General features: G+C 44.4%; 54 protein-coding genes, 21 tRNA genes, 2 rRNA genes and 4 riboswitches (1 of these 81 running past the window's edge). Of the genes, 20 read left to right on the top strand and 57 right to left on the bottom strand.

The genetic code is table 11. The features are described 5' to 3' along the window. Positions 1-424, top strand: the 3' portion of a protein-coding gene (locus tag LCL96_RS00385; RefSeq protein WP_224939519.1) for a cupin domain-containing protein. Its footprint begins 80 nt before the window's first position; 424 of the gene's 504 nt are visible here — the last part of the coding sequence; its start codon lies beyond the left edge, outside the window; it ends in the stop codon at positions 422-424. Between the two features lie 324 nt (positions 425-748). Here the strand turns inward: LCL96_RS00385 and LCL96_RS00380 are convergent, their stop codons facing one another. The 3 genes from LCL96_RS00380 to LCL96_RS00370 all read right to left on the bottom strand — a co-directional run bounded on the left by LCL96_RS00380 (position 749) and on the right by LCL96_RS00370 (position 2,525). Continuing rightward, on the bottom strand, positions 749-1,936 hold the full coding sequence (locus LCL96_RS00380) for an MDR family MFS transporter (protein WP_224939518.1): 1,188 nt from the start codon (positions 1,934-1,936) through the stop codon (positions 749-751). Between the two features lie 134 nt (positions 1,937-2,070). Then, entirely contained in the window at positions 2,071-2,235 is a 165-nt protein-coding gene (locus tag LCL96_RS00375) for a glycogen biosynthesis protein GlgD (protein ID WP_224939517.1), read from the bottom strand. Then, a complete protein-coding gene (locus LCL96_RS00370) occupies positions 2,232-2,525 on the bottom strand; it encodes a YtzC family protein (RefSeq protein ID WP_224939516.1) in 294 nt (97 codons plus the stop codon). Before LCL96_RS00370 ends, LCL96_RS00375 begins: the two co-directional genes overlap by 4 nt. A 202-nt stretch (positions 2,526-2,727) precedes the next feature. Between LCL96_RS00370 and LCL96_RS00365 the strand changes: the two genes are divergently transcribed. Further along, a complete protein-coding gene (locus tag LCL96_RS00365; RefSeq protein WP_224939515.1) occupies positions 2,728-3,693 on the top strand; it encodes a TIGR01212 family radical SAM protein in 966 nt (321 codons plus the stop codon). Beyond that, on the top strand, positions 3,690-4,262 hold the full coding sequence (locus tag LCL96_RS00360) for a class I SAM-dependent methyltransferase (RefSeq protein ID WP_219170524.1): 573 nt from the start codon (positions 3,690-3,692) through the stop codon (positions 4,260-4,262). The genes LCL96_RS00365 and LCL96_RS00360 overlap by 4 nt, the downstream gene beginning before the upstream one ends. A gap of 40 nt (positions 4,263-4,302) precedes the next feature. On the opposite strand, the gene LCL96_RS00355 is transcribed toward LCL96_RS00360, so the two are convergent. From LCL96_RS00355 to LCL96_RS00340, 4 genes are all read right to left on the bottom strand, one after another. After that, positions 4,303-5,307: an LLM class flavin-dependent oxidoreductase gene (locus LCL96_RS00355; protein WP_224939514.1), complete on the bottom strand. Its 1,005-nt coding sequence runs from the start codon at positions 5,305-5,307 to the stop codon at positions 4,303-4,305. Between the two features lie 101 nt (positions 5,308-5,408). After that, on the bottom strand, positions 5,409-7,823 hold the full coding sequence (locus LCL96_RS00350) for an immune inhibitor A domain-containing protein (RefSeq protein ID WP_412103502.1): 2,415 nt from the start codon (positions 7,821-7,823) through the stop codon (positions 5,409-5,411). A gap of 327 nt (positions 7,824-8,150) precedes the next feature. Next, a complete protein-coding gene (locus LCL96_RS00345; RefSeq protein WP_224939513.1) occupies positions 8,151-9,224 on the bottom strand; it encodes a tetraprenyl-beta-curcumene synthase family protein in 1,074 nt (357 codons plus the stop codon). 14 nt (positions 9,225-9,238) lie between these two features. After that, the gene (locus LCL96_RS00340; RefSeq protein WP_224939512.1) at positions 9,239-10,042 is read right to left on the bottom strand and encodes an alpha/beta hydrolase; all 804 of its coding nucleotides are present in this window, start codon (positions 10,040-10,042) and stop codon (positions 9,239-9,241) included. Between the two features lie 84 nt (positions 10,043-10,126). Here LCL96_RS00340 and LCL96_RS00335 point away from each other — a divergent pair, with 84 nt between their 5' ends. Beyond that, positions 10,127-10,642, top strand: coding sequence for a gamma carbonic anhydrase family protein (locus LCL96_RS00335; protein WP_224939511.1), 516 nt, complete (start codon positions 10,127-10,129; stop codon positions 10,640-10,642). Positions 10,643-10,983: 341 nt separating this feature from the next. On the opposite strand, the gene metK is transcribed toward LCL96_RS00335, so the two are convergent. Next, a complete protein-coding gene (gene metK, locus LCL96_RS00330; RefSeq protein ID WP_224939510.1) occupies positions 10,984-12,186 on the bottom strand; it encodes a methionine adenosyltransferase in 1,203 nt (400 codons plus the stop codon). A gap of 211 nt (positions 12,187-12,397) precedes the next feature. After that, positions 12,398-12,542, bottom strand: a riboswitch (SAM riboswitch). Between the two features lie 301 nt (positions 12,543-12,843). Between metK and pckA the strand changes: the two genes are divergently transcribed. After that, positions 12,844-14,433 carry a phosphoenolpyruvate carboxykinase (ATP) gene (gene pckA, locus LCL96_RS00325; protein WP_224939509.1) on the top strand — a complete coding sequence of 530 codons (1,590 nt, stop codon included), beginning with the start codon at positions 12,844-12,846 and terminating at the stop codon, positions 14,431-14,433. Between the two features lie 53 nt (positions 14,434-14,486). On the opposite strand, the gene LCL96_RS00320 is transcribed toward pckA, so the two are convergent. Then, complete coding sequence (locus LCL96_RS00320) at positions 14,487-14,636, bottom strand: lmo0937 family membrane protein (protein ID WP_106298475.1); 150 nt, start codon at positions 14,634-14,636, stop codon at positions 14,487-14,489. 168 nt (positions 14,637-14,804) lie between these two features. Here LCL96_RS00320 and LCL96_RS00315 point away from each other — a divergent pair, with 168 nt between their 5' ends. Beyond that, positions 14,805-15,596, top strand: a complete 792-nt coding sequence (locus LCL96_RS00315) for a GNAT family N-acetyltransferase (protein WP_224939508.1) — start codon at positions 14,805-14,807, stop codon at positions 15,594-15,596. 485 nt (positions 15,597-16,081) lie between these two features. Here the strand turns inward: LCL96_RS00315 and LCL96_RS00310 are convergent, their stop codons facing one another. The 6 genes from LCL96_RS00310 to LCL96_RS00285 all read right to left on the bottom strand — a co-directional run bounded on the left by LCL96_RS00310 (position 16,082) and on the right by LCL96_RS00285 (position 22,819). Further along, positions 16,082-16,642 (bottom strand): biotin transporter BioY, encoded by a 561-nt coding sequence (locus LCL96_RS00310; protein WP_224939507.1) that lies wholly within the window; start codon positions 16,640-16,642, stop codon positions 16,082-16,084. A gap of 107 nt (positions 16,643-16,749) precedes the next feature. Continuing rightward, positions 16,750-16,932 (bottom strand): hypothetical protein, encoded by a 183-nt coding sequence (locus LCL96_RS00305; RefSeq protein WP_224939506.1) that lies wholly within the window; start codon positions 16,930-16,932, stop codon positions 16,750-16,752. A 42-nt stretch (positions 16,933-16,974) separates the two neighbouring features. Then, positions 16,975-19,248 (bottom strand): 5-methyltetrahydropteroyltriglutamate--homocysteine S-methyltransferase, encoded by a 2,274-nt coding sequence (metE, locus tag LCL96_RS00300; protein WP_318246391.1) that lies wholly within the window; start codon positions 19,246-19,248, stop codon positions 16,975-16,977. Between the two features lie 156 nt (positions 19,249-19,404). Beyond that, positions 19,405-19,590: riboswitch (cobalamin riboswitch) on the bottom strand. A gap of 68 nt (positions 19,591-19,658) precedes the next feature. Continuing rightward, a riboswitch (SAM riboswitch) is annotated at positions 19,659-19,767 on the bottom strand. Positions 19,768-19,862: 95 nt separating this feature from the next. After that, positions 19,863-20,060 (bottom strand): hypothetical protein, encoded by a 198-nt coding sequence (locus LCL96_RS00295; RefSeq protein WP_224939505.1) that lies wholly within the window; start codon positions 20,058-20,060, stop codon positions 19,863-19,865. Next, on the bottom strand, positions 20,038-21,792 hold the full coding sequence (gene thiC, locus LCL96_RS00290) for a phosphomethylpyrimidine synthase ThiC (RefSeq protein WP_224939504.1): 1,755 nt from the start codon (positions 21,790-21,792) through the stop codon (positions 20,038-20,040). The genes LCL96_RS00295 and thiC overlap by 23 nt, the downstream gene beginning before the upstream one ends. Before the next feature lie 146 nt (positions 21,793-21,938). Next, positions 21,939-22,055: riboswitch (TPP riboswitch) on the bottom strand. 71 nt (positions 22,056-22,126) lie between these two features. Beyond that, positions 22,127-22,819 carry a copper homeostasis protein CutC gene (locus LCL96_RS00285; protein ID WP_224939503.1) on the bottom strand — a complete coding sequence of 231 codons (693 nt, stop codon included), beginning with the start codon at positions 22,817-22,819 and terminating at the stop codon, positions 22,127-22,129. Positions 22,820-22,956: 137 nt separating this feature from the next. On the opposite strand from LCL96_RS00285, the gene LCL96_RS00280 reads away from it, so the two are divergent. Beyond that, positions 22,957-23,289 carry a hypothetical protein gene (locus LCL96_RS00280; RefSeq protein WP_224939502.1) on the top strand — a complete coding sequence of 111 codons (333 nt, stop codon included), beginning with the start codon at positions 22,957-22,959 and terminating at the stop codon, positions 23,287-23,289. Positions 23,290-23,320: 31 nt separating this feature from the next. On the opposite strand, the gene LCL96_RS00275 is transcribed toward LCL96_RS00280, so the two are convergent. Further along, the gene (locus LCL96_RS00275) at positions 23,321-23,563 is read right to left on the bottom strand and encodes a DUF2584 domain-containing protein (RefSeq protein WP_224939501.1); all 243 of its coding nucleotides are present in this window, start codon (positions 23,561-23,563) and stop codon (positions 23,321-23,323) included. 44 nt (positions 23,564-23,607) lie between these two features. Continuing rightward, positions 23,608-24,375 carry an alpha/beta hydrolase family protein gene (locus LCL96_RS00270; RefSeq protein ID WP_224939564.1) on the bottom strand — a complete coding sequence of 256 codons (768 nt, stop codon included), beginning with the start codon at positions 24,373-24,375 and terminating at the stop codon, positions 23,608-23,610. A gap of 258 nt (positions 24,376-24,633) precedes the next feature. Here LCL96_RS00270 and LCL96_RS00265 point away from each other — a divergent pair, with 258 nt between their 5' ends. From LCL96_RS00265 to LCL96_RS00255, 3 genes are all read left to right on the top strand, one after another. Continuing rightward, positions 24,634-25,590 (top strand): ABC transporter substrate-binding protein, encoded by a 957-nt coding sequence (locus tag LCL96_RS00265; protein WP_224939563.1) that lies wholly within the window; start codon positions 24,634-24,636, stop codon positions 25,588-25,590. Positions 25,591-25,659: 69 nt separating this feature from the next. After that, entirely contained in the window at positions 25,660-26,436 is a 777-nt protein-coding gene (locus tag LCL96_RS00260) for an ABC transporter ATP-binding protein (RefSeq protein ID WP_224939500.1), read from the top strand. Next, positions 26,408-27,217 carry an ABC transporter permease gene (locus LCL96_RS00255; protein WP_412103501.1) on the top strand — a complete coding sequence of 270 codons (810 nt, stop codon included), beginning with the start codon at positions 26,408-26,410 and terminating at the stop codon, positions 27,215-27,217. The genes LCL96_RS00260 and LCL96_RS00255 overlap by 29 nt, the downstream gene beginning before the upstream one ends. Here LCL96_RS00255 and ytkD read toward each other — a convergent pair. The 3 genes from ytkD to LCL96_RS00240 form a co-directional block, all read right to left on the bottom strand. Then, positions 27,207-27,680 carry an RNA deprotection pyrophosphohydrolase gene (ytkD, locus tag LCL96_RS00250; RefSeq protein ID WP_224939498.1) on the bottom strand — a complete coding sequence of 158 codons (474 nt, stop codon included), beginning with the start codon at positions 27,678-27,680 and terminating at the stop codon, positions 27,207-27,209. The two genes, LCL96_RS00255 and ytkD, sit on opposite strands and share 11 nt — an antisense overlap. 96 nt (positions 27,681-27,776) lie before the next feature. Continuing rightward, positions 27,777-28,115, bottom strand: coding sequence for a hydrolase (locus LCL96_RS00245; RefSeq protein WP_224939497.1), 339 nt, complete (start codon positions 28,113-28,115; stop codon positions 27,777-27,779). A 56-nt stretch (positions 28,116-28,171) separates the two neighbouring features. Continuing rightward, positions 28,172-28,561, bottom strand: coding sequence for a phage holin family protein (locus tag LCL96_RS00240; protein ID WP_318246390.1), 390 nt, complete (start codon positions 28,559-28,561; stop codon positions 28,172-28,174). 209 nt (positions 28,562-28,770) lie between these two features. On the opposite strand from LCL96_RS00240, the gene LCL96_RS00235 reads away from it, so the two are divergent. Together LCL96_RS00235 and LCL96_RS00230 are read left to right on the top strand one after the other, a co-directional pair. Continuing rightward, positions 28,771-29,016, top strand: a complete 246-nt coding sequence (locus tag LCL96_RS00235) for a DUF6154 family protein (protein ID WP_044340349.1) — start codon at positions 28,771-28,773, stop codon at positions 29,014-29,016. Positions 29,017-29,230: 214 nt separating this feature from the next. Continuing rightward, positions 29,231-29,428, top strand: coding sequence for a hypothetical protein (locus LCL96_RS00230; protein WP_224939496.1), 198 nt, complete (start codon positions 29,231-29,233; stop codon positions 29,426-29,428). A gap of 39 nt (positions 29,429-29,467) precedes the next feature. Here the strand turns inward: LCL96_RS00230 and LCL96_RS00225 are convergent, their stop codons facing one another. Continuing rightward, the gene (locus LCL96_RS00225) at positions 29,468-29,650 is read right to left on the bottom strand and encodes a hypothetical protein (RefSeq protein WP_224939495.1); all 183 of its coding nucleotides are present in this window, start codon (positions 29,648-29,650) and stop codon (positions 29,468-29,470) included. Positions 29,651-29,814: 164 nt separating this feature from the next. Here LCL96_RS00225 and ytzI point away from each other — a divergent pair, with 164 nt between their 5' ends. Then, entirely contained in the window at positions 29,815-29,994 is a 180-nt protein-coding gene (gene ytzI, locus LCL96_RS00220) for a YtzI protein (RefSeq protein ID WP_224939494.1), read from the top strand. Positions 29,995-30,037: 43 nt separating this feature from the next. On the opposite strand, the gene LCL96_RS00215 is transcribed toward ytzI, so the two are convergent. Further along, positions 30,038-30,511: an S-ribosylhomocysteine lyase gene (locus LCL96_RS00215; RefSeq protein WP_224939493.1), complete on the bottom strand. Its 474-nt coding sequence runs from the start codon at positions 30,509-30,511 to the stop codon at positions 30,038-30,040. A 185-nt stretch (positions 30,512-30,696) separates the two neighbouring features. On the opposite strand from LCL96_RS00215, the gene yidD reads away from it, so the two are divergent. The 5 genes from yidD to LCL96_RS00190 all read left to right on the top strand — a co-directional run bounded on the left by yidD (position 30,697) and on the right by LCL96_RS00190 (position 35,692). Beyond that, positions 30,697-30,942 (top strand): membrane protein insertion efficiency factor YidD, encoded by a 246-nt coding sequence (gene yidD, locus LCL96_RS00210; protein WP_224939492.1) that lies wholly within the window; start codon positions 30,697-30,699, stop codon positions 30,940-30,942. A gap of 141 nt (positions 30,943-31,083) precedes the next feature. Beyond that, entirely contained in the window at positions 31,084-32,019 is a 936-nt protein-coding gene (locus tag LCL96_RS00205) for a metal ABC transporter substrate-binding protein (protein WP_224939491.1), read from the top strand. Positions 32,020-32,441: 422 nt separating this feature from the next. Then, positions 32,442-33,800, top strand: a complete 1,359-nt coding sequence (locus tag LCL96_RS00200) for a cytochrome ubiquinol oxidase subunit I (protein WP_224939490.1) — start codon at positions 32,442-32,444, stop codon at positions 33,798-33,800. A 24-nt stretch (positions 33,801-33,824) separates the two neighbouring features. Further along, a complete protein-coding gene (locus LCL96_RS00195; RefSeq protein ID WP_224939489.1) occupies positions 33,825-34,856 on the top strand; it encodes a cytochrome d ubiquinol oxidase subunit II in 1,032 nt (343 codons plus the stop codon). A 116-nt stretch (positions 34,857-34,972) separates the two neighbouring features. After that, a complete protein-coding gene (locus tag LCL96_RS00190; protein WP_224939488.1) occupies positions 34,973-35,692 on the top strand; it encodes a 3-ketoacyl-ACP reductase in 720 nt (239 codons plus the stop codon). A gap of 40 nt (positions 35,693-35,732) precedes the next feature. Here the strand turns inward: LCL96_RS00190 and LCL96_RS00185 are convergent, their stop codons facing one another. The 7 genes from LCL96_RS00185 to LCL96_RS00155 form a co-directional block, all read right to left on the bottom strand. Next, positions 35,733-36,104 carry a VOC family protein gene (locus LCL96_RS00185; RefSeq protein ID WP_224939487.1) on the bottom strand — a complete coding sequence of 124 codons (372 nt, stop codon included), beginning with the start codon at positions 36,102-36,104 and terminating at the stop codon, positions 35,733-35,735. A gap of 69 nt (positions 36,105-36,173) precedes the next feature. Next, the gene (gene menC, locus LCL96_RS00180) at positions 36,174-37,283 is read right to left on the bottom strand and encodes an o-succinylbenzoate synthase (RefSeq protein WP_224939486.1); all 1,110 of its coding nucleotides are present in this window, start codon (positions 37,281-37,283) and stop codon (positions 36,174-36,176) included. Continuing rightward, positions 37,273-38,763 carry an o-succinylbenzoate--CoA ligase gene (locus tag LCL96_RS00175; protein WP_224939485.1) on the bottom strand — a complete coding sequence of 497 codons (1,491 nt, stop codon included), beginning with the start codon at positions 38,761-38,763 and terminating at the stop codon, positions 37,273-37,275. The genes menC and LCL96_RS00175 overlap by 11 nt, the downstream gene beginning before the upstream one ends. Positions 38,764-38,927: 164 nt before the next feature. Then, complete coding sequence (gene menB / locus LCL96_RS00170) at positions 38,928-39,746, bottom strand: 1,4-dihydroxy-2-naphthoyl-CoA synthase (RefSeq protein WP_044340358.1); 819 nt, start codon at positions 39,744-39,746, stop codon at positions 38,928-38,930. A 15-nt stretch (positions 39,747-39,761) separates the two neighbouring features. Next, entirely contained in the window at positions 39,762-40,571 is an 810-nt protein-coding gene (gene menH, locus LCL96_RS00165) for a 2-succinyl-6-hydroxy-2,4-cyclohexadiene-1-carboxylate synthase (protein WP_224939484.1), read from the bottom strand. Continuing rightward, positions 40,552-42,306 carry a 2-succinyl-5-enolpyruvyl-6-hydroxy-3-cyclohexene-1-carboxylic-acid synthase gene (gene menD / locus LCL96_RS00160; RefSeq protein WP_318246389.1) on the bottom strand — a complete coding sequence of 585 codons (1,755 nt, stop codon included), beginning with the start codon at positions 42,304-42,306 and terminating at the stop codon, positions 40,552-40,554. Before menD ends, menH begins: the two co-directional genes overlap by 20 nt. Beyond that, positions 42,296-43,705, bottom strand: coding sequence for an isochorismate synthase MenF (locus tag LCL96_RS00155; RefSeq protein ID WP_224939483.1), 1,410 nt, complete (start codon positions 43,703-43,705; stop codon positions 42,296-42,298). Before LCL96_RS00155 ends, menD begins: the two co-directional genes overlap by 11 nt. A gap of 303 nt (positions 43,706-44,008) precedes the next feature. On the opposite strand from LCL96_RS00155, the gene LCL96_RS00150 reads away from it, so the two are divergent. Beyond that, positions 44,009-44,932, top strand: a complete 924-nt coding sequence (locus tag LCL96_RS00150; RefSeq protein WP_224939560.1) for a 1,4-dihydroxy-2-naphthoate polyprenyltransferase — start codon at positions 44,009-44,011, stop codon at positions 44,930-44,932. A gap of 557 nt (positions 44,933-45,489) precedes the next feature. Then, positions 45,490-46,251 (top strand): TraR/DksA C4-type zinc finger protein, encoded by a 762-nt coding sequence (locus LCL96_RS00145; protein WP_318246388.1) that lies wholly within the window; start codon positions 45,490-45,492, stop codon positions 46,249-46,251. Positions 46,252-46,294: 43 nt separating this feature from the next. Here the strand turns inward: LCL96_RS00145 and LCL96_RS00140 are convergent, their stop codons facing one another. The 28 genes from LCL96_RS00140 to LCL96_RS00005 all read right to left on the bottom strand — a co-directional run. Further along, positions 46,295-48,700 carry a glycogen/starch/alpha-glucan phosphorylase gene (locus LCL96_RS00140; RefSeq protein WP_224939481.1) on the bottom strand — a complete coding sequence of 802 codons (2,406 nt, stop codon included), beginning with the start codon at positions 48,698-48,700 and terminating at the stop codon, positions 46,295-46,297. Further along, positions 48,690-50,135: a glycogen synthase GlgA gene (glgA, locus tag LCL96_RS00135; protein ID WP_224939480.1), complete on the bottom strand. Its 1,446-nt coding sequence runs from the start codon at positions 50,133-50,135 to the stop codon at positions 48,690-48,692. The genes LCL96_RS00140 and glgA overlap by 11 nt, the downstream gene beginning before the upstream one ends. After that, a complete protein-coding gene (locus LCL96_RS00130; RefSeq protein WP_224939479.1) occupies positions 50,132-51,160 on the bottom strand; it encodes a sugar phosphate nucleotidyltransferase in 1,029 nt (342 codons plus the stop codon). Before LCL96_RS00130 ends, glgA begins: the two co-directional genes overlap by 4 nt. Before the next feature lie 42 nt (positions 51,161-51,202). Further along, entirely contained in the window at positions 51,203-52,360 is a 1,158-nt protein-coding gene (locus LCL96_RS00125; RefSeq protein ID WP_224939478.1) for a glucose-1-phosphate adenylyltransferase, read from the bottom strand. A gap of 16 nt (positions 52,361-52,376) precedes the next feature. After that, positions 52,377-54,239 carry a 1,4-alpha-glucan branching enzyme gene (gene glgB / locus LCL96_RS00120; RefSeq protein ID WP_318246387.1) on the bottom strand — a complete coding sequence of 621 codons (1,863 nt, stop codon included), beginning with the start codon at positions 54,237-54,239 and terminating at the stop codon, positions 52,377-52,379. 681 nt (positions 54,240-54,920) lie between these two features. Further along, positions 54,921-54,992: transfer RNA gene (locus LCL96_RS00115), tRNA-Glu, on the bottom strand. Positions 54,993-54,996: 4 nt separating this feature from the next. Next, positions 54,997-55,087 (bottom strand) — tRNA-Ser (locus LCL96_RS00110). A 5-nt stretch (positions 55,088-55,092) separates the two neighbouring features. Further along, positions 55,093-55,167 (bottom strand) — tRNA-Asn (locus LCL96_RS00105). Between the two features lie 10 nt (positions 55,168-55,177). Further along, positions 55,178-55,254, bottom strand: a tRNA-Ile gene (locus LCL96_RS00100). Between the two features lie 9 nt (positions 55,255-55,263). After that, a tRNA-Gly gene (locus LCL96_RS00095) sits at positions 55,264-55,337 on the bottom strand. A gap of 20 nt (positions 55,338-55,357) precedes the next feature. After that, positions 55,358-55,433, bottom strand: a tRNA-His gene (locus LCL96_RS00090). Positions 55,434-55,457: 24 nt separating this feature from the next. After that, positions 55,458-55,533, bottom strand: a tRNA-Phe gene (locus LCL96_RS00085). 162 nt (positions 55,534-55,695) lie between these two features. Then, positions 55,696-55,772 (bottom strand) — tRNA-Asp (locus tag LCL96_RS00080). A gap of 91 nt (positions 55,773-55,863) precedes the next feature. Further along, positions 55,864-55,937 (bottom strand) — tRNA-Met (locus LCL96_RS00075). Between the two features lie 25 nt (positions 55,938-55,962). Further along, positions 55,963-56,055, bottom strand: a tRNA-Ser gene (locus tag LCL96_RS00070). A 17-nt stretch (positions 56,056-56,072) separates the two neighbouring features. Further along, positions 56,073-56,149: transfer RNA gene (locus LCL96_RS00065), tRNA-Ile, on the bottom strand. Between the two features lie 4 nt (positions 56,150-56,153). Beyond that, positions 56,154-56,230, bottom strand: a tRNA-Met gene (locus LCL96_RS00060). A gap of 75 nt (positions 56,231-56,305) precedes the next feature. Then, positions 56,306-56,381 (bottom strand) — tRNA-Ala (locus tag LCL96_RS00055). A 10-nt stretch (positions 56,382-56,391) separates the two neighbouring features. After that, positions 56,392-56,468 (bottom strand) — tRNA-Pro (locus tag LCL96_RS00050). A 7-nt stretch (positions 56,469-56,475) separates the two neighbouring features. Then, positions 56,476-56,552 (bottom strand) — tRNA-Arg (locus LCL96_RS00045). A 73-nt stretch (positions 56,553-56,625) separates the two neighbouring features. Continuing rightward, positions 56,626-56,714: transfer RNA gene (locus LCL96_RS00040), tRNA-Leu, on the bottom strand. Positions 56,715-56,721: 7 nt separating this feature from the next. Next, positions 56,722-56,796: transfer RNA gene (locus tag LCL96_RS00035), tRNA-Gly, on the bottom strand. An 8-nt stretch (positions 56,797-56,804) separates the two neighbouring features. Next, positions 56,805-56,889, bottom strand: a tRNA-Leu gene (locus LCL96_RS00030). 65 nt (positions 56,890-56,954) lie between these two features. Next, a tRNA-Lys gene (locus LCL96_RS00025) sits at positions 56,955-57,030 on the bottom strand. A gap of 10 nt (positions 57,031-57,040) precedes the next feature. Beyond that, positions 57,041-57,116 (bottom strand) — tRNA-Thr (locus LCL96_RS00020). A gap of 69 nt (positions 57,117-57,185) precedes the next feature. Further along, positions 57,186-57,261, bottom strand: a tRNA-Val gene (locus tag LCL96_RS00015). An 8-nt stretch (positions 57,262-57,269) separates the two neighbouring features. Beyond that, positions 57,270-57,386 (bottom strand): 5S ribosomal RNA (gene rrf, locus LCL96_RS00010). 167 nt (positions 57,387-57,553) lie between these two features. Further along, positions 57,554-57,671 (bottom strand): 23S ribosomal RNA (locus LCL96_RS00005); the annotation flags it as partial.

Below are 57,671 nucleotides of genomic sequence, written 5' to 3'. Positions count from 1 at the left end.
TTACCGGAACGCCCTGGATCAAGCTGCTGAAGCAGAAGAGACATTCAACCGGAATCAATGGCTGAACAGCTGGACGAATGGCATATATGATTATCATCATTACCATAGCAATACTCATGAAGCATTGGCTGTCATCCAAGGTGAAGCAAACGTTCAATTAGGCGGGGAGATGGGAGAACATGTTACGGTCCAGCAAGGTGATGTGATCATCCTCCCTGCCGGTACGGGACATAAGAGATTGTACGCAAGTCACGATTTTAAAGTCACAGGCGCCTATCCAAATGGAGACGAATATAATGTAAAGAAAGGATCATTGCGTGAAAGACCCAGTGTGTTGATTGACATCAAAAACGTACCCCTTCCATCATTAGATCCTGTATTTGGGGATAGCGGTCCACTGTTGAAGTACTGGCTAAAGAAATGATGTAGAAATGGTTCTGCGTCCCATTCGGATTTTCATTCCTATTTCTCTATAGTCTTGTTTCATCGATACGGGCACCTTTCTTCTTTCATACACATGACCAATCCGAAGTTTTTTTAAAATTGGCTTGTTTTTTTAAAAGTCCTATGCTATTCTATTATAGCGATGAGCTGAATTGTGTAAGTCGGGGATCACGTCCTAGTGACAACAAACGATGTGGCGTTTGCTGATCCACCGCCTCAATTTTTTGCAAGTGGGCTTCCGTAGGAAACGGGAGCCCTTTTTATATGGAGAAAAACCCCCAATGAATTTTCATTGGGGGTTTCTTTATTGTTGAGCCGAAACGGGAACGGCATTTTTCTTTCTCAATGGCCGGTCATATTGACTGGTGATCAATAATGAAACGACAAAGAAAGCGATCAACGTCATGAACAGCACCTGCATGCTGAATACATCCACCAGTACTCCTCCGATGAACGGACCGATCATTCTTCCGCCCGTGGCAGTACTGTTGACGATTCCTTGATAGAACCCCTCTCTTCCCTTTGGGGCAAGTGAGTTCGCTATAGTTGGAACCGCAGGCCAAATGAGCATTTCACCAATGGTCAAAATGATCATGGCCATAGCAAACCATTGAAATTGATCAGCCATCGATGCCACACCGAACGACATCATGAAAATGACAGTCCCGATCATGATTTGAAGCTTTAAATTGTTTTCGAATCGCTTGATGGCTTTTGATAAAAGCGGCTGTGCCAGAACGATGAGTGCACCGTTGATCGTCCACAATAAGCTGTATTGTTTCAAGGAAATATTGATTTCCTGCGTATACGTTGCAATAGTGGATTGCCACTGCACATAGCCCACCCAGCATAATAAATAGGCGATACAAATGAATAGAAGAGCCTTTAGTTTCGAGCGATCCTTGATCACCTTCGATTCATTCAGCACCGACGTTTGGTGACCAGCAACGGAAATGTTCCGATAGCCAAACATTGCAATCAAGAAAAAGACGATATACATACTCAAATTCGCTAAAAATATATAGTTAAAGGAGAATGAAGCGACGAAACCGCCCAAGGCAGCTCCTACAGCAACTCCAATGTTTTGAGCGACATAGACAGAATTGAATGCTTTCCTTCCACCTTCCGGCCAAACAGAACCTGCCATGGCATACATGGAAGGAAATACGATCCCTGAGCCAAATCCAACAATCGTCAAGAAGACAACATAGAAAGAAAAGCCGTGCCAAATGTTCATTCCGATCAGGGCGGATAATGTAATGGAAATCCCTAATAGAATGGAACGATATCCACCAAAACGGTCGAACAATGTTCCTCCAATCAGATTTCCAATGACACTCGCGCCTGCATTCATCATCAGCACAATTCCCGCCACAGATAGTGACTTTCCTAAATTTTCATGAAGATAGATGGTATTGAGCGGCCATAAAAAAGAAGCTCCCGTCACATTCACCATCATTCCAATGACTAGCAGCCATAAAGATTTGGGCATCACTCTGCCCCCTTTCCACTCTTTTATTTCGAGTCCCAAAAGGATTTTACTCCTTTTGGTGAACGGGAGCAAGAATTATTTCTTGAAAAAATAAAAAAACCGGGCACTCATAATGAGCACCTGGTTCATGACGATCATTTACCGTTGTGATGGTCGGATTTAACAGGTTGACCCTGTTTTTCGTAGCGCTTTTTGGCTTCTTTGACCGGGTTGTTTTCTGCACCGAATTCTGTATCCATGGTTCGGAAATCACTACGGGTCTTTTGTTCAGGGTTGTTTTGATCAGAGCGTGTACTCAATGTAATTTACCTCCCACGACATTTGGATCATGATCTAACAAAATCATTTCATTCTGTAAAGTCTGAAGCTGAAGTCTCATGCGGTGCAGTTGTTCACGCTGTTGTGAGTTTGCACTATTCGCCATGTGAGCCACGTCGTTGACTGCTTCTTCTAACTGCTGCATGGCTTTCGTGTACTCCACATCATGATAATGCTCCTGCTGCGACCCTGATTTATATTGTTCTTGAGCGTAACGAATGGCATCTTCACACTTTTGAATGCATTCATCCATTGAATTTCTGGTTGCCATTACGACTACCTCCTTGATGGTTGGAATAAAGAAGAGAAAGGACCCATCCTTAGCTCCTCTCCCTCTTAGTTTGAACCCGATTGTCCGTTTCAGAAGTGGTAATCTTCGCCTATTTCCTTTCGCAGGATACATTTGTCCCCCTGTTCATGATAAAATCTTTTTGAACGACCTACATACCGTTTAACACATTGAAAGCTAGGAGGTGTTTGTCATCGGGACAAACCCATTTCCATATGCCACAGATTTAAAACGATATCATACGTGGAACTACCATTTGAGAAATCATTTTGGACATAAAGTCTTTAAGGTCGCTTTAGATGGCGGCTTCGACTGCCCTAACCGTGACGGCACGGTTGCTCACGGCGGCTGTACCTTTTGCAGCGCCGCCGGATCAGGAGATTTCGCCGGAAGCAGGGTCGATCCCCTGGAAAAGCAGTTTAATGACATAAAAGGAAGAATGCATCAAAAATGGAAAGATGGAAAATACATGGCCTATTTCCAGGCATTCACAAACACGCATGCACCTGTTGATGTGCTAAGGGAAAAGTATGAATCCGTCCTTCATCAGGAAGGAGTCGTCGGTCTTTCCATCGCCACCCGCCCCGATTGTCTTCCAGACGACGTGGTCGAGTACCTGGCTGAATTGAATAAAAGAACCTATCTATGGGTGGAGCTGGGTCTGCAGACCGTTCATGAAAAAACAGCAGGCTTGATCAACCGGGCGCATGACTATCAATGTTATGTTGATGGTGTCAATAAATTGCGCCGACACGGAATTCGTGTGTGCTCCCATATTATTAACGGACTTCCCCAGGAAAATGAGGACATGATGATGGAAACGGCACGTGAGGTAGCGGGACTTGACGTCCAAGGAATCAAGATCCACCTCCTGCACTTATTAAAAGGTACACCCATGGTCAAGCAATACGAAAAAGGACTGGTGGACTTCATGGATTTTGACCACTACGTCAAACTCGTCTGTGACCAATTGGAAGTCATCCCGCCCGAGATGATCGTACACCGCATAACCGGGGACGGACCTATCGACCTGATGATCGGACCAATGTGGAGTGTGAATAAATGGAGCGTACTCAACGCCATTGACGATGAACTGAAACGCCGGGACAGCTGGCAGGGAAAATTTTATAAAGTGGATGTGAAAGCATGAAATTAGATCGAATACTACCTTTCGCAAGACAGCTGTTAGAAAGAGCTGTCAAACCGGGAGACATTACCATAGACGCAACGCTTGGAAATGGGCATGATACCCTGTTCCTCGCTCGCTTAGTTGGAGAAAACGGTCGTGTATATGGTTTTGATATTCAAGAAGAAGCCATTGAAAACACCAGGGAACAGCTCAATACCCATGATCTTGCCCACCGCGTGACCCTTTTTCATCAGGGACACGAGACCGTCATGAACGTCATCCCCCCATTGCATCATGGGAAAGTGACGGGAGCAGTCTTTAATCTTGGATACTTACCAGGCGGTGACAAAGATATCGTCACCCGTCCAAAAACGACGATACTTGCTCTGAATCAAATTCTAGAAATGATGGCACCTGAAGGAATCCTTGTTCTCGTGATTTATCATGGACATCCAGAAGGCGCGGTAGAACGGGATTACATTCTCCGCTACGTTGAACGATTGGATCAAAACTACGTTCATGTCCTTCGTTATCAATTCATGAACCAGCTTAACAATCCTCCATTCATTGTAGCGTTGGAGAAGAGATAAAAAATAGGGACGGACCTCTGAGAAGGTCCGTCCCTATTTTTTATAATAATTCGTTTGCGATGAGTTCAAATGATTTGAGTTTGTCTTTGAAGTCATGGGTGATGCTTACGAGCATGATTTCATCGGTTTGGTACTGTTCGCTGAGTGCAAGAAGTTTTTCTTTCACTTTTTTCGGATTTCCGACCACCATCCGCTTGCGGTTTTCACGCACTCTCATTTCTTCAAATGGAGTGTATTGGTAGGCAGCCGCTTTTTCTGGGCTTGGCGTTCCGTTCGAGCGCATGCCTTGCTCGATCATCAGGATTGAAAGATCCAAGCTCGATGCGACTCTTTCTGCTTCCTCATCCGTCTCTGCACAGATGGCAAATACGGCCACGATGTTCTTCGGTTCTTTCAAGTACTCCGAGGGAACAAAGTTATTTCGGTAGGCTTGAGTATATTGTGGTCCACCCTCCCCATTGATGAACTGAGCGAATGTGTATGGCAGTCCTTTTTGAGCTGCCAGCATCGCACTGGATGGACTTGAACCGAGCATCCATACTTCCGGCATCGTCTTGATCAAAGGTGCAGCTGTTAAACCCTGGTACGGATGACCATCAGGTAAGGAATCCGTGAGATAGCCTAGGAGATCATCGATCTGTTCTGGATAGCGATTCACATCCCGTGGTTTCCCGTCATGAAGGGCCATCGTAGCCATCGGCATCCCTCCAGGTGCCCTCCCCAATCCTAAATCGATCCGATTCGGGTTCAACCCTTCCAGCAATCGGAAATTCTCCGCTACTTTGTATGAAGAGTAATGGGGAAGCATGATGCCTCCAGACCCTACTCGGATCTTTGACGTATTTTGAGCAAGATGAGCAATTAACACTTCCGGTGATGAACCGGCAAGTCCCGTGGAATCATGATGCTCTGATACCCAGAACCGTTCAAACCCTAATTTCTCTGCATGCTGTGCTAATGTTACTGTATGATGTAAAGCCTCTTGAGGGCTCATTCCTTCTGCAATCGGTGACTGATCTAAGACACTTAGCTTCAAAATGGACATCTCCTTTAATTGATGTGTGTATTATTATCAATTCTGATGAAAAAAATGTCCACTAACATGCTTAAAGGGTGACGGCCGAATCGCCGTCACCCTTTGCTTAATTATTTCTTGTAGATTAAAACTTTACCGACTGAACCGTCATGACTTTGGCCAGTAACACGGAATTTTAATCCGTAGTTCGGTACGTTACGTCCAGCGTCTACCATACCCTTGTTGCTGTAATCTTTACTATCGTCGAATAGTGGATTACGTTTAGTATGGTTATCTTTCATCGTCAGTCCCAGTAATTCAGAGTAATCCAGGAACATTTTTTCTGATTTGTTTAGGCTGAATGCCGCATCGTGAACTTGGTAGCGTGTAGATCCAACTGATCCGTCGCTCCAATAGTTTGTTTTTTGGTCTGCATCGACAACCCCAACGAAACCGTCTCCAGGATGAGTTCCTGTCCAGTTATCGCTGTATGATTTATCTACATACCATACAACCAAACCGTCATCGAATTGCATTAAGCTTGCACCACGGCGGATGTTGGCAAGACCTTCATCGACACCGTTGTGACTGCGCCATTCAAGCAGGTAGTAGTGCTCCTTCAGGGAAATTCCGTTTGATACTTCGAAACCTTCCGTTTTAAATTGAGGGTCGCCTTCAGCGCCATCTTCAAACACGACATTTCCATCAACTATTAAAGTGGCATTATCTAATGCGAAGCCATCAAGAGCAAGGCCGCCATCTGTAACGTAATTGAATGTAAGTGTTACTTTTTGACCGGCAAATTGGCTTAAATCGTAAGACTTATCAACCCATTCACCTTTAGTTGATTCAGCACGAGCATCTCCATCCGTATCATCGTCACCGATCGTGTCCAGTTCAACTTCCTCACCGCTATCCGTTGTAGCCGTAACGTGAAGGAAATCGTAATCGTACTCAACATCATATAACGTTTTGAAGCTGAATGTAGCGTTTGTTGCATTCGTTAGATCAAATTCAGGAGAAACTAGAGATGTATTAAGGTCATCTCCCTTTGTACTATAGTAGTACTTTTCTCCAAATGCTGGCATAATGCCTTGTACCTCTTTTTGAGGAAGATCAATTTTTACAACATCGTTATTGGTACCTTTAGTTGCTGCTTCATCTAAAAGGACTTCAGTTCCTTTACGTGTAATGTCTTCTACGCTGTACTCACTTCCAGTTTGCCAATTCCCTTTCGTACCTTCATTATCCACTACAGCAGAAGCCTGCAGCATTTCTTTCATGTATGGACTGAATCCAGAAGGCATTGTACCTGGAATCGCTCCAGCCCAGCTTCCGCTTGCCATGATGGACCAGTAGCTCACAGGTTCACCAGTACCAGTGTATTGGGTGTCGTATTCATCAGGAAGTCCTAAATCATGTCCAAATTCATGGGCCATAACACCGACTGCACCGTCTTCAGGTTCGATTGTGTAATCATATGCGTACATTGTACCTTGTCCCCAATAGTCAACTTCTGGAGTAGGAGATCCAGCAATCGGAAAAATTCCACCAAGGTTCCAACGGTGAGACCAGATAGCATCAGATCCTAAAGATCCACCGCCAGCTTCTTCACCAACACCTGAGTGAATGACCATTAAGTGATCGACAAGTCCGTCTGGCTCTAGGTAATTCCCATCACCATCAAGATCGTAACGATCCCATTTATCATAGTCTGCAAGGTTAACGTTCGGGTCAGCTGCTGCTTGAGCAAGAGCTTCTTTGATCAGGCCGCGTGCATTTACGTCGCTTCCGTCTGGCTGTGGATCATTACCACCATAGGCAGCTGCCGGATTACTTGCTGTGTACCAGCCCGCAACATTACCGTCCACTGAATAGCTTCCACCAGATTGCTGTTCATAGTATTGCTTCATCGAAACATAAGTCTTGCCATCAGGACCTTTCCAACCGCCTGTTCCAAATAGCATGTCTTGATAATGTTCGCGTGAGTATGCATCGTCCCCATCATAATACATATCCGTTTCATCTTCGGTCATGGAGTTATGAGGCTTGTCCGGATAATCAACGAGAAGTACCAATACTTCATCCGTACGTTTTTCACCGTCATATGCTTCTTCTTTCACCGGATCTGGAGAATTCTTCTTAGCGTGTCCTAGCTTATTCCCTTTCCCGGAGGTAACACTATTATTTTTCATGGCTTTTTGAAGCTTTTCTTTCGTCTTTACTTCTTCCGTTTGAAGGTCGCCTTCATCTGCTTGTTTTTCAGCAGAATCCATTTTTGCTTTCAAGAACTTTTGCAAACCTTTCTGAGCTTCTGCTGGTGTCGCATTTTTCTTGATTTTACCTTCCTTCTTCAGCATTTCGATCAGGCGTTCATCATTCGCAATACCTAAATCGAAAGCCCCTCCATGCTTATGGTCATATTTCACCGTTGGCTTTGCTAACACATTCTCAGGTCCTACGGTCGCAGCTGATGCAGGTACAGCAAATGCCCCTACACTTAGAGCCGCAGCCATGGCCATCGACAACATTTTACGAGATTTCAAACATGATTCCCCCTTAAAATATGTACTAAATTTTCAAACTAATTACAATATACTTTAGTATTCTGAAAAGTAAATATTTTCAGATAACAAATAGTTATTTAGTATTACGAAATAATGCATATTTAGTCAAAAAGGTTTATTTTTTGAAATTCAAAATAAAGGACTATCGACTCTAAACCCGAAAAAGCAACAAAAAATTTATGTATAAATATGACATTAATGGTCGTTAATAGAAGATATTTGTCCAACTATAGTTTGATAAAAAAGACAAAATAAGGGACGGACCTTCGAAATGATTTCGAAGGTCGTCCCTCTTTCTCACTCTATTCAGGATGTTCTTTTGCGGTTTCTCCATTTGCGGTAGATTTTCCCGTTCATGTAGAAGAATCGGGTGATCCAGCCTGCTTCTCCGATGAATTGTTTGGAGAAGGATTGGACGTTTGATTGTTTCGCTGCTTTGTCGTCCGATAGATAGACTCCAATGAGTCCTTTATTGATTAAGCGGTGAAAGTGAGCATGGGGAAGCTCACCGGTATGTTCATCGGCTTTCTGCAGGAAGTGGAGGAGCCTCTCTTTTAGATGCTCTTCATCTTCATAGTAAAAGCAGAAGTTTAAATCCCCTCCCTGCCGGTCTTCATCTTGATCGATGAAATAATCAAGAAGGATATGTAAGCCTTGAATGTAGGGAAAATATCCCCTCTTGATGGTCTCTGTGTACGATGGCTGGAAGTCCCGGCGGCAAGCGTATGATACTAAACAAAAGATTCCGAGGGTCGAACCCGAGCAGGCGGAGAACTCGTACCAATTCATGTCAGGCAAGTTGGGACGGTGGATTTCAAACCAGTCCTGGAGCCTTTCCACCCTCTCCTCTTCCTTCACGTGCTTATGTATCTGTAGATCGCAATAATACTCACACAATTCCAGGAGGTCCTTCTTGATACTGTCATAGTGACTTAACTTTGCGAGAACGGATTGACAGGACAGGACTAAATCTCTGAGATATCCCCCATCATCCTGATCTTTTCTTAAAGCATAATAATTTACAGGCTCTGCCCCCACTGTCAATGAATCTTTCATGGACTGATGAAGAAGGGCAAAGTCTTCTGGATCCAGGGAAACACTGCGGTCACATAGATTGTCCAAATAGTCGCTTATCGTCTGATAGGCGACTATGAAACGGATTGTCTCTATTTTCTGGTCCAGGGCAAGGAGGGAAAGAATCGATCCTCCCTCGCAGTGGAACGTTTTATGCTCGATGCTCGCAAGTGCCTGGTTTCTAAGCTCCTGATTGGGTATCCCTTCAGCCCGCTCCTTCCATCCGTCTAATTCTCTGTGCACGATTGGAAATACAGTGCGGTATACTCTTGTCATTAATGTAAAGGGATCACTTGGTATCGACAATTCCATCACCTCTTTTACAAAATGTATCCCAGCGCTTTCAATCGACTTTCTATGAAGTTCTTGGAGTACTCAAATATTTCTTCTCTTTCAGGTTCATTATAGATTTCATGATAGCATTTCGGCCATTCTTTGTAATGCATTTCAGATAATGACAATTCATTGAACCATTTTTTCACGGCTTTTTTATCCACGATTTTATCGTCACCTGCCTGCAGCACGAGAAGTGGCAAATCAGGCATTTTTTCAAGGTTTGTATAGGCCAATTTAATCGCTTGGGAAAGCTCCCTATACCAACGGACCGACACTTTGGTGATATAAAGTGTGTCATTGCTGTCAATTTCACGGACATCTGCATTTCTTGTTGCCATATCGACCGTTAATCCTGATGGAAATTTCACCATGGGAGCGATTTTATTTAATCCGTGGGACATAAGCTCGATCGGTTTGGCAGGAGTTGTGACCAACCCTAAGCATGGTGATGACAAAACCACACCCGCCAGGTTCACATGAGATTCCTGCAGCAAACGCACCGTAATAAGACCACCCATACTGTGACCGATCACAAAGACCGGCAATTCGAATTGATACGCTGCCTGGATCCAATCCTTCACTTCTACTATATACTCATCAAAGGAATCAATGTGTCCTCTTTGGCTCCGGGACGTCATCCCCTGACCGGGCAAGTCTCCCATGACGACATGATAGCCTGCTGCACGCCACATTTCAATGAGCCAGCCGTACCTGCCGTGATGTTCCATAGCGCCATGAACGATGACGATGACTGCCTTTGCCTCTTGATCTGATTCCCATTTCCACATGACAAATCCTCCTTTGTAGTTCTCTCATTGAATGAATTCTGCTACCATTATTATAATAAATATTATTGAAAGGGGTAGTAAAAAATGCTTTATCCATATTTCGATAAAAAACCGATCATCGCGGAGTCCGCTTTCATTGCGGATTATGTGACCATCTCCGGAGACGTAGAGATCGGTGAGGAGTCCAGTATCTGGTTCAATACCGTCATCAGGGGGGATGTTGCTCCCACTAAAATCGGTGATAAAGTCAATATACAGGATAACTCCATTCTCCATCAGAGTCCAAATAACCCTCTTATCCTTGAAGATGAGGTGACCGTTGGCCATGGTGTGATTCTACATAGCTGCAAGATCAGAAAAAAGGCATTGATCGGTATGGGATCGATCATCCTCGATAATGCCGAAATCGGCGAAGGAGCGTTTATCGGAGCAGGAAGCCTTGTTCCCCAGGGGAAGGTCATTCCGCCGAATACACTCGCATTCGGTCGACCGGCTAAGGTCGTGAGGGAGCTTAACGAACACGATATAAGTGAGATGAAACGCATTTCCAGGGAATACGCAGAAAAAGGACAGTATTATAAGAATATCAAACCGTTTTAACTTCCTATACTTGGGATACCCCATCCTTTAATGGATTACTCATGGTATATTTTCTTGCATGGATGGTCCGGTTTCTGAGTTTGGGTGCCGGGTGGGGGATTTATCTGCCATTTTGGGAATTTATCTGCCGGTTTGAGAACATATCTGCCTAAAATATGTTTTATCTGCTGTTTTTCTGTTTTATCTGCCAAAAATGAAGATATATCTGCCATTCGACCAATATCGACCATTTTCGCACCTCGGAACTCCACGCCACCTCACCGTACTCCAACCCTCGTCACGCCTCCCCACCACCAAAAAAGACCAACACCTCTCAAAGTGTTGGTCTTTTCAATCATTTCTTATTCAGCCAAAGCTTCTGCTTTCAATGCTTCTGCTTTGTTTGTGCGCTCCCAAGGAAGGTCAAGGTCATTACGGCCGAAGTGTCCGTAAGCAGCTGTCTGCTTGTAAATCGGACGACGAAGGTCTAACATTTTGATGATTCCTGCAGGACGCAGATCAAAGTTATTACGAACAACGTCAATTAAAACGTCTTCTGATACTTTGCCTGTTCCGAATGTATCTACAGAGATGGATACTGGTTGTGCAACCCCGATAGCATAGGCTAATTGAACTTCACATTTTTCAGCTAGTCCTGCCGCAACGATGTTCTTCGCTACATAGCGTGCTGCATAAGCCGCTGAACGGTCCACTTTTGTTGCATCCTTACCAGAGAATGCACCGCCACCGTGACGAGCGTATCCGCCGTATGTGTCAACGATGATTTTACGGCCAGTTAATCCGGCATCACCTTGTGGTCCACCGATAACGAAACGGCCAGTCGGGTTGATGAAGTATTTTGTTTCTTCATCGATCAGTTCTTTCGGTACAACAGGATCGATGACATATTCTTTCAGGTTACGCTGAATTTGCTCAAGCGTCACTTCCGGGTGATGTTGAGTAGAGATAACGATTGTGTCGATGCGAACCGGCTTATCGTTTTCATCGTATTCAACGGTAACTTGCGTTTTACCATCTGGACGAAGGTAAGGAAGGATTTCTTCTTTACGAACTTCTGTCAGGCGACGAGAAATTTTGTGAGAAAGAGAAATCGGAAGAGGCATTAGCTCCTTCGTTTCATTACAAGCGAATCCGAACATCAGCCCCTGGTCACCAGCACCGATTGCTTCGATTTCTTCGTCTGACATTTGACCTTCACGGGCTTCAAGTGCCTGGTCCACACCTTGAGCGATATCAGCAGACTGCTCATCGATGGAAGTCAGTACCGCACACGTTTCAGCATCAAATCCATATTTTGCACGAGTATATCCGATTTCACGGATCGTTTCACGAACGATTTTCGGAATATCGACATACGTATTCGTAGTAATCTCACCAGCAACAAGCACAAGACCCGTTGTGACGGAAGTTTCACATGCCACACGTGCATTCGGATCATTTGTAAGAATTGCATCAAGAATTGAATCAGAAATTTGGTCACAAATTTTATCTGGATGTCCTTCAGTTACGGACTCAGATGTAAACAGACGACGTTTAGTTGACATCAAGGTTCCTCCTTAAGCATATTTGTCAGAAACAGTTCCGACAAAAAGTAAACAGATACGGTACTCATTTCCCTAAGTAGTATGAAGTAAACATGATTCTTTTATCAATAAATCATGATTTATGTGCATGTGGTCCACTATAAACAGAAAAAACCCTTCCTCAGGAAAAAGCTTCAGAGGAAAGGTTTCAGATCATAGCCGCGCCTTTTCTCTCTTATCGTTCAAGGTTTTAGAGACCTTGCCTCAGTTTAGCACCTTCGCTTAATCGGATCGACTCAAAGAAGAAGATCCTTACACTATTTAGCAGGTTGCTGGGTTTCATAGGGTCTGCTCCCTCCACCAGCTCAGGATAAGAGTATCCGTTCAAGGAACAATGATAACGTTTAGGACAAAGGGTGTCAACTTTTTTCGAATGACAGGTTTAACCAACTCCCCGCCTATCTTAATCGGTTTTGTAACCTAATTAGTCAATGAGGCTAAACAATCTTTTGTCCTTTTCATATATATAAGAAGAAACAAGCTGTATTTGGATAAAAAATGTGACAAAATGAAGACACATTATAAATTTAAATAAATAGTATAGACTAATAGCTTGATTGTGTTATACTATTTTTGTGAAGTAAGCGATAAATAAATTTATATAAAGGAAGGGTTCGAATGAATTCAGTGAGCATGTCTAATGAATTAACAGAATTACTTAACGGTCAAAACATTCAGGAACAATTATCTGTTTCTCAACTAGTCGAAAAGGTCCTTCAACGAAATGAAGGCGTTTTAACATCATCTGGAGCAGTCAGAGCAGAAACTGGTAAATACACAGGACGCTCGCCTAAAGATAAATTTATTGTTGAAGAACCATCAACGAAAGATAAGATCGAATGGGGCTCTGTGAATCAGCCGATTTCTTCGGAATCATTCGATAAATTATATACGAAAGTCATCGAATACTTAAAAGAAAAAGAAGAGGTTTTCTCCTTTAAAGGATTTGCAGGTGCCGATCCTAAACATAGACTGCCGATTCAAGTGATCAATGAATTCGCATGGCATAATCTTTTTGCTCACCAATTATTCATCCGCCCGGAAACAGAAGAGTTAAAAGGTCACCAGTCGGAATTCACTGTCATCTCAGCTCCGAACTTCAAGGCTGATCCTGAAGTCGACGGAACTCACTCTGAAACGTTCATCATCGTTTCCTTCGAGAAGAGAATCGTATTGATCGGTGGGACGGAATACGCCGGTGAAATGAAGAAATCCATCTTCTCTGTTATGAACTATGTACTTCCTGAATCCGATATCCTGTCTATGCACTGTTCTTCAAACGTCGGCCGTGAAGGCGATGTCGCATTATTCTTCGGACTATCTGGTACTGGTAAAACGACTTTATCAGCGGATCCAAACCGCCGTTTGATCGGTGATGATGAGCACGGCTGGTCCCCGAACGGAGTATTCAATATCGAAGGCGGCTGCTACGCAAAATGCATCGGTCTCACACGTGAGAAAGAACCACAGATCTTCGATGCCATCCGTTTCGGTTCAGTCCTTGAAAACGTTGTTCTTGATGACATGTCCCGCATCCCGGATTATGATGATAACACTTTGACAGAAAATACACGTGCTGCATACCCTCTTCAAGCGATGGATAACATCGTGGAGCCAAGTATTGCAGGCCACCCAAATACGATCGTATTCTTAACGGCTGATGCATTCGGGGTATTACCTCCGATCAGCAAGCTGACAAAAGAACAGGCTATGTATCACTTCTTAAGCGGATATACGTCGAAGCTTGCTGGCACTGAGCGCGGCATCACTTCACCTCAAGCCACATTCTCTACTTGCTTTGGCTCACCGTTCCTGCCACTTCCTGCTACTCGCTATGCAGAGATGCTTGGCAAGAAGATCGATGAGCACAATGCACAGGTATTCCTTGTGAACACTGGCTGGACTGGTGGAGAATATGGCGTCGGGAACCGTATGAAGCTTTCTTACACTCGTGCCATGATTCAGGCAGCACTTGAAGGCGAATTGACGAATGTAGAAACTGCTACAGACGAAATCTTCGGCCTGAATATCCCGGTTCATGTTCCTGGTGTTCCGGACGAAGTTCTTCAACCTAAGAAGACTTGGTCAAATGAAGCGGCTTATGAAGGGAAAGCAAAAGAACTTGCTCACAAATTCAACGAGAACTTCAAGAAATTCTCAAACGTCCCTTCTGACATCGAACAACAAGGCGGCCCTGCCTTTAGATAATCACCAAAAACAAAGGTCCGTCCCTCAACCAAGAGGGACGGACCTTTGTTTCGTTATAATCCTTTTTTGCGGCCGGTGATTCTGTTAAATAAGAATACGACAACGGCGATGATCAGTAGAACATGAATGACGGCTCCACCGATCTTAAAGATCAATCCTAATAACCATAGTACTAATAAGATTCCGATGATGGTCCAAAGCATGTGTGCTCCTCCTTACAACTGTTATTGTTCATAAGTTTCCCTAATATGCAAAATTTAAAACCACTTGCCGGATAGGAGAAAAAATCCGCTTACTTTCTAAAATTCACACTTTACTAAATATTGCTAATTTTGGTATGATAATGAATAAATTTCACAGGGGGAATCAAGATGATCAGACAGCTTTCAGATAAAGATCACGAACTATGCCAGCAGCTCATACAACAGCAGCCTGCCGAGAACTTATTCATCATTGGGGACATTGAAGCTTTTGGATACGAGCAGGATTTCCAGAAGATCTGGGGAGATTTTGACGAGGAAGGAAACCTAAGAGGGATCCTTCTTAAATACAGAGAAAACTTCATTCCGTATTCGATGGGCCATTTTGATGCTGAAGGATTTGCCGCTATCATCAACGAAACGGAAGATTACAGCATCGTTTCGGGATTAAAGCGAATTGTCACTGAAGTCGAGCCCTTTTTATCAAGAGAAATCCAATCGAAACGACATATGTATTATGCAAAATGCGACAGCACCTCCTCCATGGAAGAACATGGCCTTCCAAACGTGAAAGAGGCTTCTGTCACTGATTTACCGAAGCTTGTGGAGTTGTTGAACTTTATCCCTGAATTCAGCGGCGGAAGTTTTACAGTGGAGAAAAGGAAGCACGGGATGGAAAAAGGAGTGGCACGCAGCTACTACGTAGAACAAGACGGCAAGTTTGTTTCTTCCGCTTCCACAACGGCAGAAAACAGCATGTCCGCCATGATTGTCGCTGTATGCACCCACCCCCTGTATAAGAAAAAGGGCTATGCAACAGATTGCATGACAAAGCTTTGCCGTGATGTCTTAAACGAAGGGAAGGAGCTCTGCCTTTTCTATGATAATCCAGAGGCGGGGAAAATTTATAAACGCATCGGATTTAAAGATATCGGATATTGGTCCATGTATAAATTCGGATAAATGGACCTTTACCTCATTATTTGATTCTATATGAAATCAATCAGCAACACACCAAATCACATGTGACCTGGTGTGTTCTCACTTTGAATGAAAAATAGGCCGAATTTACGAGTGTAATAATCTAAATTTTGAAACTATTTTACTTTCAATTTGTAACTACTACCAGATGGCTGGAAATCTCATTGGATTACACTGAACTCGATCGTCATCTCACCACTATCGAGGGGGGATTGTATGGCTGAAGGAATGTTCTTACTCATTATTGTTTTAACCACTGTTGTCATCATAGGCAGAAGAAAAAATAAAGATAAATCATATAAGTGTTTCATGCTGGCCTAAGGCAAATCAAAAAAACAGAACGCCAGGAACAATATCCAGGCGTTCTGCTTTTTTATGTTGAATGGCATTTAAGGACATTACATACAGCGCTAATGAATGCAACACTAGCTCTTATTCCACCGTCCCTTTAGAGAGCCAGCGTTTTCCTATACAGCCACTTTCTGATTCTGGATCAATTTAGCCTGTATCAAACGCTTTCTTACCGTGATTCCAATCCAGCTTGCAAGGAATGCTTTGATCAGACCCACTACGATAAATGGATAAACTCCAGCTGCCATTGCCTGATTCCAACCCAAATCAGCTACATATTTCAGTTGGATGGTACCAAGAATCAACGTAATGATCATCCCCACCGTATTGGCAATCATCGCCATAGGAATGGTGAACTTCGTTTTTTCAAGAATATAACCTGTAAAGAAAGCCGCTACGATAAAGCCGAAGATATAGCCGCCTGTTGGTCCGACCAGTACTTGTGCACCCCCGCTGAACCCGGCAAACACCGGGACGCCCACAGCTCCGAGTGCCGCATAGCATATTAAAGACAATGCACCATATCTGCTTCCTAGAATCGTTGCTGTGATACCGACAGCCAGTGTCTGTCCGCTGATGGGAACGAGTGGCAATGGTATTTCGATTTGTGCGAAGATCCCTGTCATCGCAGCAAAGATGGCACAGTGGATAAGCATCCGTAATTTTTCTCCATTCATGTTCTAATCCCCCTAATGTATGTAAACCTATATATAACAATAAGTTAACACATGTCATTACATTCGGGAAGAACATTTTGACGTATTAAATACATCTATGGCCTTTATTACTGGGGGGCATAGATATTACATATCTTTTCATTTACCATAAGCTCCACAGCAGATTTTAAAGATATTCTCCCCTTCTCTAACTCATCTTCTCCCTTATCACTGATCATATATAGGAATGTATGATGAGGATATCGCTCATTGTACACCTGTATGATTCTTCCGATGGCTACGTAGGACATATTTGGCTCCTTTCATGATGTTCCATTCTATGACGCATGTTCTTATTCATTCTTCACGAGAAGTTCTGACCGAACATGTTCCGCTGCTTCCACCATCACTTTAAGCGATGAAATGGTTTCTGCAATCCCCCGGGTTTTCAAGCCGCAATCAGGATTGATCCAAAATTGTGTTGGATCTAACACCTTTAAAGAACGCTTAATATGCGTGATGATTTCCTCACACTCGGGTATACGGGGACTGTGTATATCATAAACACCCAATCCTATCCCTTTGTCGTAGGTGCTTTCTTCAAATATGTTGATTAATTCACCATGGCTCCTCGACGTCTCGATTGAGATGACATCGGCATCAAGATCGCTGATTGCTTCCATGATGTCTTCAAAGTCGGAATAACACATATGCGTATGAATTTGGGTTTCATTTTGTACAGAAGAAGTAGCTAACTTAAATGAATGGACAGCAGCCTGTAAATATTCATCCCAACGTTCCTTCTTCAAAGGTAATCCCTCTCTGAGTGCCGGTTCGTCCACCTGGATCATCCGTATCCCCTGTTCTTCAAGTGATTCAATTTCTTTGCGCAGAGATCGGGCAATTTGGTTTGCCACTGTGTAGCGTGATAGGTCTTCCCTTACGAACGACCAGTTCAGAATGGTGATCGGCCCCGTTAACATCCCTTTGACCGGCTTGTCGGTTAACGACTGGGCATAGACCGTTTCATCCACTGTCATCGGTTTTATAAAGTTCACATCTCTATATATGATGGGTGGCTTCACACAACGCGATCCATAGGACTGGACCCACCCGAAAGTGGTGAACTGGAAGCCATCCAATTTCCCACCGAAAAACTCTACCATATCTGTCCGTTCAAACTCACCATGGACCAACACATCCAATCCGACTTCCTCCTGAATATCGATCCACCGCTTGATTTCTCCGCGTATGAATTGCCGATAGACGTCATCCCCAATCTCACCCTTGCGCCACTTCATTCTTTGTCTTCTTACTTCACTGGTCTGAGGAAAGCTCCCAATCGTAGTAGTAGGAAGAAGGGGGAGTTTGGGTTGTACTTTTCTACGAATGGAATAAGGGGAGATCCTCCTGACATTCGATGAACCTTCTTCAAGTACATCTCTGGTGCTGCCAGCTGATTCATGAAGGGCAGCAATGGAATTCACACTTTCTTCTAACTCTTTCTCAACAGTCCCCACTCCTTCTCCTAGCGCTTTCGCAAGGAGAGCCACTTCCTTCAATTTTTCATCAGCAAATGACATTCCCTTTTTAAGAACTTTATCTAACGCATCTTCCTGCCTCACAGTTACCGGTACGTGGAGCAAGCTGGATGCCGGCTGAATGATTAACCGGTCCTTCGCTACATAATCGGCCAATGAAGATACAAATGAATGGGCGTCAACAAGATTCCTTCTCCAAATATTCCGGCCGTCCACCACCCCGGCAGCGAGAATTTTATCTTCAGGAAACCCGCTCTTCCGCAGTGCCTCCCAATTCTCTCCCCGGTCATGAATAAAATCCATTCCGATCCCGTCCACAGGTATGGACGTCACCTCTTTATAGTGGTCCAAGCGATCAAAATAGGTTTGAAGGATCACCTTCACATGGGGAGCTGCTTGCTTTAATGTTCCATAGATTTCTTTAAAGCGTTCTACCTTTTGTTTGGAGATCGAGGTGCATAGAATCGGCTCGTCCATCTGCACCCATTCTACTCCCTCATCCTGTAATTCCTTTAAGACTTGAGCGTATAGAGGGACCAATTTTTCCACAAGTGCGTTTTCATCTTTTTCATCATACCCTTTAGACAATTTCACAAATGTGAATGGTCCAATGATCACAGGCTTCCCCTTGATACCAAGCTTTTCTTTCGCTTCCCGGTAAAAAGCCAACGGTCGATTTTCCACCAGCTCAGGTGCAAATCCGGAAAATTCCGGGACGATATAATGATAGTTGGTGTTAAACCATTTCGTCATTTCTGATGCTGGGGAATCCTTCGTCCCCCTTGCAATATCAAAATACGTATCCAGAGGTACTTTCCCACCTTGATAGTCAAACCTTTCGGGAACGACTCCGAACATCACCGCAGTATCCAGTACATGATCATACAACGAGAAGTCTCCAAGCGGGATCAAATCCACTCCCTGATCCCTCTGTTTCTTCACATGCTCGAGACGAATGTTCTCCATTTGTTTCTCGAACGATTCTGCGTCCACCTTATGGGACCAATATTGTTCCAATACCTTTTTCCATTCACGATTTTCCCCTATTCTTGGATACCCTAAGTTCGAACTCATAACCTTACTCAATCATCACACTTCCCATCTGTTTAAAATGATTATCCTGTCCCAACAAAAAAATCTCTCTTCCAAATGAAAGAGAGATTCATACGCATACTTAACTAGAGTCGAGACCAACCGGTTTTCTCAACACGCATTCCTCACCCCTCTCTATATCCACGTAGAGCATAAGTGCATACAACAGGCAGGTCTCCTGACTCAGGATCGTCGCTTCTTACCCCTTCCCATTTCATATGAAATAGTGGTAGTGTGATAAGTTGCTCCCCATTACAGTGGCGGGACCGCGCCGGATTTTCACCGGTCTTCCCTCTTAGCTGAGTAAAACTCAGCACCTATTGCATTTGTCTATTTAATTGTCCTTATACTAGAAAAGCCCTCTCAATCAAAGAAAGAGAGGGCTTCATATTTAGTGGAATCCCCTCTTATTTTCCAAAGCCTGAGGCTTTGCAGGAATTAGCACCTTTTCAACAAAAATCGAACGGTTGCCGGGTTTCACAGGGCCAGTCCCTCCACCTCTCTACATAAGAGTTATACGCTTATATTTTTACTATTCGGAAATTAATATTTATCGTAGCACGGGAACGATCGGCTGTCAAAAGAATTTCTCACCCTTGTATGCTTTCCTAATAATACGTACTTTCTGCATAGTGACATTTGATGCAGTTCCTGGCGGCTGGCGTTTCATAGAAGACATGCCTGCACTTTGCCTGAATTCCCTTCACTTCTTTCTCAAGCTCCATGATCCTCTCATGCAGAATCAACATTTCTTTCTTCAGCATGAGGATATGAGAGCCTTGATTATCGGTAGAGGTTTGATCCATTTTCAACGAACTCCTTCGCCTTCTCTTTCAACCCTTTTTCCCTCTCAGTCTGCGACTCTAGAGCGCCGTCTTTCATTCCCCTGATATCATGGGAGATTTTCATAGAACAAAACTTCGGTCCGCACATGGAACAGAAATGGGCGGTTTTTGCCCCTTCGGCAGGGAGGGTTTCATCATGATACTCCCTTGCCCGTTCAGGGTCCAGGGAGAGATTGAATTGATCATTCCATCTAAATTCGAATCGTGCTTTGGAAAGGGCGTTGTCCCTTATTTGTGCCCCTGGATGCCCCTTCGCTAAATCAGCCGCATGAGCGGCGATTTTGTACGCAATTACACCTTCCCGAACATCGTCTTTATTCGGCAGCCCCAGATGTTCTTTCGGTGTCACATAACACAGCATCGCGGTACCGAACCAGCCGATCATCGCTGCTCCAATGGCAGAAGTAATATGATCGTACCCCGGTGCAATATCGGTCGTTAATGGTCCCAATGTATAGAAAGGGGCTTCATGACAGATCTCCATTTGCTTATCCACGTTTTCTTTGATCATGTGCATCGGCACATGACCTGGCCCTTCAATCATCACCTGTACATCATGCTCCCAAGCGATTTGTGTTAATTCTCCCAGTGTTTCAAGCTCAGCAAATTGTGCTTCATCATTCGCATCCGCGATTGATCCCGGCCTTAATCCATCCCCTAGTGAAATCGAAATATCATAAGCCTTTGCGATTTCACAAATATCTTCAAAATGGGTATAAAGAAAGTTCTCCTTATGATGAGCCAGGCACCACTGTGCCATGATCGAACCTCCCCGTGACACAATCCCCGTCGTACGTTCAACGGTGAGGTGAATATACCTCAACAACACTCCCGCATGGATGGTAAAATAATCAACCCCCTGCTCTGCCTGTTCTATGAGCGTATCCCGGTACACTTCCCATGATAGATCCTCTGCTATCCCGTTTACCTTTTCCAGAGCTTGATAGATTGGTACAGTACCTACAGGAACAGGGGAGTTCCGAATGACCCACTCCCGTGTCGTATGAATATCTTTCCCTGTCGATAAGTCCATGATCGTATCTGCACCCCACCTGGTCGCCCATGTCATCTTCTCCACTTCTTCTTCAATCGAGGATGATACAGCGGAATTCCCGATATTGGCATTGATTTTCACATGAAAGTGCCGGCCGATGATCATCGGTTCACATTCAGGATGATTGATATTCGCTGGAATGATAGCTCTGCCGCTTGCCACCTCATCTCTTACAAAAGACGGATCCACATTTTCCCGGATCGAGATGAACTCCATTTCCGGTGTAATGATTCCGTTCTTTGCGTAGTGCATTTGAGTGACGGCACTGCCCGCTTTCCCTTGCAGAGGATTTCGATTGACATTGGGAAACCATTTCAGACTCGCACCAGGGTCTTCCTTTCTATAACCATTATCTTCCGGCACGATTTCTCGTCCTTTGTAGACATCCACGTCCTCGCGTTCCAAAATCCATTTTTTTCGAACCGAAGGCAATCCTTTCGTGATATCTACTTCATAACGTGAATCTGTATACGGTCCACTCGTATCGTAAACACGAACAGGAGCATTCTCTTCTTCCCCAAAGGCTGCCTTCGTCTTACTTAGTTCAATTTCTCTCATCGGAACATGTATGTCCGGCCTTGATCCTCTGACGTATACTTTTTTACTGTTTGAAAATTGAGTTCTTAAATCGATTGCCATCTACCTTCTCCTCCTTGTGATTGGATCCGGAAGGTTACCTCGTCAGGCAGTTCACTTAACCTTCAGTGAAAATGAAGACACAAAAAAGGGTCCTGAATAATCAGAACCCGACATGTCAAAAAGTAGTAAGCACGTTAAAAACACATAGCGCTTCTCCACTACTTCCCTCCGCTGGTATCATCCAGATCAGGTTCAAAGGGTCAAAGAACTTCTGCGTTCCTCTCTCAGTCCAAGCTATATATCGGACTCCCCCAGTAGAAATATGGATATTCAGTTGTTACATACTATTTTTACCATACTGAGTTTTCATTTCAAATAGGTTGAAAGAATCAATTCAGTACGTGATCACTTTTTTGAATTCCGTTACTTTTCCAGGGTCTATTCCCAGATCGTATCTACCATCATGACGCACACCTGATCCTACGTGGTATTCCCTTGCATGTAGCACCTTATGTATTTCACTGATGTTATCAACCGTTAAACCTGAACCAGGCATGATAGTAGGACCGCCAGCCTTCTCTACTTCCATCATTTTAGTAATGGTTCCGATCCCTTCACTCACAACGGGACTTCCTCCTGATGTAAGAATCCGTTCCACTGCCAACCCCGATCGATGCAATTCTTTACAAAGGGCTACCGGGTCCAAAGCCTCGTCGATTGCCCTGTGAAATGTAATCGATTGCCCCTTTGCTGCTTGAGCGATTTCCTTTAACGCATTCACATCCAGTTTTCCATCATGTGTTAGAGCACCAAATACGATGCCCTCACCGCCGATTTCCTTAATGGCACGAACATGGTCTGCCATGATTTTCACTTCATTCATGCTATATCGAAAGGATGAAGAATGCAGGCGGATCATGAGCTGAACAGGAATCGTTACAGCTTTCAATACCTTTTCTATTACCTTGTAATCAGGAGTCAATCCTCCCGTATGTATGGCCGAAACTAATTCAAGACGATCTGCCCCGGACGCTTCTGCTACCCTGGCATCCTCTTCATTCAAGACAATGACCTCGAGTTTACTCATGTTGATCTCTCCTATCATTCGTTGATTTCTATACTGTACCACATAGGGAAAACAATTCGGATTGAAAAAAACAAACATGTTCGCGTACAAGCATGAATATCTTTTGAATATGTGCAGAAAGGAAAAGGAGGAAAAAAATGAAGCGTCTGATTGTCTTGCTATTATGTGTATTTGTATTGAGTGCATGCGGGGCGAAAAAGCCTGCATCCTATGAATTATGCGGATACGGAGATATGATGGTCGTGAACAATAAGCAATATGTGAAAGTGTCCGTAGAGAAGAAGCTGACCCTTAATGAAAAGGTTGGGTCTATAAAGGAAAAAATCGAAACCAAATATCATCCTGTGAATGACTTTACAGCAAATACTTTAGCAGAAGGAACACCCATTTATAGTGTGAAAGATCACAAGAATTATCTTATCGCACAAACGAAGGATAACCGCTATCTATTATATGAGGAAATGAACTAAAACGAGTGGCTGCCTGCAGCCACTCGTTTTATTAATTGGTACTATTGAGGGAAATCAATCGGTAAAAGATGGTCGTTTTCCCGTCCTTCCATTCCATCTTTTCAATCTTTCCGAAACCACTCGGCTCACTATGTTTCGTCTTTCTCACATCAATGGGAATATGCATCGGATACAGACGATATCCGTCCTTTTGAAGCTGAAACAGATTTTCTTCTTTTCTTACTTCTTTCCCTTTGGTGACAATCATCGTGTTTAGCTCTAAACCCATACCCATTTTGTATGACCTCAATCCTTTTTATTCTCATCATACACCACTGACTACTGATCCTTCATCCAGGAACAGAGCAGGGAAACGATCTGTTGATTTTTTCTTGGGGGAAAATAGTGTGTAAATTCTTTGAAGTAATGGGTTGAGACCGGTTTCCCGAGTTCCTTCAATCTTTGTTCTAATCTATATGCATGCTCCACTGAAACGTTCTGATCTTTTTCCCCATGAATGATCAGAATTGGTGCTTGCAGATGTTCGAGTGAGGATAAGGGGGTCCGCCATTCATATCGTTCGGGAACTTTGTTCGGACTTCCCCCGATCACCCTCTTCATCATTCTGCGCAGATCCTTCCGCTCCTCATAGGTCAAGAACATATCCGACACCCCTCCCCATGTGACGACGGACGTAACGTCGATCTCGATCCCTGCCATAAGGGCCATGACGCCGCCCCTGGAGAAACCGAATACATGGATGCGGCTCGGTGCTGTTCGTGTATGATGTTTTAAGAGCTCTATTCCGGAAAACGCATCTTCGCGGTCATCCCCGGCAAAATCCTCATTTCCTTCTCCCCCCAGATTCCCCCTGTAATAGGGCGCAAACACGATGAATCCGTGAGAAGCAAATTGAGCGATCCGGGCAGGCCTGACCATTCCGACCCCTTTTATACCTCCTCTTAAATAAAGAAATCCGTCATATTTCCCATCTAAGATTGGTTCTGCAAGTAGCCCCTTCACCCTTAGACCTGAAGATATATAAGTGACTTCATACAGCTCCACATGTGGATTCGGAGAAGGGAACAACGTTTTCTTCACGATCATTCCGTTCTTCATACTCTCTTCCTTTCAACGTGCATTGGGTATTCACACATTTTTTGTACTATACATAGAATATTTTAGCAAATCTCAATAGGCTTATGACCTATATAGCTTTATGACCATCCTACCCAAATGACGAATAGATAAACAAGCGAGAAAGTGTTGCTCTCATCTTAACAATTGATAACCTGAAGGTTTTAAAGGAGGAAGATTGAATTGAAAAAATGGCTTCGCAGTGGTTTAGGAGTATTCCTCATTCTCATGTTGACCATCGGGCTTACCGCCTGTGGAGACAAAGAGGAGACTGTTCAAAAGGTGCGGATAGCGGAAGTGACCCGGTCGATTTTCTATGCACCTGAATATGTAGCAATAGAAAAAGGATTCTTTAAAGACGAAGGGCTGGATATCGAATTAACCACCACTTGGGGTGGGGATAAGACGATGACCACCTTACTGTCGGGTGGTGCCGATATCGCGTTGGTCGGTTCTGAAACCTCCATCTACGTCCATGCACAAGGGTCGGATGATCCTGTCATCAACTTTGCCCAATTGACCCAAACCGATGGAACGTTTCTCGTCTCAAGAGAAAAGGTGGAGGACTTTGACTGGAATCAGCTGAAAGGATCAACCTTCCTTGGGCAGCGAAAAGGCGGGATGCCGCAAATGGTCGGTGAATTCGTGTTAAAGAATCATGGCATTGATCCACATAACGATTTGAACCTGATCCAGAACATCGATTTTGCCAATATTGCCAATGCCTTTGCATCTGGTACAGGGGACTATGTCCAGTTATTCGAACCGACGGCTTCCATCTTTGAACAAGAAGGAAAAGGCCATATTGTCGCTTCCTTTGGAACAGAATCCGGTCATGTACCGTACACTACCTTCATGGCGAAGGACAGTTACATGAAAGAAAACAAAGAAGCAGTGGAGAAATTCACGAAAGCACTATATAAAGCGCAGCAGTGGGTGGAAGAGAACTCAGCGGCTGATATCGCCAAAGTGATCGAGCCTTATTTTGAAGATACCGAACTGGGCTTAATCGAAACCGTTGTCGATCGCTATAAATCACAAGGTTCCTATGCCACAGATCCGATTCTTGACGAAGAGGAATGGAACAATCTTCAAAGCATCATGGATGAAGCGGGAGAGCTTCCACAGAGTGTCGATCATAAAACGCTTGTGAACACATCCATCGCTGAAAAAGCAGCAAAGTAACATCTTCCCGGGGCTGACTTCTCATGTCGGCCCTTCCTTTGTAAAAAAAGAAAATGGAGGCTGAAAACAGTGACCTTTCTATCCATCGATTCCATACACCACACCTATTTTTCACCCAAAACGGCCACCCATGCCCTCTCAGATATTTCATTACAGGTCGAAGAAGGTGAATTCATCTCATTCATCGGTCCATCAGGCTGCGGAAAAACAACCCTTCTTTCTATTGTCGCCGGACTCATTCTGCCGACAGAAGGTACCGTTACATTACACAATAAGCCCATCAAACAGATGAAAAAGAAACTCGGCTATATGTTACAGCAGGATTATCTGTTTCCTTGGAAGACCATTGAAGAAAATATATTGTTGGGACTATCCATCATGGGCAATCTGACAGAAGAAAAGCGAAACGAGGCTCATATGTTATTAAAGGAAATGGGGCTTGAGGGCGTGGGGTCATCCTACCCGAGGGAGCTATCAGGCGGAATGCGGCAAAGGGTCGCGCTGATCCGTACACTCATCACAGAACCTCAATTGCTTCTTCTGGATGAACCCTTCTCCGCGCTTGACTATCAAACGAAATTAAGATTAGAGGATTTGGTATTTTCCACCTTGAAGTCTTTCGGAAAAACAGCCATCCTTGTCACCCATGATATCGGGGAAGCCATTTCCATGAGTGATCGCATCCTATTGTTCGGTTCGAAACCGGGACATATTCACACCGTTTTTGAAGTGCCTGCCCCGTTAAAAGAAATGATGCCGTTTGAAGTGAGAAATCATGAAGCATACCCGGAATTTTTTCAGACCATATGGAAGGAGCTTGAAAAACTTGAATCAAGAATCGATTAATCAAAAGCATCAGAAATACATCCAATCACTGAAAAAAGAACAGCGCTGGGTTTGGTTTTATCAAGCTCTCATCTTCACCGTTTTCTTCTCACTATGGGAAATAGCCAGCCGGAACAGCTGGGTGGATCCCCTCATCTTCAGCTCACCTTCAAAAATATGGAAGTTATTCCTTGTGAAGATCGGAGATGGGAGCTTATTAGCCAATCTATCTGTGACCCTTTGTGAAACCGTCATAGGATTCATCCTCGGCACCCTTCTTGGTACGATGCTCGCCGCTCTATTATGGTGGTCACCATTTCTCTCTAAAGTACTGGATCCGTACCTTGTCATCTTGAACGCCATGCCTAAAGTAGCTCTAGGTCCGATTTTGATCGTCGGACTGGGGCCGGGATTCACCTCCATCATTGCCATGGGGACCGTCATTTCTGTCATCATCACCACCATCGTCGTTTATACATCCTTCCGGGAAGTCGATCCCAATTACTTAAAGGTGATGCAGACCTTTGGGGCAAAACGGGGACAAATGTTTAAAGAGGTCATCCTTCCCGCGTCCTTCCCTACTATCATCTCCACCTTGAAAGTGAACGTCGGGTTATCATGGGTCGGGGTCATCGTAGGCGAATTCCTTGTGTCAGCCAAGGGACTCGGTTATATGATCATTTACGGCTTTCAAGTGTTTAATTTCACCCTTGTCCTTCTTTCTCTCCTCGTAATTGCTGTATTCGCAACGATCATGTACAAACTCGTCGAACAGCTCGAGAAGAGATGGATTAAATCGTGATACCCAGATGAAAAAGCCTTTGCAACGCCATTTCCACCACCCGGTCTTTCATGATAAAGCTGAAGGATAAATCATCCTGAATTCCTGAGAAATCACCACCCCAGAGGACGGACCCTTTCGTTTCCAGGTAGTCCTCCTTCTTGATAAGTTCTTCCGCTTCAGCAAAGAAGATCGTTTTCACAAATGGTGGGTGATCATAGACCTTGTATTCTCCTATGAATACAGGCTCCTTGATCACCCCGCCCGTTTCTTCAAATGTTTCCCTTATGGCCGTTTCCTCCAAGGTTTCGCCTGGCTCACGCTTCCCCCCTGGAAACTCGAGCCCCCTCATTTTATGACGGGTTAACAACCACTTTCCCTCATATCGGCAGATAACCAGGACATGATAGGACTCCTGCTCAAATCTCCCCTTTTCAAATGATAGTTCCACTTTTTTCCCATTCTCATCTATAAATTGTTCCACCCTGCTTCACCTCATCCGTACACTCTTCCTTCCATCTAACCATAAATAAAAAGCGTTGGTCCACAGAAATCACTTCTGAACCAACACTTTTCGTCATTACTCCTGATTTTCGTGAGGATGATCATCGAGTATGCCGATACTCTCGATGAACTTCTTCACCTCATCATCCCCGAGTCGGTGCAGCATTCCATAAACTTGCTGCAAGTTTTCATCATAGGCATCATTTTCCCGGTCAAAATGATATTGAACATAAGGAACGTGAGACCTGTAAAAATTCTGCCAATCGACGGAATGATTGGAATCGAATACTTCCCGAAGCTGGGTGATCTCTTCATCCGTTGCTGATATTTTAAAATTCCATTCGGAATCAGTCGAGCTTCTAGAAATTTCACCTGTGGCCACTTCTATATAATAATCGTGTCGTTCTTCGCTCATCTTCCCACTCCTTCACAGTACTTATCCTTCATTTTCCTCAATTGACGGAATTCTATTCACTTCGATTTCTTCTTCAACACTTCTACCGCTTTCTTTAAAAACTCCGGAACCGGAACTCCCGCCCGACCGACATTTTCGATGATTGAAATCATTTCATTACACAAATAAAAAATAATGGTCGCATTACGAATAAAGTGTTGATTTGTTAGTATAGTATCAATAAGGTGGGCAACCGTGACAAGGGAGAAAATCAGCACTTTCCTGCCGATCCCTTTCACACCGGATTTGCTCGATAGCTTCCCTTCTATCCCGCTTGCAATCATCCCTGTAAAATAATCCAGGGTCACGGTGATCAACAGAAACGTGATGAGCATGTCCCAATCTCCAAATAAGTTAAGTATGAGGGCACCGAGACCAGACCCAACGAACAGCATGCTTTTCTCCAATTAAAGCATCTCCTTTTCTAGTGGTTGGCTTTTAGAAGACAAACCTTGGCATCATCACTGAAATGGTATGACAGTCAAATTCGGCCAAACACCTTTCCAAGATTAAAAAGTACGGAAAAGGGTAAAGACGAATAAGGGTTGTCCTAGCATAATATGTAGAGAAATTCATAAACGTTCATGTTAAAATGGTAAAAAGGGAGGTGAAGCGCATGAAGTTGATCGAAGAGATTTATGAAATGTACCGTGGAAGAATCAAAGGTACCGACGAAGACTTAGACCTCATTGCCCTTACAATCCTAGAAGATACCTCTAGGAATGAACTATTAGAACTCATACAGGAAATGGAAACAGAAGAATTACAATACTTCTTCCGCCTATACATATTCGAAACACTTAAAGAAAAATGGTCCAACAGCGAAGAACGAGTGAGGCTTGAAAAAAAGAGCTTGCACTAAGAAAAGCGGAGGCGGGTTGATCAGAGGCGACAAGCATAAGACGAGAATGCCGGAAAGGCGCTCTTTGCCTTTTTGGCATTCTTGGCTTATGACCTCGAGCCTCTACCCGCCGGAGCTGGACACTAAGAAAAGCGGAGGGGGCTCGACCTGGGGTGACAAGCATAAGGCGAGCCGTCCAAAAAGGCGCTCTTTGCCTTATTGGACGGCTTGACTTATGACCTCGAGCCCCAAGCCCCCGGAGCTGGACAAAAGAAAAGCGGAGGCGGGTTGGTCAGGCCCGACAAGCACAACTGGGAAATCCCTGAAGGCGCTCTTTGCCTTTGGGGATTTTTCAGTTGTGACCTCGAGGGACTACCCGCCGGAGCTGGACAATCAAAAAGCACAGGCGGGTTGGTCAGAGGCGACAAAATAAAAAAGCGTTGTCCCGAAAACTTCGGAACAACGCTTCTTTTTATCCTTTTACATCCACTACATGTCCTTTGCTCGGATGCGGTGCGGGCTGGCTTACCTGCATATCCTTCATCATCACCGTGACTTGTGCCGCTTGAGTCGCCATCTGACTTTTCAACAGGTTCATACTGAGCGTCCTCTGAAGCTCCGCAACCTGTTTTCCCATTATGGAAGAAACATCCATGGTAACATCCCCCTCGCTTTGACTGTCTGGAATGGTCAATACTAATACTTACTAAAGGATACCAAACATTCGATGGTAATGATAGGAAACGTCATAAAAATGTTGTTTTTCCACCATGAATAACCAATCTTCTTATGATAAAATAGTGAAAAAAAGGGGGTTGTATGATGTCGGTGACTCTTGTATTGATCATTGCGGTTGTCATATGCATCCTTGTCATTTTTGTAAGTGCGCTTACAACATCCAAAGCCTATACAACGGTTAAGCATACAGTCGATCCACTTGAAAATAATCCTCATCTCGAAAAGATGAAACAAGATGAGGAAAAACAAAATAAAGAGTAACAAAAAGAATCCACCGTTCCCTATAAAACGGTGGATTTCTTTATTATGCGAAAACTTGTTTCAAATCTTCTTTGCTTTGGCTCAGCCAGAAACGCATCAGTTTCTTGGCTCCGTCTAAATCATGAAGCTTTGCCTGGCCGCATTGTTTTTCATTGGCTGCAGGAATTTCTTCGATTTCTACCGCTTCTTTCATTGTCGCATTCAACAGGTCAATGATTTCTTCCACTTTCGGCTCACCGCTGACGACTAAATAATAGCCCGTTTGGCAGCCCATTGGTGAAATGTCAATAATATCGAAATGAGCATAAGGCTCAGCATATTTACGGATGGTGAAGGCTAATAAATGCTCTAAAGTGTGAATAGAATCAGGTTTCATTGCTTGTTTATTCGGTTGACAGAAACGGATATCAAACTTGTTCACAAGTCCGTCGCTTCCTACCTTATGCACACCGCAATGTCTGACGTAAGGTGCTTTCACTGCATTATGATCTAATTCAAAGCTTTCTACTGAAGGCATTAAAATCACTCCCATTTAGTTTCTACTCATAGTATAACGTAAATTCATAGTTATTTCATCAACTTAATCTGAATTAGGCTAAATACCTGTATTTCCACTCATATCCACCATCACAATAAGCCGATACCTTTCAATACCTATCAGGCTTCTGGTATAGTAAAAGAAAATCGACGAGGAGACGGATCATGAAAAGGTTACTGTTATTAATATTCAAGTTCTATCAACGCGTTATCTCTCCTCTAAAACCCCCTACTTGCCGTTTTTATCCCACTTGTTCCCATTACGGTGTCGAAGCAGTCAGCCGTTTTGGTGCTCTCAAGGGCGGATGGTTGACCATCAGACGTATTGTGAAATGTCATCCTTTTCATCCTGGAGGAATCGACCACGTGCCTGAAGAATGGCCACATCAAAAGATGAGTGATTCAGACTAGCTCCAGCTCGGGAGGTAGTCTTTTTTATGAAATCCACCCTTTTATCTTGCTTATTCCCCATATCGGTAGTAAAATAACCTTTGTGCTAAATCGTAATCATTACAGTTATGAGATAAAACCGTTAATAAAGGAGGATTCCTCTTGAACTATATTCGCTTGAGTTTACTATTATTATTGATTTTCGTTTTGTCTGCCTGCGGAGCCGACTCCGGACAGGATAAGGGCAAAAAGAAAGATGTATTAAAGGTATACACTACGGTCTATCCGTTGGAGGACTTCACAAAAAAAATCGGAGGGAAGTATGTGGAAGTGGAAAGCATCTATCCTCCCGGTGCTGATGAACATACATTTGAACCGTCTCAAAAAGATATGATGAAGATGGCTGATGGCGATGTCTTCCTCTATGTCGGAATGGGCCTTGAAGGATTCGTCGAAAATTCAAAGTCTTTATTAGAAAATGAAGATGTCGCCGTGGTAGCAGCCAGTAAAGGAATCGAAGTGACCCATGAAGAAGATGGTGCAGATGAACACGACCATGAAGATGGCCACAACCATGATGTGGATCCCCACATTTGGTTAGATCCCTTGTATTCAAAGGAAATGGCAAAGAACATCGCCGACACCCTTTCCAAAGAAATGCCTGAGCATAAAGATGAATTCCAGGCGAACCTTGAAGCGTTATCCAGTGATCTAGATGAGTTAAACGCTGAATTCCAAAGCATGGCGGACAATTCGCCAAAGAAAACTTTCTACGTTTCCCATGCTGCCTACAGCTATTGGGAAGAACGCTACGGACTCCATCAGGAAGCCATCGCCGGGTTGAACACCGCTGACGAACCTTCCCAACAGGAGCTGAAGAAAATCATTGAAAAAGGGAAGAAAGACAACGTCCGATACATCCTGTTTGAGCAGAACGTTTCTTCCCGTCTGACAGAAGTCGTCCAAAATGAACTGGGAGCGAAATCACTCACGCTTCATAACTTATCCGTCCTTACTGCAGAGGATCGTAAAGAGAATGAGGATTATTTTTCATTAATGAAGAGAAATATTGATACGTTGAAGAAGGCATTACAATAAGAAAGCAGCCCTGGTGGCTGCTTTTTTTGTTAAATGAGAGGGCCATTCCTCATTTATTTTCAAAATCGGCTAATTTATTTTCAAAAAACAGGATTTATTTTCAAATCTGGACACTTTCTTTTCAAAAATGACCATTTTATTTTCAAAACCTTAATTTGGGTCGTCATGATGAATCGTTTATGCATGGGCACAACCGAGTTATTATCGACTTTGCCTCATTTATTATCGACTTTGCCTCATTTATTATCGACTTCCCCCTTTATATTATCGACTTTCACACACTTATTATCGACTTCCCCCTTTATATTATCGACTTCCTCATCAATCCCCTCAAACTTCTCTTTCTCCTAAAAAACATGAATATTATTTTCCATTAAGTGGACAATAAGGAAATGTTAAAGACTAGTAAGGGAGATTTGAGAATGGATGATTTAGTAATTGCTCGTTCCATGTTTGGTACCACAATGGGTTTTCATATCATATTTGCCACACTTGGAGTGGGTATACCGTTAATGATCCTTGTGGCAGAAATCATGTTCCAACGGACCAATGACCTTGATTATTCCGTGATGGCGAAGCGATGGACCAAGGCGTTCGCGGTACTGTTAGGGGTGGGTATCCCGACAGGAACGATTGCAGGGGTTCAATTGTCTCTCCTTTGGCCTGGATTCATGGAAGTCATCGGGCGCGTCATGGCCCTGCCGTTTCAAATTGAGATCTATGCATTTTTTGTAGAAGCTCTATTTATGTCCATTTATGTGTATGCGGCCAACCGGATTGCTCCTTGGATGCGGATTGTAAGTTTGGTGCTCGTTGCCATCGGAGGACTTGCTTCAGCCGTATTGATCACTAATGTACATGCTTTTGAAGGGACACCAGCAGGGTTTGAAATTATAAACGGAAAAATCACCAACGTGGATCCGTGGAAGGCATTCTTTAATCCAAGCTTTTTTGTGACAGCCGGACACGTGGCCTTATCCGCTTATGTAGTGGGATCCTTTACGATTGCGACCGTTTCTGCATTTAAGATGCTTCGGTCTTCTTTTGGTTCAAGGGTTTATTCTTTCCACAGTAAATCACTCATGATCTGCCTATTGGTTGGCGGTGTTTTCTCATTCCTGACGGCCATCAATGGGCATGAATCGGCACAAAAGCTACACGAATATCAGCCGGAGAAGCTGGCTGCTGCAGAAGGATTATTCGAAACCCAGACTCATGCGCCACTTGCCATCGGAGGATTTACCGATCCCATTACCCAGGAAGTGAAATGGGGTATCGAGGTGCCTTGGGCCCTTAGTTTCCTTGCGGGCAACAGCTTCGATACGGAGGTTATCGGACTGAACGACTTCCCTGAAGAATATTGGCCGCCCCTTTTCGTCCATACGTTATTTAACGCAATGGTTGGAATAGGATCCCTCCTCATCCTACTGTCACTCGTCGCCTATGTATGGAACAAGTTACTGAAAAAAGAACGTTTCCCGAAATGGTTGATGTGGGCATTCGTTGCCGGGGGTCCACTGTCAATCCTCGCTATCGAATTTGGATGGATCTTCGCCTGTACCGGCCGCCAGCCATGGACGATTTACCGCATCCTCAGCACCGAGGACTCGGTCACAACGTCCGGGAATTTAGGAACTCTCTTTATACTATTCGTGTCCGTTTATGCGATTTTAGCCGTATCGGTTTTACTGGTGCTTCTTTATTACTTCAGAAGAAACCCACCGGAAAAAGATATTCACAAAGCTGAATCAAAACAAAAGGATATTCCCCTGTCAACTTAATCAGCAGGAATTGGAGGTGAAGAAATGACACAAGCATTGATTGCCATCACCATACTCTGGGGATTCGTCTTTATTTATGCCGTCATGGCGACGATGGATTTCGGCGCTGGATTCTGGTCTATGATCTATATCAATCATGACAAAACGAAAGCGACGAATATCGCCAACCGCTACCTGTCGCCTACCTGGGAGGTTACCAATACGTTCATCGTAGCCCTCGTAGTGGCAGTGTACAGTATGTTCCCGGGAGCTGCGTATTCATTGGGGACCGTATTACTGGTTCCCGGCAGCATGATTCTACTGCTTCTGGCCTTACGAAGTGCCTTCCTTGTCTTTTCACATGTGGCAGATGATTATCGAAAGCCGTTGACTTATGTAACAGGAATCACCGGATTACTGATTCCAGGACTGCTCATCAGTGTTCTTCCAATTTCCCATGGACCCTATATTGATTTCGAAGACGGACAGACTCTTCTTCTAGGGAAATTGTTTAGCAGTCCACATGAATATGCTTTCTTCGGATTTGCAGTAGCCAGCACACTGTTTCTTTCTTCCTTGCTCCTTGCCGATTACTCCAAAGCTTCAAAGGAATTCGAAGCATTTAAAGTATACCGACGGGACGCCCTGATCATCGGTCCGATTTCGGTGGTCATGGCCTTTCTCATCATGTTCACCATGAAAAAGGAAGCCTCTTGGATCTATGACCGGATGATGGATGACCTGCCGATTTTATGGGTTTCCCTCCTCGGGTTCTTGGTCGCAGGCGGTGCCTTGTTCCTTCCGACAAATAAGGAAGGAATGAAAGGGATGCCTAGGGTCGCCGTCATCGCCGTGACCTTTCAGTATGTATTGGCGAGCTACGTATATGGTAAAGCACATTTGCCTTATATCATCTACCCCGAGGTCACGATCCAGTCGGGGTTTACCGATCCCAACTCTTTTAAGGCTGTATTCATTACCTATATTGTCGGGTTCATCATCCTGTTCCCGGGCTTTGTCTACTTCTGGAGTTTATTTATGAATGATAAACGATATTTGCGGCAAAAGAGTGAATGAAAAAGCTCCGGGACTCCCGGGGCTTTTTTATTGCCACCCGTCAGGTAGATTAGTTGCCTGCCGATGTCCATAACCTTACACTTACGTTAGAACCACTTAAGAAAGGATGATGAAAAATGGCACAATCGATTAAAGGCAAAACCGCTTATATTACAGGTGCAGCACGGGGGATCGGAAAGGCTACAGCATTGGAGCTTGCCCGGGAAGGCGTCCATGTTGGATTGATTGCCCGTACAGAAAGCACTCTTGAAAAGGTGGCAGAGGAAGCACGGTCCCTTGGAGTGAACGCAAGTGTGGCAGTGGCGGATATTTCCGATATGGATCAGGTTCATCAAGCCGTGAAGAAACTTAAGAATGAGTTGGGACCAGCAGACATTTTGATCAATAACGCGGGTATCGGAACGTACGGATCGTTTCTTGAAATCGATCCCGAAGACTTTAAACGTACATTTGAAGTTAACGTCTTCGGAACCTATTATGTCACCCGTGCCGTCCTGCCCCATTTGATCGAGAAGAACCAGGGCGACATCATCACTATCTCATCCAGCAGCGGATTGAAGGGTACGGCGGGGAGCACGGCTTACAGCGGATCAAAGTTTGCTGTCCAGGGTATGACGGAAGCACTCATGCAGGAAGTCCGTAAGCATAATATCCGAGTCATGACCTTGAATCCAAGCCTTGTGGCTACGGATCTAACATTTGATAACCTTGATGAAGCGGACAAGGAAAAATATATGCAGCCCGAAGACCTGGCAGAACATATGGTATCTCAGCTGAAGTTACATCCACGCATCTTTATTAAACAATCCCTGCAGTGGGCGACGAATCCATTTTAAAGGAATGGAAAAGCTCAGGGCAAAATGAGCCCTGAGCTTTTTATCTGTGTTGATCAACAAGGATGGTATTACCGTCAGGATCTTCTATCATGAAGCTCCCTGGTCCTTCACCGGATTCATCCGCTTCGGATAGCATGGTCATCCCTTTTGCCTTCAAATTCTGTTGTAATGCCCGGACGTCCGTATAGGATTCTAGATTTTCTGCATTTTGATCCCAACCAGGATTGAATGTCAGGATGTTCTTTTCAAACATTCCCTGAAATAGGCCGATAATACAGCTTTCATTCTTCATAATCAGCCAATTATGGCTGATGTCCCCTCCCATGACTTCAAATCCAAGATCCTCATAAAATGACTTTGATACATGTATGTCCTTTACGCTTAAACTTACAGAAAATGCACCTAGTTTCATATGTCCTCCTCTAAGGATTTTCTTTAAGTATATATGGACAAGATTGGAAATTCAATGATCCTCTTTTCCTTAAAGAGATGAAAACGTCTCTTTGCTCAGGGAGACCTCACTCAAACGCTTTCGATTTAACTCCACGCCGATTCCGGCACCTTCCAATCGATTCACCACACCATTGTTCACTACGATCGGGGAGGTGATGATGTCCTCCTCCCAGTATTTTGAGGAGGAAGAAATATCCCCTGGAATCGTGAATCCTTCAAGAGTGGAAAGAGCCAGATTATGGGCACGGGAAACCCCAAACTCGATCATCCCCCCGCACCATACCCTAATATGATGTTGCCGGCACAGATGATAGATCTCCAGGGCACTCGTATATCCACCTACCCTGCCCAGCTTGACGTTCACCACTCCGCAGCTGTTCAAATGGATCGCACTTTTCATATCGTGGGGGGTCACGATACTTTCATCAAGGCAGATGGGAGTGGCAATCTCTTTCTGCAATATGGAGTGTTCTACCAGGTCGTCAATTCCGAGGGGCTGTTCGATCATCTCCAGATGAAACTCATCCAATGCCTGAAGCTTAGATTTATCTCCTAGTGTATAGGCTGAATTGGCATCGGCTAAAAGCGAGAGAGCTGGAAACTGGGCCCTTAATTCTCGTACAATCTCTATATCCGATTCAGGGGAGATTTTCACCTTTATTCGCTGATAGCCATCTTCAACAAGTTCTTCCGCCTGCTTGACTATTTCTTCCGTGTCTCCAGCACCGATCACTGCGCCTGAAAGGATTTCTTCTCGTACTCCTCCAATCAGTTTCCACAGGGGCTTTTGTTGCTGTCTGGCGTATAAATCCCATAAAGCCATTTCAAGTGCCGCCTTCGCCATGGAATTCCCACGAACGGCTTCAAACCGTTTCCCGATTTCTTCAGGATGCTGGAAGGGTTTGTTGTTCATAAGAGGAATCAATACATCTTTAAGGATATGATAGGACGTTTTCACGGTTTCTTCTGTATACCACGGGGTTGAAAAGGCCACACCTTCCCCTAGTCCGCACAATCCTTCAGTATCCTGGACCTCGACAATGATCCCTTCCCGCTCCTTAACAGTTTGAAGATGGGTCACAAACGGCTTTTTCAAAGGCATTGAAATCACATGAAGAGTGACTGATTTAATCTTCATCGGCATACATCCCTTTTTCCCATTGATCCCTAAGCACTCTTCTCAGCAGTTTATTTGAAGCATTTCGTGGAAGCTCTTGCACAAATACTAGTTTTTTCGGAAGTTTGTAAGAGGCAAGATTCTTTGCGCAATGCTTTAGGATTTCTTCTTCAGTAAGATTCTCTTTCTTTACGATAAAAGCGCAGGGAATCTGTCCCCATTCGTCACTTGTGATTCCTGTCACTCCTGCTTCCTCTACCCCGTCGCAGCTAAGTAAAACACTCTCAATTTCAGCAGGGTACACATTTTCCCCACCGGATATGATCAGGTCTGAACGTCGGTCCAATACAAATAAGAATCCTTCGTCATCCACATAGCCGATGTCCCCTGTAGAAAACCAGCCGGATTTAAAGCTTTCGATGTTGGCTTTCTCTCTCCGGTAATACCCATTCGTCACATTCGGGCCTTTCACTAAGATCTCGCCTTCCTGATACGGCCTTGCTTGTCCTTCTTTATCCTTGATCATCAATTCAGAAGGAAAGAGGGGTTTTCCTGCGGAACCAAGCTTCGACATACTGTATTCAGGTGATAACGTCACAATTTGAGAAGAAGTTTCCGTCATTCCATATGTCTGAAAGACCGGTACGCCTTTTTCCTTACATACCTGCAGCAATGGAAGGGGAGCCGGTCCGCCTCCCAACAGCATACAGCGAAAATTCGCATGATAGGTTTTGTCCCCCATGTCTTTCATCAGCCGTTGGAGCATATTGCTGACGACGGACATGATAGTGACTTTACCTGCCATCAACTCCCTATTGATCCCTTCCACATCGAAGGTTTCAAATAGCCTTACGTTCATTCCATATATGACGCTTCTCATCAGAATCGAATATCCACTGATGTGAAAGAGGGGAACTGAACATAGCCATGTATCATTTTCACTTATCCCGAGATTCAATGAAGACCCAATCGCACTCCACCAATGGTTTCCGTATGATTGAAGGACTCCCTTTGGTGCTCCCGTCGTACCCGATGTATACATAACCGAGCATGCTTGGTCTAACTGAAAATGATCCTTCACCTCAAAAGATGTTCTGTGTGTGTGAAACAATCGAGAGAAGGAGACCCCAGTGACGTCTTCCCCTAAAAATGAAAGTTTCTCTTCAAACTCATCATCAAATATAACCGTTGATAATCCCATATCCTGAATCTGGAATGATAATTCACTTTCACTTAACTTATGGTTTAATAGGACGGTTGTGTACCCCAGCTGTTGAATAGCATGAACAAGCAACACAGATTCGACTTTGTTCTTAATCATGAGTCCCAAATAGGGGTGGGAAGATGAGTCGACGATAGTATTCACTTGTTCTGCAATGGTTATGGCTTTTGTCCATAATTCTTTAAATGTAAATGCCACGTCACCATTACTCAACGCCATCCGATCCGGTGTTAAAAACGCTCTTTGTTTCAGCCAGTTAGGCAATTGCTGTGTTGTCATCCTGTCATTCTCCATTCCTTTCTTGTTGAGTCTCTTGTAATCATTTTTTCTTATATGGTTGGCTCTATGTTGAGACACACCGGAAAGAACTTGCGCCATTCCCAAAAACCATTCATTTAAAAAAGCCTGATGAATCCATCAAAGATTCATCAGGCCGCCTCAAATCAAGGGAAACGAGGGAATTGACCGAAGTCCGGCTTACGCTTTTCTTTGAATGCGTCACGGCCTTCTTTCGCTTCCTCTGTTGTGTAGTATAGAAGGGTAGCGTCACCTGCAAGTTGCTGCAGACCTGCCAGTCCATCGGTATCTGCATTGAATGAAGCTTTTAAGAAACGAAGGGCAGTCGGACTTTTTTCGAGCATTTCTGAAGCCCACTGAACGGTTTCCGCTTCAAGCTGCTCGTATGGAACCACTGTATTGACAAGACCCATTTCAAGCGCTTCCTGTGCATTGTACTGACGGCATAGGTACCAAATTTCTTTCGCTTTCTTGTGACCGACGATGCGTGCAAGGTATCCTGCACCGTATCCTGCGTCAAAGCTTCCCACTTTAGGACCCGTTTGTCCAAAGATCGCATTGTCAGCAGCAATCGTAATATCACATACGACGTGAAGGACATGTCCTCCTCCGATCGCGTAACCGGCTACCATTGCGATGACAGGTTTCGGGATCACACGGATCAGACGCTGTAGGTCCAATACGTTCAAGCGAGGAATTTCATCTTCCCCGACATATCCGCCGTGTCCACGGACACGTTGGTCTCCACCTGAACAGAATGCTTTTTCACCTGCACCTGTTAAAACGATGACGCCGACCTTGGAATCGTCACGTGCATAAGCAAATGCATCGATTAATTCCATAACCGTTTTAGGACGGAATGCATTACGTACTTCTGGTCGATTGATCGTAATCTTAGCGATTCCATTATATGTTTCGTACAAAATATCTTCGTAGTTTCTTTCTGAAACCCATTCAAAAGCCATTGGTTTGTTCCTCCTTTATGTAGTTAACAGTAGATCCTCTATTATTGTACCAAACTTTCGCGGTTCTTCCACATGAATTGCATGACCTGTGTTGGAAAATGTCACGATTTCAAATTCCGGATGTCGTTTTTTCATAATTTCTGCAATCCGGACGAACTTCTCATCCAACTCTCCTACCAGCAAATGAACGGGAATGGAAAGATCATCAATCTTGTGCCACAGCGAATCCTGGGCGCCGGTCCCCATCCCTCTCAGGCTATTGGACAAGCCTGTGACAGATTGATTCAGGCGCTGGTTCCTGATCTCGGAGCGCTCTGTATCTGAAAGCCGCTTCTGAGAAGCAAACAAGGGAATCTCCTGCCAAAAGTCCACGAACCGTTCCATTCCCTCTCTCTCAATTCGTTCCGCAAGTTCTTGATCCTTCTTCCGACGGTCCGCTCTTTCTTCATCCGTTTCTAATCCCGGCGATGCGCTTTCCAGTAACAAGCTCTTCACCTTATGAGGATATTTCAAGCTGAAGTAAAGAGCTGTACGCCCCCCCATTGAATAGCCGATCAAGACGGCTTCTTTTATTCCCAGCTCATCAAGGATGCAGCATAAGTCTTCAGATACCTGATCCATGGTATACCTTCTGACATCCTGAGGGGAATCGGTGCGCCCATGCCCGATCAGATCTACGCTGATACATTGATAGGTTGCGGACAATCGATCGGTGATACGGGACCATGTTGTCGTATCACCGGTAAATCCGTGGAGGAAAACCAGAGGAACTCCCCTCCCTTTAACTTCTACAAAATATCGAATATCATTCACTTGAAGAATCATGCCATTCACCCTTCATATTTTGCGTCATTTCCCGGGAAACAAAATTCCACAATTTGCGATGATTTGCTACATTTTCTTCACGATTGGTTATCACTTCAATGATCTTTATCCCCTTCGTCTGATCCGCTTCCTGAAGAGCTGGGATAAATTCAGATTGTGATGCAACGTGGAAATAATGGGCGCCGTAAAGCTTAGCCGCATGACCAAACTCCAGGTCCATCGGGGTACCGAACAGGTCTTCAAAGTGGGTTTGATCACCTGCTTGCGGAAGATAAGAAAAGATACCGCCGCCATTGTTATTCATCACGACTATGGTCATATCTAATTGATATTTCCTCGCCGTCAATAGACCGTTTAAATCATGGAAAAAGGCAAGATCTCCAATCAAGAGGTACATCGGCTTTGATCCTGTACTCATCCCAAGGGCTGTCGACACCACTCCGTCAATTCCGTTGGCCCCGCGATTGGCAAAGATCCGAAGCGAACGGTCATCTGTGAATAAAAAGGTATCCAAATCCCTGATAGGCATGCTGTTACTGGAGAACAGGGTTGCCCCTTCAGGCAGGTGTTGAATCAATTGATGGACAGCCATCCCTTCATCCCACGCTTGATGCCCCTGTATGAGCAAGCCCTTCGCCTGATCATTGACACCTTTCCAATGGTCGAGCCACTCCCTATCTGAATGGGCGCTATTTTTCATAAATCCCTGACAGAAAAGGTTTTCCTCACATTGGATATAATGGGTTCCACGAGCAGTCGGATCCTGCCATTCTTCTCCTTTACTCACAACCCATGTCGGAATATCCGGCAGACTTTTCAAGAATAGCATCAATGCCTTTGATACTGGCATGGCACCGAAACGGATGACGAGGTCAGGCTGTAAAGCTTCTTTACACTCATCGATCCTGAGGACCGTGTCGTAGCAATCCATGATATTTTCCTTGGAATGGCCACCACTCCGAACAAAAGATAATGGATCTGCCAGGATAGGCAGTGCGTATGCCTCAGCAAACTCAGTAATGGACTGCACAGCTTCTTCACTTATCCCAGGGCCACACACAACGATGCCCCGTTTTGAATTCATGATTTGCTCCTGAAGGTCATGCTGAATATCCGCAGGTAATTGCCGATTTCCCTGAAGAACTCTCTTTCCCGATTGACCTGTTGTAAACTCCACCTGTTTCAAATCAGGAATAAGCGGTTCCCGGAATGGGAAGTTATAATGAACCGGTCCTTCTGGATATCCAATCGAAATAGACACGCCCCTGGCGGCAGATGAACGTGCATATTGCACCATGGACGGAATGCTTTCCGGCAATGCCATATCGATGGACCACTTTACGTGTTTTCCATATAGATCAATTTGATTGATCGCTTGAGGCGCCCCTACTTCCCTCAGCTCATGAGGACGATCCGCGGTCAGGACAATGAGCGGTACCTTCCCGTAGCGCGCCTCAATGACGGCAGGATAATAATTTGCCCCCGCTGTTCCTGAACTGCATAGTATGGCTACGGGCTTCTTTTTGGACTTGGCAATCCCCAATCCAAAAAAAGCCGCTGAACGTTCGTCCACGTTCGTATACGTTTTAACACCGGGATGATGGGCAAATAACAACGCCAAAGGAGTAGAACGAGAGCCGGGACTGATCACGACTTCGTCTACTCCATTTCCCACCAGTTCTTCAATGAAAGCCACTAAATACTGCGTTAATTTCTGTTGATGCTCATTCATCATGATCGGTTCCCCCTAATGCACGGAGCATTGGTCGAAATTTCATTTGTGTTTCTTTAAACTCACTTTCAGGTTCTGAATCGGCTACGATTCCACAGCCTGCATAAAGATAGGCTTTATCTCTCTGCAGAAGACCTGAACGGAGAGCGACAGCATACTCACCATTGCCGTAGGCATCCATCCAACCGATCGGACCAGCGTATAACCCACGATCCATTTCTTCCTCCTGCCGGATCACGTGCAAAGCTTTATCCCTCGGTACCCCGCCAAGTGCCGGAGTCGGATGTAATTTTTCGACAAGATTGAGAAGCGATGTATGCTCCGATGCCTGTCCGATAACAGGAGTGTATAAGTGCTGGATATCCTTCAATTTCATAAGTTGAGGAGATGTCGGGATTGTTAGTTCATTACAAAACGGTTTCAGGGCATCCTCGATACTTTCCACGACAAGCTGATGCTCAAACCGATTCTTCTCATCCTCCAGAAGCGCTTCCCCTAGTTTCTCATCGCTCTCTAGGGTATCGCCACGGGCAATCGATCCCGCTAAACAGGTAGAAAGGATTTCTTCTCCCGTTTTTTTGACAAGGCGCTCTGGAGTTGCTCCGATGAAGCAGCTCTCTTCTCGTTCAAAACTGAACACAAAACTGTCTGGCTGCTGACTCCACAGGTTATCGAGCACAAAATCAGATGATACCTGTTTGTCAAAGGATACTTCACATTTTCTCGCAAGCACGACCTTATCCATTTCCCCCTGCTGTAAACGACTTACGACGCTTTGAACAGAATTCTTCCATTCTTCAGGCTTCACATCACGGTTCCCTAGCCACCGTGGCCGTTCTGGAATAATGGTCTTCCGGGCGTTTGCAAGAAGTTCTTCCTTCTTGAAGAGATGTTCATGAAATAAGCTTCCATCCTCTTCAGGATGACAGATGACATTCATCGTCAAGTAATTCGTTTTCCCGGGCTTAGTCAACATGAACATAGGGAGCTGAAACGAACCCGTAGAGAATTGCTCCCACTCTTTACCGCTATCATTTATCGGGTCAAAGCTGAAGCCTCCAAAAAGTAATGGACCTGTGCCTGCCCATTTGTCCCCTGTCACGACCACAGATTCTTCGATTAAGCGCTTCCACTCATTCTCAACCGTGAAAAATCGATCTTCCATTTCATCCGTAGAAACGATATGAGACGCTCCGAGTCCAACAAGGGTGATCGTATGATCACGGTCCTTCCATAAAAAGCGCTCTCCGTTAAAAGAACGGCCCCCATAATAAAAAGAAAGAGGGTCCACTGCATCGACTTCCTCCACGATGCTGAGAAGGACGGGGTGATCTATTTGTTTAGCCTTTATCCTGGCTGTATCATATGCTTTTTCAATATTGGTTTTATGGATGGTAACCAACTGAATTCCCCCAAACAAAATCACGTACACTATTCAAACTTATTATAAGATACACCTGTCTATATGGTGTGTCAACGAAGTTCAAGGCATGTTTACAATATTTATCCTTATTATATATAATAAACCCTTTTTCTCCTTTTGAGAAACCAAAAAGGTTGTAAAAGTCCTCAATTACTGGAAAATAGAACCTTCACGAATTTGTAGAAAATGATTGACAGTCCCCCTCCCTTTACCTACACTTTAATCTGTAAAGGAATTGTAATGTTTTCTGAAAATTCCTTATTACGTAAGGGAGAGAGAATGATGGAACAACAAGCATCCAACGTGTTGGAATCAGATAAAGGGTGGAAAATCTGGTGGCAGCTGACAAGGCCACACACTCTTACAGCAGCATTTGTTCCTGTATTATTAGGGACAGTACTCGCGCTGCAATTTACGAACGTTAACTTCATGCTATTTTTAGCCATGCTGGTTGCCTGCCTGCTTATCCAGGCTGCTACCAATATGTTCAATGAATACTACGATTATAAAAGAGGACTGGATACAGAGCACTCGGTCGGAATCGGTGGAGCGATCGTCCGAAACGGGGTCAAACCGTCAACGGTCATCAACCTTGCCTTTTCACTATACGGGGTATCCCTCCTGTTGGGGATTTATATTTGTTTGAACAGTACATGGTGGCTCGCTCTCATAGGCTTAGTGTGCATGGCTGCAGGGTACTTTTATACTGGCGGACCAATGCCAATTGCCTACACACCTTTTGGCGAGATCGTAGCCGGGTTCTTCATGGGATGTGTGATCATCTTGATTTCGTTTTATATCCAGACCGGTTATATCAATGGGGACAGTATCCTCATTTCAATTCCAGTATCCATTTTGGTTGGTTCAATCCTGCTGGCGAACAACATCCGTGACCTGGATGGCGACAAAGAAAACGGACGCAAAACCATTGCAATCCTGCTCGGGAAAAAAGGAGCAATCGTCCTTTTAGGCGGCATGTTTGTCGTATCCTACGGGTGGATCATCGGATTGGTCGTCACTGAGATCTCATCACCATGGCTGTTTGTCACCTTTCTGAGCATCCCGAAAGCAGTTAAAGCTACAACAGGGTTCATCGGAAAAACACAACCAATCGAAATGATGCCCGCCATGAAAGCCACAGCCCAAACCAATACCATCTTTGGATTCCTTTTATCCATTGGATTATTACTTGCTTATATGCTATAAGTGACAAGAGAGTCGTCCCAAAAATTTTGGGCGGCTCTTTTTATGCATTTTTCCAAAAGAGTGTTGTATTCTTACACAGACTATGACTTGCATGATGCTCTGTCAACGAATGTGTGCCAGAAGGTGCGGAGAACTTCTCCGTTTTCCGTAAGAGTCTACGCAGCTCCCCTCACCCTCTAAAGAAGCATTATTTTTGACAAAGCTAAATAGTTCATAAAAATCAATGAAAAAATAATAGCTATAACCAGTCACTTCAGCAAGTATAGTTGAAAACAATCCTGAATTTACGAAGATATAGTGAAACACTTAAGCTTGGAAAGTTGATTGAAGCGGAAGGTGATTGACTCCTGCGGGAAACGCGTGAAAGTTGAGACCCCACAGGGCTTTAGCCCGAGGAGGCTCAACTCACGCCCCGCGGAAAGCAAGCACCTGCAGCGGAAATCAACTACCACTCGCTTATTGAATTATTGAATTCAAAAAAACCTTTTATGTTTTAACAACACCACTTTCGGATAAAGTATGGTTAGGACAAGATTTCAGCGAACATAATGAAGGATGTGAAGAAATTGCTAACAGACAGCCAAAAACAAACAATGAAACAAGAATTGGTTCAACAACAAAAGCAGTTACAGGAACATTTACATCAGGATTTAGATAATCTTCACCATACAAATGAACGTGATAACTCAGGAGAACTCTCCCTTTACGATAACCACCCTGCCGATATGGGAACAGAATTATATGAACGGGAGAAGAATTACGCTATTGATGATCATGCAAAGCTCGAACTGAATAAGATTCAAAATGCCCTTCAGGCAATCGAAGACGGTACGTATGGCCAATGTAAGGAATGCGGCCAGGATATTCCTTACGAACGCCTGGAAGTCATCCCTACTACACTTTATTGCCGTGACCATACACCGGAGCAGTCGACACCTCAAGATAGACCAGTGGAAGAAGATGTGCTGCAGCCCCCTGTCGACAATGAGTTCAGACATGAAACGGATGGGAATGTGCGGGACGATCAAGATAGCTTTCAGGAGGTGGGGAGGTTCGGTACATCTGAAACCCCATCTGACTTTGAAGGCGATCACGAAGATTATTCCGATCTGTACCAGGATGAAGATACATCAGAAGGCTTCACCGAGGATTTCGAGTCATTCGTCGGGACGGATATGGATGGCTCAAACCGTAAAGCCTATCCTTCGAAAACTCACGAAGAATATGAAGACATGCTCGATGAAAACGATATCGAATCAACAATGGGGGACATCCCCTATAAGGACGGGGACAGCTATGTTTCCGATAAAAAGAAATAGTCATAAAAAGACCGCCTGGGAATGATCCCAGGCGATCTTTTTTTTATTTTATCAAGCTTCCCTGAGCAATGCCCCATATGTCCTTCGCATATTGCTCAATGGTCCTGTCGCTTGAGAAATAACCGGAATTGGCGATATTCTGCAAGCACATCCGGGACCAATGCTCTTTGTTTTCATAAGCTTTCCCTGCCTGTTCATGAACCCTCACGTAGGAATCGAAATCCCGGAGGACAAAGAACTGATCATTCTCCGTCAGCAGAGAATCATAAATGGTTTCGAAATGATCACCTGCATCCGGCAGGGTATCATCTATTAATTGATTCAATACCTTTTTGATCCTTGTATCGTAGTGGAAGTACTCCATGGCATAGTAGCCGCCATGGTGCTGGTATTTCATTACTTCCTCTGCCGTCAAGCCAAATATGAAGATATTTTCATTCCCGACCTGCTCAAGGATCTCGATATTGGCTCCATCCAATGTCCCCAGGGTCAAGGCACCGTTCATCATGAACTTCATATTCCCTGTACCGGACGCTTCCTTACTGGCCGTTGAAATTTGCTCGGACAAGTCAGCTGCCGGGATGATTTCTTCCGCCAGGGACACTCGGTAATTCTCAAGGAACACGACTTTAATTCGCCCTTTCACCAGCGGGTGATCATTCACGAGATCAGCAACAGAATGAATCAATTTAATAATTTTCTTCGCATAGAAGTAACCAGGTGACGCCTTTGCACCGAAAATGAACGTCCGCGGATGAAAAACAAAGCCTGGATCTTCCACACAGCGGTTAAAAAGATGAAGTATGTGTAACACATTCATCAACTGACGTTTATACGCATGAAGCCGCTTCACCTGGATATCGAAGATCGAAGAAGGGTCAACCACAATTCCATTGCTTTCAAATATCCGCTCTGCAAGCTTCCGTTTATTTTCCTGCTTCACATCATACAGATCCTTCAGGAATGACGTATCATGATGATACTCCTTCAACTTCACAAGTTTAGAAGGATCTTTGATCCACTCATCCCCGATCGAAGATGTGATCAGGTTCGACAATGCGGGGTTGCTATTGAGAAGCCACCTTCTATGAGTGATTCCATTCGTCTTGCTATTAAATTTGTTAGGATAATATTGATAGAATAAGTTCATTTCCCTTTGCTTTAAAATTTCCGTATGGATCTTCGCTACCCCATTCACGCTGAAACTCCCCACAATCGCCAGGTGAGCCATTTTGACTTCATCATGGGAGATGATCGCCATGTCCTCAATTCTCTTCCACTCACCAGGATACGCTTCCCATAACTCCCTGCAGAACCGCTCATTGATTTCATTGACGATCATATGAATGCGGGGCAGGAGTGGCTGGAATATTCGAATCGGCCATCTCTCCAGTGCTTCCGATAGAGTCGTATGGTTCGTGTAAGCAAATGTATTCGTCGTAATCTCCCATGCATCTTCCCATTCAAAGGAATATTCATCAAGAAGGACCCTCATCAACTCCGGAATGGCAAGAACCGGGTGGGTATCATTGATATGGATTGAAATATGTTCATGAAGCTCCCTTAAATCCCCGTTTCGATATAGGTATGAGTCCAGAATGGATCGTATGCTTGCCGATACCAGGAAATACTGTTGTTTAAGGCGCAGGATCTTCCCTTCTTCATGAGTATCGTCAGGATAAAGAAACTCTGTGATCGCTTCTGTGTCGCGCTTATATTTCATCATGTCCTTCCCTGCTTTATAGGCGGCAGGCTCGGCACTCCATAAACGCAGGGTGTTGACCGTCGATGTTTCATATCCAACGACAGGCATATCATAAGGAACGGCCGCTACGATTTCAGCATCGACATGGCGAAACCTTAAGACATCCTTTTCCGTATATGATTCCACCTTGCCCCAGAAAGGGACTTCCACGGTCAGATCCGATTTTCGCACTTCCCATACATGACCATGGCGCAGCCACTGCTCGGGAAGCTCCATCTGAAATCCATTCACGATCTTTTGTTCAAACAGTCCATGCTTATAACGGATCCCATACCCATGTCCGGGAAGATTGAGAGACGCGAGAGAATCGAGAAAACAGGCAGCAAGGCGTCCAAGCCCTCCATTTCCAAGCCCTGCATCATGTTCGACCTCTTCCATATCCGCAAGGTCGATGCCGAGATCCTGCAGTCCTTTTTCCACAATATCGTAAATTCCCAAATTCATCAGGTTCTGACGGAGCAGCCGTCCGAGCAGGAATTCAATCGATAAGTAATACACCTGCTTTTGCTTATTGAACCGGTACTGCTCGTTCGTATGGATCCAGTTCATCGAGATATATTCACGGATTAAATGACCTAATGTGAAAAACTGATCCTGACTGGTGGATTCAGGAAACGTCTTTCCATACATCATTTCAAGCTTCTTCAGAAACATCTCTTTAAATTCAATCGGATCAGAAAACATGGCTTTCACTCCTTGATACCAGGTCAGCATATAATTGATTATACTTGAAGGCTGATTGTGCCCAACTATAATCCTTATTCATTGCAGTACGTACAATATGATTCCATGTTTCCGGTTCATCGTGGAAATACGACAATGCCCTTCTGTAGGTGTAGAGCATGTCATGGGCATTAAAATTCTTGAATGAGAACCCGTTTCCACTCTCCGTCACTTCATTGTAGGATTCTACCGTATCGTTCAATCCACCGGTCTCACGGACAAGTGGAAGGGCTCCATATCTCATGGCAATTAATTGTCCCAGCCCGCACGGCTCGAATTTAGATGGCATCAAGAAAAGATCACTGGCAGAATAGATCTGTTTCGCCAGCTCCTCATTGAAGCCGATCTGTACTCTGACCTTGTCTGGATACGTCCATTCCATCTCCCTGAAGAACTGTTCAAATTCCCAATCCCCTGTCCCCAATAGGACAAATTGAACATTTTCCTGAATCATTTCATGAAAGACACCCCTGACCAGCTCGAGCCCCTTTTGATTCGTTAACCTAGAAATGATGGACACAAGAGGGATTCCTTCATTCACCTGGAGTCCCAGGCTTTGTTGCAGATGACGCTTCGCCTGTTTCTTTCCATGAAGGTTGCCGCTAAAAAACGGAAACTCTCCATCATCGGGGTTATACACTTCATCGTCGATCCCATTGAGGATACCTAAAAGCTGGTTATACCGCTGACCCAGGATATTATGAAGCTTTTCTCCATAATACGGCGTGAGGATTTCCTCTTTATATGTAGGACTCACCGTTGTGACGAAATCCGAAGAAATGAGAGCACCTTTCATGAAATTGATATTGCCATAGAACTCGAGGTATTCATGATGAAAATACTTCTCGGGTATCCCTAATAAATCCGTCATCACCTGTTTAGGATAGATCCCCTGGAATTGGAGATTGTGAATCGTGAATACACTTCGAATATACGAATATCCCGGTCTCTCCTGGTATTCGCTTCGGAGTAAGAACGGAACCATGCCCGTGTGCCAGTCATGGCAGTGGATCACATCAGGGTAAAAATCTAGTACAGCGATACTTTCGAGTACTGCCCTTGTGAAGTAGGCAAAGCGCTCCCCATCATCAAAGTATCCGTACAGTCGGTCCCGTTTAAAATAATATTCATTGTCGACAAAATAATACGTTACTCCGTTTTCAGTGTACTCTTCAATCCCACAATACTGATTTCGCCAACCGACTGATACGAAAAACTCTTTCTTTCGTTTCATTTTAGAACAAAATTCCTGAGGAATCCCGCCATATTTAGGCAGGATCACCCTGACATCGGTCCCTAGACTTCTTAACTCCTTAGGAAGTGCGCCCGCTACGTCCGCCAGACCTCCGGATTTAATAAACGGGACACACTCCGATACTACAAATAACACTTTCACGAATTCATCAGCGCTCCTTGAATCATTCCTTTGCGAATGACAATTGGATTGTTTGGTTCTCCGATCAGTTTGACGCCATCCTCTATCCTCACATCTTTATCCAAGATCACATTCTCTAGTACACAGTTATCTCCAATTTGGCTCTTCTGCATAATGATGCTGTCCGAAATCGTCGTATTTTTTCCAACCTTCACCGCTCTGAACATCGTAGAATTCTTCACTTGACCTTCGATGTAGCACCCATTGGCAATGATACTGTTTTTCACACTGGCTGCTGACGTGTAGCGTGTCGGCGGTTCATCCTTCACCTTCGTATAGATCGGCAGATCCTTCTTGAACAGCTCTTTCCAATAAGAATGGTTCATTAGCTTCATGCTGGCATCATAATATTCCTTAATGGAGTCAATCGATTGAACAAATCCAACATGCTCATATCCGCATACTTTAAAACCGCTGTCCATATCCTCCACGACATCCTGCATACATGTATAGCCCGTTTCACGTCGCTTAGCGATCAAATCAATAAGTGTAGACGTCTTGACTAAGTACATGTCTAAAGAGTTCCCACTGTGACGCATTTCCGTGATATCACAGCCGATACGGATATGTCGTTCCAGTACCGGTTGATAATCGATATTGCATAATGTAAAACAATTGCTGATCAATGCATATTCCTGTGTACTGCGTTTAAAATAGTCCATATGATGTGCGAAGTGATTAAAGGACCCCACTCCTTCATCATTCGCTTCCAGGCCGGGTGCCGGGAAAAAGAACAATCCATCGCGCTTCCGGTTCAGATCCCAGTTCTTTCCTGAACCAAGATGATCCATCAGGGATCGATATTGAAACTTAGGAAAAATCGCAACGGAACCGATATCTGAATTCACCATATTGGAGAGAACAAAGTCAATCAAACGATATCTCCCTGCGATTGGAAGGGCGGCTAATGAGCGATGCAGCAATAAATCCTCCAACGAATCATAGTAACTCGTAGCATCAATAACACCAAGCATTGTATTTTTCAAAACACTTCTCCTCCTCTAATGTTGTAATATTGGTCTTGAATCTTACACTCTTTCTTGTTCCAGTAGTGTTTCAATGAATGATTCCGTCACGAGGATGACTTCATCGGATCCCTCTTCCGGCATGATACATAGACCGCTCGGAACCTTTACATCAGAAGGCACGATCGCTTGCTCGATATACGCGTTCTCACCAATGACTGCATCCGGCATAATGACTGAGCGATTGACATGCGCCCCTTTCTTCACCGTCGTCCCCTGGAAGAGTACGGACTTTTGAATCGTCCCTTCAATCGTACATCCTTCATTTACAAGAGACCCTTCTACAAGCGCTTCCTCTGAAATATATTGAGGTGGCTCATTCGGATTAACCGAATACACTCTCCAGTCATGATCGAAAAGATTAAGTTCATTTTTTTCATCAATCAGGTCCATATTCGCTTCCCAAAGGCTCTTGACCGTACCGACATCTTTCCAATACCCTTCGAACGGATAAGCCATTAACTTCTTCTTTTCATCAAGCAGGAGAGGAATGACGTCCTTTCCAAAGTCATGACTGGAATCAGGATTTCGTTCATCCATCTCGAGGTAATCTTTCAGCACAGAGTAGTTGAAGATATAGATTCCCATCGAGGCAAGATTACTTTTAGGGAAAGCCGGCTTTTCTTCAAACTCTGTGACTCTCATCTCTTCGTTTGTGTTCATCAGCCCGAAACGGCTTGCCTCATCCCATCCCACTTCAATGACTGAAATCGAGACATCCGCTTTTTTCTCGATATGATAATCAAGCATTTTACTATAATCCATTTTGTAAATATGATCTCCGGATAGAATCAATACGTACTCCGGATCATATTGCTCTAAATAGTTCATATTTTGATAGATCGCACTTGCTGTCCCCGTATACCAGCGCATCTCAGATGATTCTGCATACGGTGGCAGCACCGTCACACCACCGTTTTTGCGGTCAAGATCCCACGCGCTCCCGATTCCGATATAAGAATTCAGTACGAGGGGTTGATACTGGGTAAGGACCCCTACTGTATCGATTCCCGAATTTGTACAGTTACTCAAAGTAAAATCGATGATACGGTACTTCCCTCCAAAAGGCACGGCGGGTTTCGCCAGACTCTTCGTCAATGAGCTTAATCTGCTCCCCTTTCCACCTGCTAATAACATGGCTACGCATCTACCTTTTGCCATCTTTCCTTCTCCCCTTTCAATCAATTGGTTTTAAATAAACGGCTGCATATGGTGGAATCGTCATTTCCACATATCCTTCTCTTCCATGGTACGTTTCATTTTGTACGGTAAGCGGCTCTGGGTTTACCTGGTGGGAACCTCCAAATCGCTCATCATCACTATTCCAAATCTCTTTATAAGAAGAGACCTTATTCACTCCCACCTTGTATTGGTGATACACATGAGGACTGAAATTACAGATCACCACAAGATGATCCTCCCTTTCGATCCCATACCGGATAAAAGAGAAAATCTGCTGTTCTGCATTATTCACATCCACCCATTCAAATCCCTCTGAACGATGATCCATTTGGAATAACGGTTCAGCACCCTTATATAAATGCAAAAGCTCTTTAAAATATGAATTGAATTTGTGATGAAATTCGTAATCCAGTAAATGCCAATCTAATTCCTCAAGATCCTTCCACTCTGAAAACGGGGCAAATTCACTTCCCATAAAAAGGAGCTTTTTCCCCGGATGAGCTATCATATAGCTCAAGAGCAATCGGTATTGTGCGAATTTCTGCCAGTAATCCCCCGGCATTTTATTCAATAATGACTTCTTCCCATGTACCACTTCATCGTGGGAAAAGGGAAGGACATAATTCTCTGAATAGGCATATAGCAATGAAAACGTGATGAGAGAATGTACATGCCTTCGTTCAGAACTATCGGTTTCCATATATTTAAGGACGTCATTCATCCATCCCATATTCCACTTATAATTAAATCCAAGACCCCCATAGTGAACAGGAGACGTCACCTGTGGCCAATCCGTAGAATCCTCTGCAATCATCAGAATCGAAGAATCAAATTCAAACACGGCCTTGTTCAAGTTTTTCAAGAACTGAATAGCCCCTTCATTGGGAGCAAGTTGTCCCTGATTCGCCCAGTAAATGATGTTCGCTACTGCATCAATCCTGAATCCATCAATGTGATACATGTCCATCCAGAAACGGGCATTGGAGATAAGGAAGCTTCTCACTTCACCCTTGCCTAAATCGAAATTTGCCGTCCCCCACGTATAATTCTCACGATCACTTTCCTGACTGTACTCATAAGCAAAAGATCCATCAAATTCATATAAACCGTGAGCATCCTTACAAAAATGACCGGGCACCCAATCCAATATCACGCCAATGTTATGTAAATGGCACTCATTCACAAATGCCATCAACTCATGAGGGGAACCGTAGCGACTGGTTGGGGAATAATAACCGGTACCCTGATACCCCCAGGAACGGTCAAATGGATGTTCTGTGACAGGCAGCAGTTCAATATGAGTGAAACCCTGCTCTTTGACATGAGGAATCAATTGCTGTGCTAATTCCTTATAAGAAAGGAACTTTCCTGCTTTCTTCTTCCATGTGCCCAAATGCACTTCATAAATCGCCATGGGCTTGTCATAGATCGTAGAACCGGTCCGGTCCTCTATCCACTTCTCATCTTCCCAGGAAAAACCCTCAAGCTCATACACAACGCTCGCAGTATGAGGACGCCTTTCAGAGGCAAACCCATAAGGATCCGCCTTCAACTTTTTTAAACCGGATGGAGTCGTAATTTCATACTTATACGTTTCTCCAGATAAGTCCCTATCCACTCGGATGGTCCATAAACCCTCATGATTACGTCTACTAAGTTCATACCCAATCCCATTCCATTGATTAAAGGAACCCACCAATGAAACGTGCCTTGCTTTCGGTGCCCAAACGCAAAATTCTGTATAAGTCCCAGTAGAATCTCTTCTCACATGGGAACCCATAAACTGATAGGCCTGCTGTAAATTACCCTCGTGGAACAAAAAAACATCATAATCTGTTATGGTCATTGCGTTCATCATCTCACCTACATTTTTTCAATCTACTTACTACTTTCTAACAACATCACTAAATTCCTTTATATAATCGTCGCTCAATTACGACAATTTACTACATGGAGATTTGAAAAAGAACTAAAATTGGGGGAATATTGTAAATGGTAAGGTTTACATTGTAAAATCATAGGGGAATCCTGTTGAATTCATAGCGGAATTTGTCGAAAGTTTTTTGATAAAAATAAGGAGAAATTGCGGGAAATGTAGAAGGATTCCGGTATTTTGTATGGTTTTTAGTAGGGTGTGAGAGGGGATGGCAATGTCGAATGGAGGGTTTAAGAGGGTGTGCTGGACTCTTACTTTAGGATAATTGTTTATTCTGGTTTGGAAACATGGGAAGTGAAGGTCATGGGGATTTGGAGAAGGGGATGATGGAAGTCGATAATATTTGGGGTGAACTCGATAATAAAGTGGATAGAGTCGATAATATATCATGGAACTCGATAATATATCCGAAAACTCGATAATAAATGATTCATAGCTAATAATATCTATATTAGTTGAGAGCTGTGTCAGGCTTTTCAGTACAAAACCTCTCCTCATGATTCCGTTCTCGCTCCATATTCAAAGATATCCCTTGATTTGGGCATATATTAAGCTCCCAATATATACAAAAAAAGACTATCATAGTTGATAGTCTTTTCAGAATGACCCATACGGGATTCGAACCCGTGTTACCGCCGTGAAAGGGCGGTGTCTTAACCGCTTGACCAATGGGCCTTAATGGCGGAGAAGGAGGGATTTGAACCCTCGCGCCAGTTGCCCGACCTACACCCTTAGCAGGGGCGCCTCTTCAGCCACTTGAGTACTTCTCCATATTTGGCTCCGCAGGCAAGATTCGAACTTGCGACCGATCGGTTAACAGCCGATAGCTCTACCACTGAGCTACTGCGGAATAATGAAAATGGTGGGCCTAAGTGGACTCGAACCACCGACCTCACGCTTATCAGGCGTGCGCTCTAACCAGCTGAGCTATAGGCCCATAAATAATTGGAGCGGGTGAAGGGAATCGAACCCTCATCATCAGCTTGGAAGGCTGAGGTTTTACCACTAAACTACACCCGCACATTCTATTTAAATGTATATGGGGCGACTGATGGGAATCGAACCCACGAATGCCTGAACCACAATCAGGTGCGTTAACCACTTCGCCACAATCGCCACAACGTATATAATTAGAAACAATGGTGGCTCAGGACGGAATCGAACCGCCGACACATGGATTTTCAGTCCATTGCTCTACCAACTGAGCTACTGAGCCAAATAGTTTTCGGCTTCCGCTAAGCTTCGAATCTCTTCGTCAGCTCACTCAGTCACATCCTCGCGTATGTAAAATACGCTCCGGTGTTCCTTCGATCGCTTCCTCGACCTTCTCGCTTATCGAAACCCTTTTCCATTTCAATAAACACTATTTAAATAACAATGGCGGTCCGGACGGGACTCGAACCCGCGACCTCCTGCGTGACAGGCAGGCATTCTAACCAACTGAACTACCGGACCAAAGTTTTTTCGCGATAGCGAAAATAACTATCCTTGCGTCACTCATAAAAGATTAAAGCTACTCTCTTACTAATAACAAGCAAAAATGGTATTGCGGGGACAGGATTTGAACCTGCGACCTTCGGGTTATGAGCCCGACGAGCTACCGAACTGCTCCACCCCGCGACGATAAAATATTCAAAAGTAATAATGGAGGAGGAAGGGGGATTCGAACCCCCGCGGGCTGTTACACCCCTGTCGGTTTTCAAGACCGATCCCTTCAGCCGGACTTGGGTATTCCTCCGTAATGAAAATGGTACTTGGTGGACCTTGTAGGACTCGAACCTACGACCGGACGGTTATGAGCCGTCTGCTCTAACCAACTGAGCTAAAGGTCCCTATTGGTAGCGGCGGAGGGGATCGAACCCCCGACCTCACGGGTATGAACCGTACGCTCTAGCCAGCTGAGCTACACCGCCAAGAAACATGAAATACACTATTGAATTTTACTTTCGTAAAACGAGTGTAGTTTATTTTGCTTCCGCAAAAAAACTTGGTGGAGCCTAGCGGGATCGAACCGCTGACCTCCTGCGTGCAAAGCAGGCGCTCTCCCAGCTGAGCTAAGGCCCCAAAAAAGAAGTGGTCGGGAAGACAGGATTCGAACCTGCGACCCCTTGGTCCCAAACCAAGTGCTCTACCAAGCTGAGCTACTTCCCGAAATATATGGCGCGCCCGAGAGGAGTCGAACCCCTAACCTTTTGATCCGTAGTCAAACGCTCTATCCAATTGAGCTACGGGCGCAAAATGTATTCTATAATAGTAATGATTTGCTGTCGCACACTATGGAAGATTATTTTGCTTTCGCAAAAAATCCTGGTGCCGAGGACCGGAATCGAACCGGTACGGTAGTCACCTACCGCAGGATTTTAAGTCCTGTGCGTCTGCCAGTTCCGCCACCCCGGCAAGTCTTTGGAGCGGAAGACGGGATTCGAACCCGCGACCCCCACCTTGGCAAGGTGGTGTTCTACCACTGAACTACTTCCGCGAAATAAATGGTGCGGGTGAAGGGACTTGAACCCCCACGCCTTGCGGCGCCAGATCCTAAGTCTGGTGCGTCTGCCAATTCCGCCACACCCGCATATATTTTCGTTTTTCACATTGGTGAAAAACTTAGATAAGATATTTTGCTTTCGCAAAAATCTTTGGTGAGCCATGAAGGACTCGAACCTTCGACCCTCTGATTAAAAGTCAGATGCTCTACCAACTGAGCTAATGGCTCATAAACCAAATGGTGCCGGCAAGAGGACTTGAACCCCCAACCTACTGATTACAAGTCAGTTGCTCTACCAGTTGAGCTACACCGGCACGGTGATAAATATAGATATTTTGCTTGTGCAAAACAAGGAAGTTTATTTTACTTTCGCAAAAAAAACATGGTGGAGGATGACGGGATCGAACCGCCGACCCTCTGCTTGTAAGGCAGATGCTCTCCCAGCTGAGCTAATCCTCCATTATATAGCCTGGCGACGTCCTACTCTCACAGGGGGAGAGCCCCCAACTACCATCGGCGCTGAAGAGCTTAACTTCCGTGTTCGGCATGGGAACGGGTGTGACCTCTTCGCCATTGTCACCAGACTATGTCTTGTCTCTTTTAAAGGACAAGTATTATTATATCGTGTTGATATAAATTTTCAAGGATTTTTTATACTTTCGCATAAAATTTATTCCCTGAAAACTAGATAAAGAATTGATGTCAAGAAAGTCGAGAATCGACCAATATTGTTCATTTAAAATGACTCTTTGTGGTTAAGTCCTCGATCGATTAGTATCAGTCAACTCCACATGTCGCCATGCTTCCATCTCTGACCTATCTACCTAGTCATCTTCTAGGGATCTTACTCACTTACGTGATGGGAAATC

Source organism: Rossellomorea aquimaris (genome assembly GCF_020172085.1).
In the GTDB taxonomy this organism is placed as follows: domain Bacteria; phylum Bacillota; class Bacilli; order Bacillales; family Bacillaceae_B; genus Rossellomorea; species Rossellomorea aquimaris_E.
This window is presented reverse-complemented; position numbering and strand designations above follow the sequence as displayed.

Bases quoted from the DNA above. Each gene is read 5' to 3' on its own strand.
- LCL96_RS00380 (WP_224939518.1), bottom strand. From the start codon at position 1,936: ATGCCCAAATCTTTATGGCTGCTAGTCATTGGAATGATGGTGAATGTG.
- LCL96_RS00370 (WP_224939516.1), bottom strand. From the start codon at position 2,525: ATGGCAACCAGAAATTCAATGGATGAATGCATTCAAAAGTGTGAAGAT.
- LCL96_RS00360 (WP_219170524.1), top strand. From the start codon at position 3,690: ATGAAATTAGATCGAATACTACCTTTCGCAAGACAGCTGTTAGAAAGA.
- LCL96_RS00355 (WP_224939514.1), bottom strand. From the start codon at position 5,307: ATGTCCATTTTGAAGCTAAGTGTCTTAGATCAGTCACCGATTGCAGAA.
- LCL96_RS00340 (WP_224939512.1), bottom strand. From the start codon at position 10,042: ATGTGGAAATGGGAATCAGATCAAGAGGCAAAGGCAGTCATCGTCATC.
- LCL96_RS00335 (WP_224939511.1), top strand. From the start codon at position 10,127: ATGCTTTATCCATATTTCGATAAAAAACCGATCATCGCGGAGTCCGCT.
- metK (WP_224939510.1), bottom strand. From the start codon at position 12,186: ATGTCAACTAAACGTCGTCTGTTTACATCTGAGTCCGTAACTGAAGGA.
- pckA (WP_224939509.1), top strand. From the start codon at position 12,844: ATGAATTCAGTGAGCATGTCTAATGAATTAACAGAATTACTTAACGGT.
- LCL96_RS00320 (WP_106298475.1), bottom strand. From the start codon at position 14,636: ATGCTTTGGACCATCATCGGAATCTTATTAGTACTATGGTTATTAGGA.
- LCL96_RS00315 (WP_224939508.1), top strand. From the start codon at position 14,805: ATGATCAGACAGCTTTCAGATAAAGATCACGAACTATGCCAGCAGCTC.
- LCL96_RS00310 (WP_224939507.1), bottom strand. From the start codon at position 16,642: ATGAATGGAGAAAAATTACGGATGCTTATCCACTGTGCCATCTTTGCT.
- LCL96_RS00305 (WP_224939506.1), bottom strand. From the start codon at position 16,932: ATGTCCTACGTAGCCATCGGAAGAATCATACAGGTGTACAATGAGCGA.
- LCL96_RS00295 (WP_224939505.1), bottom strand. From the start codon at position 20,060: ATGGATCAAACCTCTACCGATAATCAAGGCTCTCATATCCTCATGCTG.
- thiC (WP_224939504.1), bottom strand. From the start codon at position 21,792: ATGGCAATCGATTTAAGAACTCAATTTTCAAACAGTAAAAAAGTATAC.
- LCL96_RS00285 (WP_224939503.1), bottom strand. From the start codon at position 22,819: ATGAGTAAACTCGAGGTCATTGTCTTGAATGAAGAGGATGCCAGGGTA.
- LCL96_RS00280 (WP_224939502.1), top strand. From the start codon at position 22,957: ATGAAGCGTCTGATTGTCTTGCTATTATGTGTATTTGTATTGAGTGCA.
- LCL96_RS00275 (WP_224939501.1), bottom strand. From the start codon at position 23,563: ATGGGTATGGGTTTAGAGCTAAACACGATGATTGTCACCAAAGGGAAA.
- LCL96_RS00270 (WP_224939564.1), bottom strand. From the start codon at position 24,375: ATGATCGTGAAGAAAACGTTGTTCCCTTCTCCGAATCCACATGTGGAG.
- LCL96_RS00265 (WP_224939563.1), top strand. From the start codon at position 24,634: ATGTTGACCATCGGGCTTACCGCCTGTGGAGACAAAGAGGAGACTGTT.
- LCL96_RS00245 (WP_224939497.1), bottom strand. From the start codon at position 28,115: ATGAGCGAAGAACGACACGATTATTATATAGAAGTGGCCACAGGTGAA.
- LCL96_RS00235 (WP_044340349.1), top strand. From the start codon at position 28,771: ATGAAGTTGATCGAAGAGATTTATGAAATGTACCGTGGAAGAATCAAA.
- LCL96_RS00230 (WP_224939496.1), top strand. From the start codon at position 29,231: ATGACCTCGAGCCCCAAGCCCCCGGAGCTGGACAAAAGAAAAGCGGAG.
- LCL96_RS00225 (WP_224939495.1), bottom strand. From the start codon at position 29,650: ATGGATGTTTCTTCCATAATGGGAAAACAGGTTGCGGAGCTTCAGAGG.
- ytzI (WP_224939494.1), top strand. From the start codon at position 29,815: ATGATGTCGGTGACTCTTGTATTGATCATTGCGGTTGTCATATGCATC.
- LCL96_RS00215 (WP_224939493.1), bottom strand. From the start codon at position 30,511: ATGCCTTCAGTAGAAAGCTTTGAATTAGATCATAATGCAGTGAAAGCA.
- yidD (WP_224939492.1), top strand. From the start codon at position 30,697: ATGAAAAGGTTACTGTTATTAATATTCAAGTTCTATCAACGCGTTATC.
- LCL96_RS00200 (WP_224939490.1), top strand. From the start codon at position 32,442: ATGGATGATTTAGTAATTGCTCGTTCCATGTTTGGTACCACAATGGGT.
- LCL96_RS00195 (WP_224939489.1), top strand. From the start codon at position 33,825: ATGACACAAGCATTGATTGCCATCACCATACTCTGGGGATTCGTCTTT.
- LCL96_RS00190 (WP_224939488.1), top strand. From the start codon at position 34,973: ATGGCACAATCGATTAAAGGCAAAACCGCTTATATTACAGGTGCAGCA.
- LCL96_RS00185 (WP_224939487.1), bottom strand. From the start codon at position 36,104: ATGAAACTAGGTGCATTTTCTGTAAGTTTAAGCGTAAAGGACATACAT.
- menC (WP_224939486.1), bottom strand. From the start codon at position 37,283: ATGAAGATTAAATCAGTCACTCTTCATGTGATTTCAATGCCTTTGAAA.
- LCL96_RS00175 (WP_224939485.1), bottom strand. From the start codon at position 38,763: ATGACAACACAGCAATTGCCTAACTGGCTGAAACAAAGAGCGTTTTTA.
- menB (WP_044340358.1), bottom strand. From the start codon at position 39,746: ATGGCTTTTGAATGGGTTTCAGAAAGAAACTACGAAGATATTTTGTAC.
- menH (WP_224939484.1), bottom strand. From the start codon at position 40,571: ATGATTCTTCAAGTGAATGATATTCGATATTTTGTAGAAGTTAAAGGG.
- menD (WP_318246389.1), bottom strand. From the start codon at position 42,306: ATGATGAATGAGCATCAACAGAAATTAACGCAGTATTTAGTGGCTTTC.
- LCL96_RS00150 (WP_224939560.1), top strand. From the start codon at position 44,009: ATGGAACAACAAGCATCCAACGTGTTGGAATCAGATAAAGGGTGGAAA.
- LCL96_RS00140 (WP_224939481.1), bottom strand. From the start codon at position 48,700: ATGTTTTCTGATCCGATTGAATTTAAAGAGATGTTTCTGAAGAAGCTT.
- LCL96_RS00125 (WP_224939478.1), bottom strand. From the start codon at position 52,360: ATGGCAAAAGGTAGATGCGTAGCCATGTTATTAGCAGGTGGAAAGGGG.
- glgB (WP_318246387.1), bottom strand. From the start codon at position 54,239: ATGATGAACGCAATGACCATAACAGATTATGATGTTTTTTTGTTCCAC.